General features: G+C 69.8%; 60 protein-coding genes and 1 pseudogene (1 of these 61 cut by a window edge). 36 read left to right on the forward strand and 25 right to left on the reverse strand.

Annotation, left to right across the window (positions count from 1 at the left end):
* Positions 1-124 precede the first annotated feature (124 nt).
* The 3 genes from ACTWQE_RS16230 to ACTWQE_RS16240 are packed head-to-tail and all read right to left on the reverse strand — an operon-like array spanning position 125 to position 3,070.
* The gene (locus tag ACTWQE_RS16230) at positions 125-1,894 is read right to left on the reverse strand and encodes an ABC-three component system protein (protein ID WP_443329644.1); all 1,770 of its coding nucleotides are present in this window, start codon (positions 1,892-1,894) and stop codon (positions 125-127) included.
* The gene (locus tag ACTWQE_RS16235) at positions 1,872-2,138 is read right to left on the reverse strand and encodes an ABC-three component system middle component 6 (RefSeq protein ID WP_443329645.1); all 267 of its coding nucleotides are present in this window, start codon (positions 2,136-2,138) and stop codon (positions 1,872-1,874) included. Before ACTWQE_RS16235 ends, ACTWQE_RS16230 begins: the two co-directional genes overlap by 23 nt.
* Complete coding sequence (locus ACTWQE_RS16240) at positions 2,135-3,070, reverse strand: ABC-three component system protein (RefSeq protein ID WP_443329646.1); 936 nt, start codon at positions 3,068-3,070, stop codon at positions 2,135-2,137. Before ACTWQE_RS16240 ends, ACTWQE_RS16235 begins: the two co-directional genes overlap by 4 nt.
* A gap of 208 nt (positions 3,071-3,278) precedes the next feature.
* On the opposite strand from ACTWQE_RS16240, the gene ACTWQE_RS16245 reads away from it, so the two are divergent.
* Complete coding sequence (locus tag ACTWQE_RS16245) at positions 3,279-4,820, forward strand: oxidoreductase (RefSeq protein ID WP_443329647.1); 1,542 nt, start codon at positions 3,279-3,281, stop codon at positions 4,818-4,820.
* A 100-nt stretch (positions 4,821-4,920) separates the two neighbouring features.
* Positions 4,921-5,737 (forward strand): IS5 family transposase gene (locus tag ACTWQE_RS16250; RefSeq protein WP_443329714.1). Its coding sequence is split into 2 segments (ribosomal slippage): positions 4,921-5,118 and positions 5,120-5,737, totalling 816 coding nucleotides; the frame shifts between segments, so codons are not numbered across the junction.
* A gap of 5 nt (positions 5,738-5,742) precedes the next feature.
* Here ACTWQE_RS16250 and ACTWQE_RS16255 read toward each other — a convergent pair.
* The 16 genes from ACTWQE_RS16255 to ACTWQE_RS16330 all read right to left on the reverse strand — a co-directional run bounded on the left by ACTWQE_RS16255 (position 5,743) and on the right by ACTWQE_RS16330 (position 22,479).
* The gene (locus ACTWQE_RS16255; RefSeq protein WP_443329648.1) at positions 5,743-6,108 is read right to left on the reverse strand and encodes a helicase associated domain-containing protein; all 366 of its coding nucleotides are present in this window, start codon (positions 6,106-6,108) and stop codon (positions 5,743-5,745) included.
* Complete coding sequence (locus tag ACTWQE_RS16260; protein ID WP_443329649.1) at positions 6,056-8,206, reverse strand: DEAD/DEAH box helicase family protein; 2,151 nt, start codon at positions 8,204-8,206, stop codon at positions 6,056-6,058. The genes ACTWQE_RS16255 and ACTWQE_RS16260 overlap by 53 nt, the downstream gene beginning before the upstream one ends.
* Positions 8,207-8,313: 107 nt before the next feature.
* Positions 8,314-8,985 carry an AAA family ATPase gene (locus tag ACTWQE_RS16265; RefSeq protein ID WP_443329650.1) on the reverse strand — a complete coding sequence of 224 codons (672 nt, stop codon included), beginning with the start codon at positions 8,983-8,985 and terminating at the stop codon, positions 8,314-8,316.
* Positions 8,986-9,053: 68 nt separating this feature from the next.
* Positions 9,054-9,392, reverse strand: coding sequence for a hypothetical protein (locus tag ACTWQE_RS16270; RefSeq protein ID WP_443329651.1), 339 nt, complete (start codon positions 9,390-9,392; stop codon positions 9,054-9,056).
* A gap of 71 nt (positions 9,393-9,463) precedes the next feature.
* The gene (locus ACTWQE_RS16275; RefSeq protein ID WP_443329652.1) at positions 9,464-9,634 is read right to left on the reverse strand and encodes a hypothetical protein; all 171 of its coding nucleotides are present in this window, start codon (positions 9,632-9,634) and stop codon (positions 9,464-9,466) included.
* Between the two features lie 64 nt (positions 9,635-9,698).
* Positions 9,699-10,208, reverse strand: a complete 510-nt coding sequence (locus tag ACTWQE_RS16280) for a hypothetical protein (RefSeq protein ID WP_443329653.1) — start codon at positions 10,206-10,208, stop codon at positions 9,699-9,701.
* A 203-nt stretch (positions 10,209-10,411) separates the two neighbouring features.
* Positions 10,412-10,606, reverse strand: coding sequence for a hypothetical protein (locus ACTWQE_RS16285; RefSeq protein WP_443329654.1), 195 nt, complete (start codon positions 10,604-10,606; stop codon positions 10,412-10,414).
* Between the two features lie 916 nt (positions 10,607-11,522).
* Positions 11,523-11,885: a hypothetical protein gene (locus ACTWQE_RS16290; RefSeq protein WP_443329655.1), complete on the reverse strand. Its 363-nt coding sequence runs from the start codon at positions 11,883-11,885 to the stop codon at positions 11,523-11,525.
* A 253-nt stretch (positions 11,886-12,138) separates the two neighbouring features.
* Positions 12,139-12,684, reverse strand: a complete 546-nt coding sequence (locus ACTWQE_RS16295; protein ID WP_443329656.1) for an LppP/LprE family lipoprotein — start codon at positions 12,682-12,684, stop codon at positions 12,139-12,141.
* A complete protein-coding gene (locus tag ACTWQE_RS16300) occupies positions 12,669-16,910 on the reverse strand; it encodes an nSTAND1 domain-containing NTPase (RefSeq protein ID WP_443329657.1) in 4,242 nt (1,413 codons plus the stop codon). Before ACTWQE_RS16300 ends, ACTWQE_RS16295 begins: the two co-directional genes overlap by 16 nt.
* Positions 16,911-16,928: 18 nt before the next feature.
* A complete protein-coding gene (locus ACTWQE_RS16305; protein WP_443329658.1) occupies positions 16,929-17,306 on the reverse strand; it encodes a CU044_2847 family protein in 378 nt (125 codons plus the stop codon).
* 240 nt (positions 17,307-17,546) lie between these two features.
* A complete protein-coding gene (locus ACTWQE_RS16310) occupies positions 17,547-17,675 on the reverse strand; it encodes a hypothetical protein (RefSeq protein WP_443329659.1) in 129 nt (42 codons plus the stop codon).
* 722 nt (positions 17,676-18,397) lie between these two features.
* Positions 18,398-19,540: a helix-turn-helix domain-containing protein gene (locus ACTWQE_RS16315; protein WP_443329660.1), complete on the reverse strand. Its 1,143-nt coding sequence runs from the start codon at positions 19,538-19,540 to the stop codon at positions 18,398-18,400.
* A gap of 672 nt (positions 19,541-20,212) precedes the next feature.
* Positions 20,213-20,869, reverse strand: coding sequence for a GIY-YIG nuclease family protein (locus tag ACTWQE_RS16320; protein WP_443329661.1), 657 nt, complete (start codon positions 20,867-20,869; stop codon positions 20,213-20,215).
* 39 nt (positions 20,870-20,908) lie between these two features.
* Positions 20,909-22,156, reverse strand: coding sequence for a helix-turn-helix domain-containing protein (locus ACTWQE_RS16325; protein ID WP_443329662.1), 1,248 nt, complete (start codon positions 22,154-22,156; stop codon positions 20,909-20,911).
* Positions 22,156-22,479, reverse strand: a complete 324-nt coding sequence (locus ACTWQE_RS16330) for a putative quinol monooxygenase (protein ID WP_443329663.1) — start codon at positions 22,477-22,479, stop codon at positions 22,156-22,158. The genes ACTWQE_RS16325 and ACTWQE_RS16330 overlap by 1 nt, the downstream gene beginning before the upstream one ends.
* Before the next feature lie 286 nt (positions 22,480-22,765).
* Between ACTWQE_RS16330 and ACTWQE_RS16335 the strand changes: the two genes are divergently transcribed.
* From ACTWQE_RS16335 to ACTWQE_RS16430, 20 genes are all read left to right on the forward strand, one after another.
* Positions 22,766-23,248 (forward strand): hypothetical protein, encoded by a 483-nt coding sequence (locus ACTWQE_RS16335; protein ID WP_443329664.1) that lies wholly within the window; start codon positions 22,766-22,768, stop codon positions 23,246-23,248.
* Positions 23,245-23,667: a hypothetical protein gene (locus tag ACTWQE_RS16340; protein WP_443329665.1), complete on the forward strand. Its 423-nt coding sequence runs from the start codon at positions 23,245-23,247 to the stop codon at positions 23,665-23,667. The genes ACTWQE_RS16335 and ACTWQE_RS16340 overlap by 4 nt, the downstream gene beginning before the upstream one ends.
* The gene (locus ACTWQE_RS16345) at positions 23,664-25,247 is read left to right on the forward strand and encodes a hypothetical protein (RefSeq protein ID WP_443329666.1); all 1,584 of its coding nucleotides are present in this window, start codon (positions 23,664-23,666) and stop codon (positions 25,245-25,247) included. Before ACTWQE_RS16340 ends, ACTWQE_RS16345 begins: the two co-directional genes overlap by 4 nt.
* The gene (locus ACTWQE_RS16350) at positions 25,247-25,636 is read left to right on the forward strand and encodes an RRQRL motif-containing zinc-binding protein (RefSeq protein ID WP_443329667.1); all 390 of its coding nucleotides are present in this window, start codon (positions 25,247-25,249) and stop codon (positions 25,634-25,636) included. The genes ACTWQE_RS16345 and ACTWQE_RS16350 overlap by 1 nt, the downstream gene beginning before the upstream one ends.
* Positions 25,637-25,747: 111 nt before the next feature.
* The gene (locus ACTWQE_RS16355; RefSeq protein WP_443329668.1) at positions 25,748-28,366 is read left to right on the forward strand and encodes a DNA translocase FtsK; all 2,619 of its coding nucleotides are present in this window, start codon (positions 25,748-25,750) and stop codon (positions 28,364-28,366) included.
* A 191-nt stretch (positions 28,367-28,557) separates the two neighbouring features.
* Positions 28,558-29,667 (forward strand): hypothetical protein, encoded by a 1,110-nt coding sequence (locus tag ACTWQE_RS16360; protein ID WP_443329669.1) that lies wholly within the window; start codon positions 28,558-28,560, stop codon positions 29,665-29,667.
* 188 nt (positions 29,668-29,855) lie between these two features.
* Positions 29,856-30,137, forward strand: coding sequence for a hypothetical protein (locus ACTWQE_RS16365; protein ID WP_443329670.1), 282 nt, complete (start codon positions 29,856-29,858; stop codon positions 30,135-30,137).
* A gap of 86 nt (positions 30,138-30,223) precedes the next feature.
* On the forward strand, positions 30,224-31,087 hold the full coding sequence (locus ACTWQE_RS16370) for a DUF4097 family beta strand repeat-containing protein (RefSeq protein ID WP_443329671.1): 864 nt from the start codon (positions 30,224-30,226) through the stop codon (positions 31,085-31,087).
* Positions 31,088-31,188: 101 nt separating this feature from the next.
* A complete protein-coding gene (locus tag ACTWQE_RS16375) occupies positions 31,189-31,770 on the forward strand; it encodes a hypothetical protein (RefSeq protein ID WP_443329672.1) in 582 nt (193 codons plus the stop codon).
* A gap of 123 nt (positions 31,771-31,893) precedes the next feature.
* A complete protein-coding gene (locus ACTWQE_RS16380; protein ID WP_443329673.1) occupies positions 31,894-32,142 on the forward strand; it encodes a hypothetical protein in 249 nt (82 codons plus the stop codon).
* Between the two features lie 77 nt (positions 32,143-32,219).
* Positions 32,220-32,918 carry a DUF6197 family protein gene (locus ACTWQE_RS16385; RefSeq protein ID WP_443329674.1) on the forward strand — a complete coding sequence of 233 codons (699 nt, stop codon included), beginning with the start codon at positions 32,220-32,222 and terminating at the stop codon, positions 32,916-32,918.
* Between the two features lie 37 nt (positions 32,919-32,955).
* Positions 32,956-33,495 carry a hypothetical protein gene (locus ACTWQE_RS16390; RefSeq protein ID WP_443329675.1) on the forward strand — a complete coding sequence of 180 codons (540 nt, stop codon included), beginning with the start codon at positions 32,956-32,958 and terminating at the stop codon, positions 33,493-33,495.
* Positions 33,496-33,519: 24 nt separating this feature from the next.
* Positions 33,520-34,212, forward strand: a complete 693-nt coding sequence (locus tag ACTWQE_RS16395) for a DUF6919 domain-containing protein (protein WP_443329676.1) — start codon at positions 33,520-33,522, stop codon at positions 34,210-34,212.
* A 103-nt stretch (positions 34,213-34,315) separates the two neighbouring features.
* A complete protein-coding gene (locus tag ACTWQE_RS16400) occupies positions 34,316-34,819 on the forward strand; it encodes a hypothetical protein (protein WP_443329677.1) in 504 nt (167 codons plus the stop codon).
* Complete coding sequence (locus tag ACTWQE_RS16405) at positions 34,819-35,091, forward strand: hypothetical protein (RefSeq protein WP_443329678.1); 273 nt, start codon at positions 34,819-34,821, stop codon at positions 35,089-35,091. Before ACTWQE_RS16400 ends, ACTWQE_RS16405 begins: the two co-directional genes overlap by 1 nt.
* Positions 35,092-35,183: 92 nt before the next feature.
* Positions 35,184-35,468, forward strand: a complete 285-nt coding sequence (locus ACTWQE_RS16410) for a hypothetical protein (RefSeq protein ID WP_443329679.1) — start codon at positions 35,184-35,186, stop codon at positions 35,466-35,468.
* Positions 35,465-35,953, forward strand: a complete 489-nt coding sequence (locus ACTWQE_RS16415) for a hypothetical protein (protein WP_443329680.1) — start codon at positions 35,465-35,467, stop codon at positions 35,951-35,953. Before ACTWQE_RS16410 ends, ACTWQE_RS16415 begins: the two co-directional genes overlap by 4 nt.
* Entirely contained in the window at positions 35,950-36,159 is a 210-nt protein-coding gene (locus ACTWQE_RS16420) for a hypothetical protein (protein WP_443329681.1), read from the forward strand. The genes ACTWQE_RS16415 and ACTWQE_RS16420 overlap by 4 nt, the downstream gene beginning before the upstream one ends.
* The gene (locus ACTWQE_RS16425) at positions 36,156-36,437 is read left to right on the forward strand and encodes a WhiB family transcriptional regulator (protein ID WP_443329682.1); all 282 of its coding nucleotides are present in this window, start codon (positions 36,156-36,158) and stop codon (positions 36,435-36,437) included. The genes ACTWQE_RS16420 and ACTWQE_RS16425 overlap by 4 nt, the downstream gene beginning before the upstream one ends.
* On the forward strand, positions 36,434-37,024 hold the full coding sequence (locus tag ACTWQE_RS16430) for an Lsr2 family DNA-binding protein (protein ID WP_443329683.1): 591 nt from the start codon (positions 36,434-36,436) through the stop codon (positions 37,022-37,024). The genes ACTWQE_RS16425 and ACTWQE_RS16430 overlap by 4 nt, the downstream gene beginning before the upstream one ends.
* Positions 37,025-37,067: 43 nt before the next feature.
* Here ACTWQE_RS16430 and ACTWQE_RS16435 read toward each other — a convergent pair whose 3' ends face one another.
* Positions 37,068-37,313, reverse strand: coding sequence for a hypothetical protein (locus ACTWQE_RS16435; RefSeq protein WP_443329684.1), 246 nt, complete (start codon positions 37,311-37,313; stop codon positions 37,068-37,070).
* 46 nt (positions 37,314-37,359) lie between these two features.
* Here ACTWQE_RS16435 and ACTWQE_RS16440 point away from each other — a divergent pair, with 46 nt between their 5' ends.
* The 7 genes from ACTWQE_RS16440 (at position 37,360) to ACTWQE_RS16470 (ending at position 42,138) form a co-directional block, all read left to right on the forward strand.
* Positions 37,360-37,602, forward strand: coding sequence for a hypothetical protein (locus tag ACTWQE_RS16440; RefSeq protein WP_443329685.1), 243 nt, complete (start codon positions 37,360-37,362; stop codon positions 37,600-37,602).
* A gap of 19 nt (positions 37,603-37,621) precedes the next feature.
* Positions 37,622-38,758 (forward strand): DNA polymerase III subunit beta, encoded by a 1,137-nt coding sequence (dnaN, locus tag ACTWQE_RS16445; protein WP_443329686.1) that lies wholly within the window; start codon positions 37,622-37,624, stop codon positions 38,756-38,758.
* A gap of 82 nt (positions 38,759-38,840) precedes the next feature.
* Positions 38,841-39,530: a hypothetical protein gene (locus tag ACTWQE_RS16450; protein ID WP_443329687.1), complete on the forward strand. Its 690-nt coding sequence runs from the start codon at positions 38,841-38,843 to the stop codon at positions 39,528-39,530.
* Positions 39,531-39,608: 78 nt separating this feature from the next.
* Positions 39,609-39,917 carry a hypothetical protein gene (locus ACTWQE_RS16455; protein ID WP_443329688.1) on the forward strand — a complete coding sequence of 103 codons (309 nt, stop codon included), beginning with the start codon at positions 39,609-39,611 and terminating at the stop codon, positions 39,915-39,917.
* Complete coding sequence (locus ACTWQE_RS16460; protein ID WP_443329689.1) at positions 39,914-40,732, forward strand: hypothetical protein; 819 nt, start codon at positions 39,914-39,916, stop codon at positions 40,730-40,732. Before ACTWQE_RS16455 ends, ACTWQE_RS16460 begins: the two co-directional genes overlap by 4 nt.
* A 463-nt stretch (positions 40,733-41,195) precedes the next feature.
* Complete coding sequence (locus tag ACTWQE_RS16465) at positions 41,196-41,408, forward strand: hypothetical protein (protein ID WP_443329690.1); 213 nt, start codon at positions 41,196-41,198, stop codon at positions 41,406-41,408.
* Positions 41,409-41,448: 40 nt separating this feature from the next.
* Complete coding sequence (locus ACTWQE_RS16470) at positions 41,449-42,138, forward strand: hypothetical protein (RefSeq protein ID WP_443329691.1); 690 nt, start codon at positions 41,449-41,451, stop codon at positions 42,136-42,138.
* Positions 42,139-43,022: 884 nt separating this feature from the next.
* Here the strand turns inward: ACTWQE_RS16470 and ACTWQE_RS16475 are convergent.
* Positions 43,023-44,428 (reverse strand): annotated as a pseudogene (locus ACTWQE_RS16475) (IS1380 family transposase).
* A 454-nt stretch (positions 44,429-44,882) separates the two neighbouring features.
* Here ACTWQE_RS16475 and ACTWQE_RS16480 point away from each other — a divergent pair.
* The 3 genes from ACTWQE_RS16480 (at position 44,883) to ACTWQE_RS16490 (ending at position 45,910) form a co-directional block, all read left to right on the forward strand.
* On the forward strand, positions 44,883-45,044 hold the full coding sequence (locus ACTWQE_RS16480) for a hypothetical protein (protein WP_443329692.1): 162 nt from the start codon (positions 44,883-44,885) through the stop codon (positions 45,042-45,044).
* Positions 45,045-45,284: 240 nt separating this feature from the next.
* Positions 45,285-45,539: a hypothetical protein gene (locus tag ACTWQE_RS16485; protein WP_069936223.1), complete on the forward strand. Its 255-nt coding sequence runs from the start codon at positions 45,285-45,287 to the stop codon at positions 45,537-45,539.
* Positions 45,536-45,910 carry a PIN domain-containing protein gene (locus ACTWQE_RS16490; protein ID WP_443329693.1) on the forward strand — a complete coding sequence of 125 codons (375 nt, stop codon included), beginning with the start codon at positions 45,536-45,538 and terminating at the stop codon, positions 45,908-45,910. The genes ACTWQE_RS16485 and ACTWQE_RS16490 overlap by 4 nt, the downstream gene beginning before the upstream one ends.
* A gap of 77 nt (positions 45,911-45,987) precedes the next feature.
* On the opposite strand, the gene ACTWQE_RS16495 is transcribed toward ACTWQE_RS16490, so the two are convergent.
* Complete coding sequence (locus ACTWQE_RS16495; protein WP_443329694.1) at positions 45,988-48,675, reverse strand: ATP/GTP-binding protein; 2,688 nt, start codon at positions 48,673-48,675, stop codon at positions 45,988-45,990.
* A 205-nt stretch (positions 48,676-48,880) separates the two neighbouring features.
* Between ACTWQE_RS16495 and ACTWQE_RS16500 the strand changes: the two genes are divergently transcribed.
* Complete coding sequence (locus ACTWQE_RS16500) at positions 48,881-49,156, forward strand: hypothetical protein (RefSeq protein ID WP_443329695.1); 276 nt, start codon at positions 48,881-48,883, stop codon at positions 49,154-49,156.
* Here the strand turns inward: ACTWQE_RS16500 and ACTWQE_RS16505 are convergent.
* Positions 49,120-50,955, reverse strand: a complete 1,836-nt coding sequence (locus ACTWQE_RS16505; protein WP_443329696.1) for a zeta toxin family protein — start codon at positions 50,953-50,955, stop codon at positions 49,120-49,122. The two genes, ACTWQE_RS16500 and ACTWQE_RS16505, sit on opposite strands and share 37 nt — an antisense overlap.
* Positions 50,956-51,393: 438 nt before the next feature.
* Between ACTWQE_RS16505 and ACTWQE_RS16510 the strand changes: the two genes are divergently transcribed.
* Both ACTWQE_RS16510 and ACTWQE_RS16515 read left to right on the forward strand, forming a co-directional pair.
* Positions 51,394-51,849 carry a hypothetical protein gene (locus ACTWQE_RS16510; RefSeq protein WP_443329697.1) on the forward strand — a complete coding sequence of 152 codons (456 nt, stop codon included), beginning with the start codon at positions 51,394-51,396 and terminating at the stop codon, positions 51,847-51,849.
* A gap of 66 nt (positions 51,850-51,915) precedes the next feature.
* Positions 51,916-52,959, forward strand: coding sequence for a DUF6292 family protein (locus tag ACTWQE_RS16515; protein ID WP_443329698.1), 1,044 nt, complete (start codon positions 51,916-51,918; stop codon positions 52,957-52,959).
* 14 nt (positions 52,960-52,973) lie between these two features.
* On the opposite strand, the gene ACTWQE_RS16520 is transcribed toward ACTWQE_RS16515, so the two are convergent.
* Entirely contained in the window at positions 52,974-53,993 is a 1,020-nt protein-coding gene (locus tag ACTWQE_RS16520) for a DinB/UmuC family translesion DNA polymerase (protein ID WP_443329699.1), read from the reverse strand.
* 489 nt (positions 53,994-54,482) lie between these two features.
* On the opposite strand from ACTWQE_RS16520, the gene ACTWQE_RS16525 reads away from it, so the two are divergent.
* Entirely contained in the window at positions 54,483-54,644 is a 162-nt protein-coding gene (locus ACTWQE_RS16525; RefSeq protein ID WP_443329700.1) for a hypothetical protein, read from the forward strand.
* A 494-nt stretch (positions 54,645-55,138) separates the two neighbouring features.
* Here ACTWQE_RS16525 and ACTWQE_RS16530 read toward each other — a convergent pair whose 3' ends face one another.
* Positions 55,139-55,699, reverse strand: the final stretch of a protein-coding gene (locus tag ACTWQE_RS16530; protein WP_443329701.1) for a hypothetical protein. The gene runs 1,608 nt beyond the window's last position; the window shows 561 of its 2,169 coding nt (coding positions 1,609-2,169); its start codon lies beyond the right edge, outside the window; it ends in the stop codon at positions 55,139-55,141.

A 55,699-nucleotide genomic window follows, 5' to 3' on the forward strand; every position in this document is an offset into this window, starting at 1 on the left:
TGGAACCCGGCGCCCACCCGACGCGACAGCCGGGCCCTCCGCGTGCACTGGCACAGAAAAAGCCGCACCCCACAGACGCAGAGTCCCCGTCAGTAAACCGACGAGGACTCATGAACGATCGAGGCTACGCCTTGCCGACGGCTTTGAACCGGAAGCCGAAGAGCCCTCCGTCGTCGTGGTCAGTAAGGCGGGGGCTGCGGATGTAGGGCTTCGGATCGAATCCGCGTTGGGCAGCTACGCCAAGGGTGTCCGTGTTGATGGTGACGATGTACTGCATGCGCTCCTCTTCGGTCACTTCGACAGCGAGGGCCAACGCATTGGCGATCTGGCGCTCGTCGACACCGTCGTAGAGGTGGCTGTCATGAATGAGGAAGTCGGGACCGCGGCCGTGGCGGTGAGCAAGGACTGCCAGCGTCAGGTCAAAGCAGAAGATGACCATGTTGTTGATGCCCCGGCTGTCATCGCTGTCGATGCGAGGGGTGATGCTCAGGCTGCTGCGGCCCGCTTCGATCGCGAGGTAGGCCTCGCGGCCCTCTCCGTACAGGCGCTGCGCGTACTGGGAGAAGAGCAGGATGGCTTCGTTCGTTTGCCGCCGACGTTCTTGGAGGTCGGTGTCCACGGCCTGTTGGAGCTCCACGCTCTTGGCAGTGATCTGCCGGGCACTCGCCTCAAGCGTCTGCGCTGCCTCGAAGCGATGCCGGAGTGCACCAAGCGCGGCCTCTTCACGACCGAGTGCGGTCTGCAGAGCTGTGAGAGCCTCCAGGGCGCCTCCGTCGGCCAGGTCCCGCAGCAGACGTGCCTGGTCCTCTCCCAAGCGGGCGCGTTCCGCGCGCCTCGCGCTCAGCCGTTCGGTGAGTTCATTGATCTCCTCTTCGAGGAACCGGCGCCGGTTGCGGACGATCGAGTGGTGGAAGGTCTTCACGTCCTCGAATCGGCGCCGGACCTGGTCGTTGAGGATGACTCCAAGCTCGCGATACGCGGGTTCGAGGTAGGACACTTCGACGTCCGCGGTCTCAGTGACCGCGGCCTGGAGCTCCTCGAGGTTGTGCTGGTCGATCACATCTTCCTGGGCGAGCTGCTTGATTCGCCTGCTGACCTGGTCCGCATGGTCCTTGAGCCGCTCGTACTCGGGGACAACCTGGAACGTGGCAACCTGCCCACGCAGCCGCTCCACCTGAGCTTCCGCCAACGTGATCTGCCCCCGGAGATCGGCGGTGGAGCCGACGATGCGACCCCAGACGGGGTCGTTGACCGCCTTCTGTAGCTGGGTACGCGTTGCCTTGCGGGCAGCGAGTTCGCGATATCCGTCGATCAACTGCCAGTCCAGGCCCAGAAGGTAGGCAAGGTTGGAAGATGCCTCCGCAGCGGACTGCTGGGAGAAGGTCCTGGTGGGCTCATTGAAGGCGTGAGATGAGGCGCGGCGCACCAGGTAAGAGAGCAGGGTGCGGCCGCTCACGCCTGGGTGGTCTCCGCGAAGTCCAAACAGATCCCGTTCGATCGCCCGGGTCCACTGTTCCACCGACAGCTCGACGCCGCCGGTGCCGTTGCCGTTGAAGAGGGCATCGGCTGATACGCCAAACACGTCATGGCTCAGGGACACGACCTTGGCTCGACTGCCACTCCTGCGGGCCTCCAGGAGCTGAGCCAGCCCCGGCCAGTCCATGTCGAGGCCGAAGGTGGTTCCTCGCAGGGCTTTGTTCATTGCCAATGACTTGGCGGTGGCTCGGGAGCCAAGGAGGAAGTGAACGAGTTCAATCACGCTTGATTTGCCGGCGCTGTTACGGCTGTCGGTGTCGGCCGATGACGCGGTCGTGTCGGCGACCAGCAAGTTCAATCCCGCGGTGAACGTCACGGTCTTGAAGCGGGCGTCGTCAGCGCTCAAGCGGCGCAGCATCCGTGCTCCTAGCAACGAGGACGTCCTGGACCAGCTCTACAGCACCCATGGTGTAGAGCACATCCAAGGCCAGGACGAACCAGCCGAACGATACCGGCGAGGTGTGACTATGGCCCGCCCTCCAACTCTTCAGCCGTGACCACGCCTGACTGACCGTGCGCGGTTCGTCCAACTGAATGAGGATCTGGGCCCCTACGGCCAGCAGGCACCGGTCAGGGGCGAGGCCCTTCGTCGGAGTGATCACGCCGACAGCCCGATGTCGGGACGCCAGCCGGCGGGTGGAGCCTCGAAGATGTCGCAACGATCGAAGAAGTGAGCCAGCACGACCAGAGCCGCACGCAAGACCTTTGGCCGCGGCTGGGCGTTGCCCAGGACGTACATCTTGAGCTGCCAGAGCACATCCTCAGGCTCACTCCAGTCCCGGCGCACCTGCTGGTAGTACAGGCGGAAGCCCTCCGCCACTTCGTCATGCTCCAACTCACTCATCGTTCCGGCGTAGAAGGCATCGACGAGGTGACTCTGGCGCTTTCCGCGTCGGAGGTCCTCCCGGTCGGCTCCTTCGATCCGGTTGAAGTCCAGTTTTTCGAGGGGGACGTCAGGCAGAGGCATGAGAGGGTCGGACTCCGTACGCAACTCCTGTAGCTGCTTCAGGAGCGGCTCGAGATCCTCCATTCCGATGCCGAATGTCATTTCCTTGATCGGTATCTCGCAGCGCAGCACGTCCTCGGCAGCCAGCTGGTCAAGCTGCATACACTCCTGCCACAAGCGCCGAGCACCCATCTGCTGGAAGCCCACCGCCGGTGTGCTGGATTCCGCAGTGGCGAGCAGGGACGCCACTTCTGGGTGCACGCCGCGCCTGTCGTTATGGACGAAGACGAAGGTATCGAACTGTCCGGCCCGCTTGGCGATTGCGCCCGCCAAGTCCTTGTTGAACTTTTTGCGGATCTCGTAGGGGTTCACCGTCTGGGGGGCGTAGCAGGCATACAGCTTGCGAGAGTGCAGAGTGAGGCCGTCCGCCGACATGTCCCCGAGGCTGCCGGCGGTTCGTACGTCGAGGAAGTCGGGATACCGCGAGCACATCAAGCGGTGGAAGAAGTCCTCGAACTCGTTCTCGTACAGTTCCGCCATCAGACCGAGGAACTTGACGTGTGCGTAGGCACGTTGCTCGTACTGCATACACCCCCCAAGCGTGCAGATCCCAAGCGTAGCCTCGCATGATCACCCTAGGTACCCCTGCGACCTCAGTGAGTCAATCGCCATGCAGGCTGCTGTCCTCTCCGTCCGGTCCCATTCGCTTTAAGAACCACCAACAGAATGAATCCGTCTCCCACTTGGCGTGCGACAGGGCGGGCTCTGAGGATGAGCAGGTCATTACCCTGCACGGGTGCTTTCATACGATGAGTTGACCCAGCCGGAACGTGAACTGTGGGACGCCTTCCCCGAGGGGCGTCTTGTGGATCTGCGTACGGGCGTGTCGGAGGCGGACGGACCCGCCGCGGGTGCCCAGTGGGGCTCCGAACGCTCTGTTCGCGCAGTTGTCGTGGCGGCGCTGCTGCTCGGCGCGAATGCCGAGCGGTCCGGCGTCGTCGCCGCCTTGCGGCTCGCCGGTGCGCGGATCACCGGCCGCCTCGACCTGTCCGGAGCGGAGATCTGTCACACGTTCTGGTTCGAGGACTGCTGGCTGGAGGAGGCGGTGAGCCTGTACGGGGCCGCGACCCGGACGATCGGGATCGCGAACAGCTGGGTTCCTGGGATCGACGCCGGGCTTGCCCGGATCGACGGCGCCCTCGACCTGAGGCGGTCGACCCTTGCAGGCGGCTCTCTCACACTCATCAACGCCCGGGTGGCCGGGGAGTTGATCCTGACCGACGCCAGGATCTCGGGCCCCGGAGAGTGGGCGGTGCTCGCGGGCGGACTCGTCATGGAAGGCGGCGTCTTCGGCAAGCGACTCACCACGCAGGGCGGGCTGCGGCTGCCTGGCGCACACCTGCCCAAGGGCCTGTTCCTGCAGGGCGCCCGGCTGGAGAACGCGGACGGTGTCGCACTCGCCGCAGGCCATGTGGCCGCCTCGACCGTGGACTGCTCCCAGGGATTCACCGCGCAGGGGACCGTGCGGCTGCGAAGTGCTCGCATAGAGGACCTGCTGACCTTCGAGGGAGCACATCTGAATGGCGACGGCACCGCCCTGGTGTGCATAGCGATGCACGTGGGGGACTTCGACTTCAGGGCCGCCACACCGCCCTCGGGTACGGTGGACCTCCGCTCCGCGCATGCCACTTGGTGCCAGGACAGCGAGCGGGCCTGGCCGGAGGAAGTACTGCTGGAAGGGTTCACGTACGGCTCCATCCGTTTCGGGGAGACAGCGTCCACGGAAGGCGGGGCGGCAGGGGAGGACGGAACGCCTGTGGGAGACACGATGCCCGCGGGGGACGAGGTCGCCAGTCGCCTGGCATGGATCCGCCGGAATCCCGGCTACGCCCCGCAGCCGTACGAGCAACTGGCAGGCTGGTACCGGCAGATCGGCCACGACGGCGACGCGCGCCGGGTGCTCCTTGCGAAGCAGCGCCACCGCCGCAGCACGCTGCATCCTGCGGGACGCATATGGGGTCATCTACTGGACGCCACCGTTGGTTACGGCTACCGACCGTGGTTGGCTGGCGTGTGGCTCATCGCGCTGGCCCTGCTCGGCACGCTGGTATTCGGGGCCCACTCTCCTACCCCGGTGAAGCCCGGAGAAGGCGCCCCGTTCCAGTCCTTCGTCTACACCCTCGACCTGCTAATTCCCATCGGTGGCCTTGGTCAGCGCACCGCCTGGTACTGGACGGACAGCGGCCCCCAGTGGCTGGCCTACGTGCTGATCGCCGCAGGCTGGGTACTCACCACAGCAGTCGTCGCGGGGGTGACCCGAACCCTGAACAGAAACTAGCGGGCGGACGGCGGAACCCGCCCAGTCCAGGAACACGATGATCAACGATCTGGTTGTTCCACTCGGAACCAAGTTGATCAACGTCTGTGGGGGCGCGGAATTGGCACGGCCGAAGCCTTGGGAGGTCAGCGACGAACTGTGGACGGTGGTCAAGCCGCTGCTGCCGAAGGTCGAACGCCGCTTCCGCTATCCCGGTCGCAAGCGGCGCGACGATCGTTTAGTCCTGCAGGGGATCATCTTCGTGCTGCAGACTGGCATCGCGTGGGAACACCTGCCGCAAGAGCTGGGCTTCGGCTCGGGGGATGACCTGCTGGCGTCGCTTGGTCGAGTGGCAGGAAGCCGGTGTCTGGCAGCGGCTGCATGAAACTCTGCTCGCGAGTCTTCGGGCAGCAGACGCACTCGACTTCTCTCACGCAGCAGTGGACTCTTCCCACATCAGAGCCCTCAAAGGAGGCGGGAAGACGGGACGGAGCCCTGTGGATCGAGGCAGGACAGGCAGCAAGCACCATGTGATCACGGACGGCACCGGGATCCCGCTCGCCTTCACCCTGACCGGCGGCAACCGTAACGACGTTACCCAGCTGATCCCACTGCTGCAGGCCGTCCCGCCGGTGCGCGGTAAGCGCGGCAGGCCCCGGCGGCGCCCGGGTGTGGTCCTAGCAGACCGAGGCTACGACCACGACAAGTACCGTCGGCTGGTGCGCGACCTCGGCATCCGCCCAGTGATCGCTCACCGGAACACCCAGCACGGCTCGGGACTGGGTACCAAGCGGTGGGTGGTAGAGCGCGTCTTCGCGCTGCTGCACCACTTTCGCCGTCTACGGATCCGCTGGGAGATCCGCGACGACATCCATGAGGCCCTGCTCAGCCTCGGATGCGTCTTGATCTGCTGGAGGAGGCTCGTGTCATTGCGTTAGGAGTTCTAAGACCACCGCATTCCGAGCGCTGACAGTTCCTCTGCGCGATCGGGTGCCAGCTTCGCGGCCTTCACCCGCTGCTGGCTGATCCACGCGCCGAGCCGGATGGCCTGCTCGCCGACCTGCTCGGTGTGGCTGCGCGGCACTTCGAGGTGCCGCTCCCGCTCGCGGTACTGCCGGGCGGCGGCCAGGTTCTGGGCCCACATCTCGGCGCGGGTGCGCTTGGCCGGTGCCGCGGTGATGCCGAGCACGCTGGTGAGCATCCACTGCTGGGTCGTGGTGAGTATGGCGAAGCCAGCGCGCTGGGCGGCGGCCCACTTACCCAGGTCTTCGCCGTCCGCGACGGCCAGGCCTGCCTTGTCCGGCAGCACGTTGCCGGCCCTGATGTGGTTCCAGGCGAGGCGGAAGAGGCGCTGCCAGTCGATGCCCCAGTTCGGACACCAGCCGGGGTCGATCTCCTCCAGCGCCTGCCGGCGCTCGTCCGACAGAGGCGCTGCGCCGCCAGCCGGTTCGGGCAGGCCCGCGGCCCGGCACCGCTCGAGCTCGGCGGCCCGGCGGGCTGCCGCCCGCTGGTTCTTTCAGCCAGCGGCCCACCGGGTATTCGCCATGAGCGGCGTCTACCGGTGCAGCGAGGCCGACTTCGTGCTCGGCGGCCCAGGAGGCGGCCGCGGCTAGGCCCTCTTCGAAGCCGGCGTCGAAGGACGACCACACCATCCCCAGCTTCTCCAGCTGCGCGGTGCGCTCGGCGTCGAGCCGGCCGGCGTTGTAGTGCCGGCGGCAGTCGGTGACCCACACGCCGAGCGGGAACTCGGCCGGGGACCAGTCGGCGGGGGTGCGGTAGCCGTAGGGCACGCGCAGGTCCTGGTGCTCTGTGGCGTAGCGCTGGGCGGCCTGGATGCCGCGTCGCCAGTGCACCCGCTCCGGGTTGAGCACGCGCAGCTCGATGAACGCGGCCAGCTGACGCGCGTCGCGCGGCGCGGAGAACCGCAGCAGGTCCTTGGCGGATCGGCTGACGGCCGGTGTCTCGTCGCCGTCGGCGCCCTGGTCCAGGTCCTCGTCGAAGTCGGCGGTCTCGTCGCGGGGCTCGGGAACGCGGGTGCGGGAGTTACCCGGGTCGGTGAGCTTCTCGATGCGAGCATCGTGTGCACGCAGCGCGGCGAGCAGCTTGGCCAGGCCGTTGTACGCGGGGGAGGTGAGCATGGCGTCCGGCTTCTCGCCGGGGGCGAGGAATGCCGGCACCACGAGGGTGGCGATCTTCCCTTCGCTGGGGTGCATGCGCAGCGCGCGGCCGACGGCCTGGACCAGATCCGGCATCGAGCCGCGGACGTCCGCGAAGACCACGGCGTCGCATGCGCGGGTGTCGACGCCCTCTCCGAGAACCTTCACGCTGGAGATCAGCTGCAGCCTGATCTCGGTGCTGTCGTCGGTCGTATCGGCGGCGAACTGTCCGAGTACGCCCCGCCGGTGGGCGGGCTTGTGCTCGCCGTGCAGCCACTCCGCCCACACCTCGCTCTCGGCCGGGTACAGGTCGGGGGCCTCGGCGTGCAGTTCGCCGGCCTTGCCGGGCAGTCCCAGTGCGAAGGCCTCGGCCTCGGCGACCCGCTGGTGGAAGGAGAGCAAGCGGCGCAGGTCCTCCTTCGCCGTCACCTTCAGCGTCGCGGCCTGCAGCGCGCCCAGCCGCTTGCCGCGCACCTCTTCGCTGCCGTCGCCGGCGGTGCGCAGTGCCGAATTCAGTGCCGGATCCTGTACGTCGACGACCAGCACCTGGTACGGGGCAACGATGCCCCGCTCGATCGCCTCTTCCAGCGAGAGGTGAAAGGCGACTCTGCCAAAGACGCCTTCGGGGTCGTCCAGCATCGAAGCGACCAGCTCGCCGGGGTCGCGGCGGCCGTCGGCCTCTCCGGCCTGCCACACGCGTGGTGTGGCGGTCATGTAGAGGCGCCGTTCGGCGGGGATGCGGGTGTTGTCGTGAACGACGGCCCAGGGCTTCCCGATCCGGCCGGAAACCCGGTGCGCCTCGTCCACGATGATCAGGTTCCAGAGCGGCAGGCCCGCTGTGTGGGCCTTCTCCAGGAATCCCAGGCCGAGGGAGGCGTAGGTCGCGAACACCGTAGTGCGGCCCGGCCCGCTGGTGAGCTTGGCCAGCTCGTCGGCGTCGGTGGTGTTGGGGAATCCGACCTCCTCTGACTTGAGGGAGGAGACGCCGAAGAACGGCCCGGGCCGGCCGCCCTCGCGCCAGGCTCGGGCGGTCTGCTCCAGGAGGTCGAGCGAGGGGACCAGAACCAGGACGCGGTCGGCGGTGAGCTCTTCGGCGGTGTGCACTGCCACCAGCGTCTTGCCGCTGCCGGTGGCCATGATGACCTGGGTACGCAGGCCTGCCGACGGCAGCGGTGTGCCCGCCGGCAGCTCGAGCTCGCGCACCGTGGCGATGACCGCCTCGGCCTGGTGCTCCCGCAAGGGCTTCAGCATCTTGTGTCTCTCGCTCTCTGCGTGGGATGAGGCTTCCAGGTAGGGGCTGCCGCCGTCCAGCGCACCCCAAGGCTTCGCGTACAGCGGGGCGGGGAGCGGCGGCCGGATCAGCGGTGGTCGCCGACCACCGTGCGGATGTCGGTGAATCCCTCGTCGGCGAGCAGTGGCGCGGCGGCCAGGGTCTGCTCGTACTGCCGGCGCAGGACGGGGGAGGGCACGCGCCGGTTGGCCGGCCGTCGGCTGTTGCGGGCCTCGCACATCTCCAGGCCGGTGAGGAAGACGACGGCCGCGACGGGTCGGCCGTGCTGCCGGGCGTGGTCGACCAGGCCGCGGCGGACGCGGGCTTCGACGTTGGTGGAGTCGACGACTGTGGTGAGGCCACGCGTCAGGCGCGCGGGGATCAGCAGGTCCTGCAGGGCGACCGCTTCCCGGGTCGCGGACTGATCGCCGGCGTCCCCGGAGACTCGCTCGCGCAGCTCGTCCAGGCAGACCACCCAGCTGCTCGGGAACATCGCGGCGAACCGAGACTTCCCCGATCCGCCCGGGCCCACTGGGACCACGAGAGTGCCGGGGGTGAACAGGGCTACCGCCTGGCGCTGTTCGTGCTCAGCTGCGTCCTTCAGGGAGGCGTCCTGGTCGCCGTAGCCGGCCATGCGGACTGGACAGCCCTGCGCCGAGCAGCTCCATCCGAATGTCTCGCGCCGGGGGTTGGTGATGGTCGCGGGCGCCAGGGTCCGGTGCTGGTAGGTGATGTGCACGGTCGGGGCGGTGCCGGTCATCGAGGCCTCCGGGGGCGAGCGAGGGGGCGGGCGGTTTTTACCGCGTAAAAGAGCGGCAGGGGGGCGATCTACTGCGAGGCGGCCCAGGCCGCGTACTCCTGGCGGACGTAGCCACGGGGGAAGGCAGCCCACTGGGCGTCATCGGGGGCGACCGGCCCGGTCGTGGTGCCGTGCTCGGTGTCGTAGCCGATGAGTTTCTGGATCGGCCGCAGGGCTCCGGTCTGCGCCTTCCCGTCGTCGGGGTGGGCGTTCAGGGTCTGTCGGTCGCCGAGCGCGGCGTACCGCAGCAGCCACTCGCGCTGGGGAATCGAGCGCCGCAGCCGCATCAGCTCGTCTGCTTCCAGGTTCAGCGGCGGCGCCGTGGCGTAGGCGACTTCGGGGGAGGGCGGCGAGGCGGGGGTGGTCATGACGGCGGTTGCTCCTGTCGGTTGGTATGTGGCGGGCGGACGTTGTGACCGCCCGCCCGAGGGGTGCCGCGTCAGTTCTGCTGGGTGTCGGCCCGGGCGGCGGCGATGTCCTGGAGGCTGGCACCCAGGTTCAGCGCCCGCTGCACAGCGTTCTGCATGGTGTGCAGGTCGACGATGCTCCTGGTCTGCTGGAGCGTGTCTGCCGCTGCGGCGGCCTGGGCGATGGCGTCCTGCCTGCTCATGTCTGCCTCTCCGTACTTGACCGGGGCTGGGCGGCCACGGCGGTCGCCCACCTAGGAGTGGCGATCAGTTTCCGGGCCCGGCGACGACCCAGCACTTGGTGGCGACGCCGACGAAGTCGATCTGGCGGTCGTCGGCCGTGTAGCCGTAGCGGCAGCTCGCGCGCATCTCCAGCCGGACGACCTCGATGGGCTCGCCGGTCGGCGTCCGCCGGTCCCGGGCCAGCCAGATGAGGTCGTCGGACTGCTCGACGTACACCTGGAAGGGAGTGGTGACGCCCTTGAGCGTCTGCCACTTGGGCTCGGCGGCGGTCTGCTCGGCCTCCGTGGCCGGCTCAGCCGGTGCGTCGTACAGGGTGCCGATCGCGTCGGCGGCTTCGGCCAGGGTGCCGAAGAAGCCGACGACGCCGTTGCGGGTACCGGCCTTCGGCGACCAGGCGGCGAATCGGCCGCGGGTGGGGATGGCGCCCTGTTCGTCGAAGACGACGCCGAGGACGTCGGTACCGCCGACGGCGGGGAGGACGACGTGCTTGTTGGGGTCCAGGTCGTCGACTTCGGTCCGGGTGCTGATGGCCACGATCCCTCCTTCACTGCACGCGGAACCGTTCCGCATACGTCCATTATGCATAGTTCGATTATGCATAGCAATGGAATGCATACTTGGGGGTTCCGGAGAATCAACGATGCGCGCCTGGATGTCCAGGGAGGACTGAGCGCCTGGAGCAGCCCTGACAGGCAGTTAGTCACCGTGGCACGCTGCAGGACCACGATCGGATTCGCTCAGCCTGTCGGTCCGGCGCGGGTTGTGTGGCCGGAGAGCGGCAAGCAGCTGGGCAGGCCCCCAGGGGTGCGCACCCAGGAATCGGTCATGCCGTCGGTCACCGCATCGGTCACGGCAGCGACGCCATCGGCCAGGTGATCGGTCATCAGCCAGTCGGTCACCGCGGCCTGGACAGCCGCGTTGGCGCAGAACACTGACCACTCCGTATCCAGGTGGTGACGTTCCCGCCGGTGATGGGAACGGGATGCTGCACGTCTGGCACGGGACGTCTCACCTCGGAACTCGTGCCATGAACTCTCCTCAGGCGGGCTTACCCGAAGGCTTGCCCAGCTGCCCAAAAGGGCGGGTGAGAGGCCTGCTCAATTGCAGGGCAAGCCCCAAGTGTCGATCGGGGCAAGCCCACCGAGGCCCTGGGCAAGCCCCTCGTGACCGGTCGATGCAATCTCGGGCAAGCCTGCTTCCGGGCGGTGCTTGATGCGCGGCCGGAGGGGGTGGAGGAGTGACCGATGGGCAGGGCAGATCGGCCATGGCCGATGGCCGATGACCGACTACGGTCGCACCGGCCATCGGCCACGGCTCTTTGAATCGGTCACCGTGGCCGTCGGTCACCGGTCACGCGGATCGGCCATGCCGCCGGTAGCCGGGGAATCGGTCACGTCTCCCCGGGACGCGGACAGGGCGGTGGCCGAAGATCAGGCTCGGGCCCTCGGCGGCCGATGCCCTGTGTCGCTCACTTCCGCACGGATGGGAGGCGAGCACGGGCGCCCCTGCTGCGGCGATGCACGACAAGCCAGCGGACGGCTGGTGTGCCTGGGACGGTTGCGGATTCGACGACGATGGGCGGCATGAGCGAAATCGTCTTTCGAGTACCGGCAGGCCCGCATCGAGCAGGGCGCGAACTGCGTGAATCCCCGCGAACACTGGTCGCGGTCCCAGCCGTTGCGAATGCCCTCCGGCTCTCCATGCGCCTACTGGAGGACGCGGCCGATGCCGCCCACGTAGTTGGCGCACTGCTCGAACGGCCCGACGGCCGGGCCGTGATGGACCGCATGTCCTCCGAGTCCGGGTGAGGCCCGGAGCGGTGCCTCCGGGCCTTGGGTGCTCGACCGGTCACCTGGTTTCGCTCCAGGCGCGGATCTCCAGGCCGACGATCTCCGTGCCCGGTTCGATGCGGCCGGTGTCAACCAGCCACTTCTGCACGGCTGCCGCGACGTTACCTCCTGCTGCGTCGACCATGGCCTTGAACTCGCGCCCGTCGAAGCCCTTTTCGCCGGATCCGGGGCCGCCGCGGTTGTCGGCGTAGGCCCGCTCCTCCGTAATGAACGCTCCCTTGCGGGCCCGCACTTCCCGCCGAACTGGGCCGCGTCCTCCACGACTGGGCCGCAGCCTGCTCGCACCGGAAGCGATGTGCTGGCGGCCGGCCTTGGCCAGCGATGACCAGGTCTTAACGGGCTTGCCGTCCGGGCCGATCACCGGCTTGCCCTTGCGGTCGTGACGTCTTCTCGGCCCGGATGCGGTTCTTGCCCCGCACCCGGCCCTTGTATCCGGCCTTGTTCAGCCGCGGCTGGACGTGGCCGGCGGCAGGGCCTTGAGGCTGGCGATGTCGCGGGGCCCGCCAGCCTTTGACCTCCTGGACCACGGCCCGCAGCGCCTCCACCATCCCAAACGCATCGACAAGCGAGCTCGATAGTGGCGAGGGCTGGCTGGATGGGACGCGCGGCTGAGATCACCGGTCAGGGGAAGTCGGATTCTCCGGCAGCGGGGGCGAGAAGACCACCTTGCCGCCTTTCCAGCGCGCCCGGTACTCGCGCTCGCCACCGGAGTGGCAGCACTGCGGATCGGTCGGCAAGTACACGGGATAGGAGAGGGTGACCCTTTCCCCGTCCTGACTCTTGATCGTCGATGCGTGGTACGGGCGCGCGTCGTAGCCCGCGTACTCGTTGCCGTGGAAAAAGAACACGGACACGCAGCGGCCATCGACGCTCCCGGTGCAGTGAGCGTGGATCGCGCGAAGGGGTCCGCGGAGGTTCTTCAGGGTGCCGGGCTCGGTGTCGGCCGTGAACCCCAGGCGCTTGATGCGGAGCACCGCCCGGTCCACGTCGAAGGGCTCCATCACGTCTCCGGAGGACTTCACTGCAGAGGGGCCCGGTGTGCTCCATAAGGAGATGGACGGGCTCGTGGCCGGCCGGGCCTTGTCCGACGACCCGCACGCCGTCACCAGCAGCAGACAGAGCACTGCCGCGACGGCCGGGGCCCCTACCGGTCGCCGCATGCCCTCACCCCCAGCAGGACCCGCTCCAGCATTCCGTACTGCACAGTCATCAGATCCTCCTGTGAAATGTTGCGTGTGACGTGTGAGCACAGCTCGGCGGCCCAGTCACTGGCGGATGCCTGTCTGAGCTGGAAGACCGCCTCCGTGCTCTGGACGAGGCTCTCCTGCCTCTCCTGGGCGGTGCTCAGCGGCACGCTGAGCAGCAGGTGCTCGCCGTCGGGTGACGGCACGATGGCCCGTACGTGAGCGGCTGCCGGCATGCGGGTTTGGGCTGAGAGCCCGCCGGGGCCCCACCGCTCGACCATTCCCCGCCGTACGCTGACGGTCTCGTTTGAACCGGCGAGAAAGGCCGTGGTGCGGGCGGCGTCGGCGGGGACGGCGGTCTCACGGCGTTCGCCCCCGGCATCCCACACCTCCGCGCTCCCGTCCTTGCCGACCAGTAGCAGACGCCGGCCGTCCCTGCTGAAGCGAACGGCGTCCCGATCGGCGAGCGGTGCGCGGAAGCCGGGCACGAGCACGGTGACCCGCCGTCGGTCGCGCAGATCCCAGACTTCCACTCCGCGCAGATCCGGGGTCGTCACGGCGATCCGCTCGGACCCCGGGTCGGCTGCCAGAGTGGTCGCGTACCGGCGCCGGTCGACCGCCGAGTCCTCCCGGAACAGCAGCGCCTCACCCACCTCGCGGCCGGTCCTGACGTCCCACTGCGAGACGGCTCCTCCCACCAGGGCGACCAGGTGGCCCTGCCGAGTAAATCCCAGGCCAGACACCCCCTCATGTGGCGCCGACCCGAGGGGCGCATCCGGGTGTATCCGCCGCTGCACTTGGAGCGAGGGCAGGCTGTAGAGCGTCACTGACTGTCCAGCATCATGGACGGCCAGGGTCTTCTCTTCGGCGTCGAAGGCCAGCCACGCGCGCGACTGGACCCCACTTGCACCGGTGGCGGCGATCCGCCGCCCGCTCGCCGGGTCCCATACCGCGACCGCACCGCCGACACCCATCGTGATCAGATAGCGGCCGGAGGGGGAGAACTGCGCGGCTTCCTCGTCGTGCTGGCCGGTGTCCGCCCCGCCCGTGACGAACATCTCGGCGGTCGCGAGCGAGCCGGGCGCTGGGGCGGTGGTGACCAGTACCTCCGTTCCGCGGGCGAATGCGATGCGGCGGCTCGCGCCGGCCAGGGCGTAGCCGGTGTAGCGGCCCGCGGCGCCGTCCTCGGCCAGTACGGAGAGCCGCTGTCCGGTGGCGGCGTCGTGCACGGTCACCTCTTCGTCCTCGCGTGTCAGCACGACATGGTCGGAGATGCCGACCAACTCGCCGACCAAGTCGCTTTTCGAGCTGCACGGGAGGCTCTGGAAGAGGTGGGGGTCGGGTCTGTCGGCGGAGACGTCGGACAGCCGCCACTTGTCGTTGGCGCATGTCGCGGTCACGGGGCGGGGGCCGGGGACGAACTCGGGCCCTTCGAAGCCGGGGGCAGCCGTCAGGCGGCCGGTGCGCGTGTCCCAGGCCCGCTGGCTCCCCGGGTCGGAGGCCACGACGTGCGTGCCGTCCGCGTCGAAGGCGAAGCCATCGGCCGTGCGCTCGCCAAGCGGTTCCAGGGCCACGGGCCGGGCGGTGGGCCGGTCGAGGTTCCATACCTGGGCCGTGTCGTCGTTCGGAGGGTGCGCCAACAGACGGCGTCCCCTGCGGTCGAAGCGCAGTTCGTCCACCGCCTGATCGGTGCTGGCGGTGCTCGTCGCGGTTTGCAGGGTCAGCAGGGTCCTGCCCGCTCGCAGGTCCCAGATCCTGACGCGGTTGCCGTCGCCGCCCAGGGCCAGCCGGGTGCCGTCGGGACTGACCGCGACGGCCGAGACGCCGTCCATGCGGACGATCAGCGAGGGTCCGCCGGCCGCTCCGACACGCCACACCGACAGCCGGCCAGCACCGGTCCGTACCGCAGCGACCCGACCTAAGTCGTCCAGCGCCGTCTCCGCGACCTCCCCGCCGGCGGGCAGGACGGCGTCGTACGGGGCGTCGGCCAGATAGCGGGCGAACAGGTTGTCGCGTGCTTGCTGGGTGGGCGCGGTGCGCCAGGCAGCGATGGACAGCAGCGCGGCCTTCTCCCGATGGGAGTCCGCCTGACGCTGCGCCTGCTGCACGAGGCCGGCCGAGAACTCGGCGGCCTTGCTGCCGCGTACCGAGTACAAACCAACCCCGGTCAAGGTGCCCATCGCGACCGCCACCGCCGTCGCCACGACGGCCTTGCGGGACCGCTGGCGCCGCCGCCAGTCCAGGCTCGCCCGCAGGTAGGCGCGTTCGCACTCGGGGATGTCGTCCGGCCGCTCGCGCAGCCACTGCTGTGCCTTCCTCAGTTCGGAGCCGCGCATCAGCAGGGCGCGGTCGCGGCCGCTCTGCTCCCAGCGTGCGATCCGCTCGCGCAGATGCTCCTGCCACCTCCGGAAGTCCCGGTCGGCGTCGACCCAGGAACGCAGTGCGGGCCAGTGCTCCAACAGCGCCTCGTGGGCGAGCGAGACCGTCTCCACGCCGTCGGATGCGCGATCGAGGTGCACCAGACGCTGGACGGCCAGTAGTTGGGCGGCCTTCCAGCAAGCGGGGTGCAGTTCCGGGCGACGCGCGGTGCGCCCGGTGTCGACCGGGTTGTCGGCGCCTCCATCGCCAGGGCGGACGAGCTGGACGAACAGCCGCCGCACCTCCTCCCGCACGTCGCCCAGCCGCTCCTTGACGATCCGCTCCGCGTGCGACGCGAGGGCGCCCGCGACGCGGCCGAGCTCCTCGTAGGCGGCGTGACCGAGGACGCCTTGGTGCTGTCGCTCCCACAGCAGGGTGAGGGTGAACTCGAGCAGGGGCAGCGCGCCGGGGCTCCGGCCCGCGTCCGACAGCAGCCGCTCGGCGAGCCGCTCCTCGAACCGTACGGCTCCGTGGAACGAGGCGACCGGGGACAGCACGACGTCACGGAGCTGGTCCTCGGCCAGCCGGTCGACGAGCACCGGCGACGCCTCGCACACGCGCTGCAGAACCGGGAAGCGCCGCATGGCCTTCAGGAAGTCCAGCCGCAGAGCGAAGACCAGCCGCACCAGCGGCCCGCCGTCCGCGGTGCGCCACCCGGTCATGCCCACCAGTTGCTCGACCAAGGCGTCGGCGGCGTCCGGCGAACAGCGGAACAGCACTTCGAACTGATCCACGATCAGGAGGAGCTGGGTCGCTCCGGAGCGGGTGAGCAGCTCCCTGACGACCGGCGCGGCTCCTCCCTCCCGCAGCCGTCCGGCGAGCCGTTCGAGCCGTTCGAGCTGTTCGAGTGGCTCGGTGACGTCGCCCGGCGCGTTGAGCAACGACAGCAGGGCGGAAGCGAGCATGAACTCCGCCCCCAGGGCGGGCTCCGGGACCAGCGAGGCGATGCTGTAGTCCCCGCGCCTGCGCAGCTCGGGGACCAGACCGGCGTGGACGAGCGACGATTTGCCGACCCCGGACACCCCGATGACCGGGACGACCGACGACCTGGTGACCGCCTCGGTCAGCGACTTGATCTGCTCGGACCGCCCGAAGTAGTGGACAGCGTCCTGCTCCCGGAACGACTCCAGCCCACGGAACGGCGACGGCAGCGCGGCATAGCGACGCAGTTCAGGGTGAACCTCGAACAGCACGCCGGCGGTGATGGCGTAAGCCGCCCGCTGGAGGAACCGCCCGTCGGTGGCGACGACCATGCCAACCACGCCCTTGAACCGCTCGTCCCACAGCGGCGTGCCACTGAAGCCCTGCCGGATCTCGCAGGCGCCAGTGCTCTCGAACTGCACCCAGCCCCGGCCGCGGTCGTCCACGATCGTGCCGAGCGACCAGACGCCCTCGTCGTCGCCGTCCGGGAAGCCGAAGGCCCGGAACGGGTGGCCACGCACCGTCTCCACATCCAGCAGCCGCACAGGCTCGGCCCCAGGCGGCGGGTCCTCGTCGAGCGCGAGGACGGCGATGTCGCCCGAGCCGTCCTCCGCGACAGGTACGTGCGTGACGAGCCGAGCGGTCTGCAGGCGGGCCCCCCGCCCGGCAAGCGGAAAGTCCAGATCGACGGTGAGCCCCGCCGCGAGCGGGCTCCGCTCCCGCTCCCCGGCGACGGCCGCCACGACATGCGCGCAGGTAAGCACGGTCCTCGGGCCAGCCAGAAAGCCCGCGCCCTGCGGTGAGGCCCACGCGCCGCGCGACCACAGGCGCGCGATCCCGGGGTTGGGCACAGGTCCGGGCACCGCTACGCCCCCGCGCCCTTAGCCCGTCACGGCGCCGTTGCGCGCGGCAACGACCTGGGTCACCGGCACGGCATCCGGCCGCTGCTTGTCCCACTCCATGGTGAGGGTGAGCGACCCCTCACCAGCGGTCTTGGCGAGAAAGACGCCCGCCTCCGCCGACAGCTTCAGCCCGAGCTCCAGAGTGATCTTGTCCGGCTGCCGCGGCATGTCCGCCACCTTGCCGAGCACCGAGTGCGCGGCCTCCCGCACACTCTCCAGACCCCGCTCCAGCGTCTCCGACGCCTCAGCCACCATCCCACCGGGCCTGGCCACCCTGACCACCGCCTGCGGGCCGCCGTCGACTTCGACCAGCACAGAACCGCCGCTCTCCAGTGGCACCCTAAGTAATTCGGGCATCGAGTCCCCCTCCGCCACATACCGCATGCAATGCGCGAACCCTAGCGCTGGCGAGAGGCGCTCGTGACGCGATCGGCCATTCAGCTCGATAACGTTCCCGGTGAGGCAGCCGTGCGCCGCCTCCTTGTATTTGCCCTTCACTTGCTCCATAGGTAATCACAGCCTTGAGCTGCGGTTATGTTGCCCAGTCCCCGATGCATGGCGCGAGAGTTACTCTCGTGGACCCCTCCGGCGGTCCGCTCAGTACTCGCGGGGCTTCCAGGCGCGGATCTCCAGGCCCACGATGACTGCGTCAGGGTCGAGGCGTCCGGTGGCGGTGAGCCATGTGTGTACAGCGGCGGCGACGTCTCCGCCGGCGGCGTCGACCATGGCTTTGAACTGGCACCGTCGGAGCCCTCTTCGCCTAAGCCGGGACCGCCGACGTTGTGGCCGTAGGAGCGTTCCTCGGTGCTGTCGGGCCGCTTGACGACGTTGCGACGCACACCCGGTGAGTCAGCCATACGGCCGGCGTCGTGCTTGAACGCCTTCTTCTTGGCGCGAACCGTGAAGGCAATCCGGCCGCCGTACCTGGCCGCATCCTCCACTACTGGGTACAGCCGGGATGCTCCCGACGCGATGTGCTGCCTCCCGGCACGCGCCAGCGACGAGGTCCACTCCTTCTCGTCAGCGTTCCCGCCCGCCTGCGGCTCGGCCACGTCAGCGGCCGGCTTGGGCTGGCCGGACGGGCGAAGGTCGGGTGCCAGGCCACCAGCCGGTTCCTTGATCGCCTGTGCGGGCGGCTGTGCCTCTGTGCGATCTTCGGGGCGGCGAGATGGGGTCGGCGGCGGCTCCACGGGCGCGCTGGCGGGCGCCTGGGGGCCCAGAGAGGGCACCAGGGTGACGACGTCGATCACGGAAACGCCGGCGGATGTCGCGAGGCGGTCGGCCTTCGCCTTCTCGTAGGTGCCCAGGATTCGGACCTGCTCGTCACGCGTGTCGCCGGCGCGCAGCGTGCTGCCGGCTTCCTTGGCTTCTGCGCCGGGAGCGCTCGTCGGCCAGACTCCATGGGCCCGGCCGACGATGCCCCCGGAGCGGGCCCCATGACGCCCGGGTCACGCCTGAACCTTGTCCCGGCTCGGACTGCACTGGCTGCACAGCTCTCCCTCGGCGGGAACCGGACGGCCACACAAGCCCTCCAGTCCCTGGCACTCGTGATGGACGCGGCGAGTGGCAGCCTCGTGAATCGAGCGATCCGCCGCCGCGGTCGTGGACCGCTCCGACTCGCCCCAGCCGAAGGCGCCTTCACCGGCAGGATTCTGAGCCGGAATCGCAAGCACAGCCCCAGGGGGACCGCCAGCCTCCAGATCCCGCAGCCGCTTCGCGACGATCGCACCCACCGTGTGAGTCAGCGGAACCGGCAACGGCCTCGAGACGATCACCTGGCGCACCTGTTGCGGGGTGAATCCATGCTCCAGCATGCGACTGACAACAGCACCCTGGTCTCGGAGCACATCCCCAGTCAGCAGCCACTCGGGCATCTCGCTGCCAATCGCCAGCAGCACCTCCACACCCGGGGTCAGCTCGACGGCTTGCCCAACCCCAGGACCGCCGCCGCCCATCCCTCCTTCCCTACCTCCATCCGGTCCCGAATCCCGCGACGCTCCGCCGGCGGAAACGCCCGCCGCGGAAGGACGGAGGGATGGCTGAGGGTTCTCTGAGGGATCAATGAGGGTTAGTGGCTCAAGATGAGCCGGGGGCGGGCTCATCTTGAGCCGGGGGCGGGCCCAAGATGAGCCCGGGGTGGGCTCATCTTGAGCCATCAGCAGGTCAGGGCTGGGCTCATCTTGAGCCAACAGCAGGTCAGAGTCCTGTCGAGGCTTCGCCTTCCGCTGCTTCCTCGGAACCGGCAGATCCTCAGCGAAAGTGATCTGCTCGACGACGTTGTCGTCGTAGACCGTCCTCGGCCGGGCCATCTCGCTCAGCAGCTTGAGATTCACCCGAGTGAGATTGGTGATCGGGTCGCCGGTCACCGGATTGACGCGGCGCACCGAACTGATGAGCCCCTTGTCGACCAGAGACTTCTTGACGCGCTTGACCGTGGCCGCAGACGTCCCGCAGTCGTCGACAAGCCGCTTCTGTCCTGGCCAGCAGTAACCGTGGTCATCGGTCCGATTGCAGTACGCCAGAAGCAACAACTTCTCCGGACCGTCCAGTCCCTGAGCCTCAAAGACCAGACCCATGTGCGCGGCCGTCACTGGGTCGCCTCCATCGAGCCGGACCCGCCGACGGACACTGCGGGCGGCAAACTGTGGACTGCTGTCGCCCACTCGATCCCGGGCTTCCTCGCCACCGAGCATGGCGACGCAGGCGCCCGTCCGTTGTCGTGCACGACACACCTCCTCGTGGATGTTGTGCCATGAACACTTCTCACCGGGGCTTGCCCAACGGCTTGCCCAGGACACGGAAAGAGCAGGTGGGAGGCTTGCCCATTTCGCTGAGGGGTGGGCAAGCCTCGGGCGGGCAGGCCGGAGCTGCCGCATCGGCGAGGGTGCGAAGCGCGTGAGCGCGCGCCCGCGAGGGCGGAAAGGATGTGCAGGTTTGACACTTACGGTCCCTTGATGAGGGAGCCGTGGATCAGCCGATCAAGGTGACGCGGAGCACCACAGTGGACCCGTACTGGGCTTCATCCGGTGACGCCGTCTATTCTGATGGGTAGGTGACCACACGGGCCTCGTGTCCGAGGCACCCGGCGCGGTCACCGCGCTGACCACGACTCCGGTTGCTGCCAGGCTGGGGAGTCGCTTGATGGCCGTTCCTGTGACAGCAGGGCGGCCATTGGTCATTCATGGGGGATGCTTTGTGATCACGGTGAACAGTTTCCTCCTCGGAAGTTTCGGGCGGCTGGGGGACTCACCTAGGTGAGGTAGTCATTCGCGCCAGAATCGCCAGCTCTGCCCGGGTAGGTCATATCCCTCGAGCGGGGAAGGCAGATGGCCCTCGTAACCCGTGCACAGGCACCAGTCGTCGTAGGGGAACGACTGCTCGCACATGTGAGGTCGCACGGGCGAGTGGCACCCGAGGGGACACATGCAGTTACTGCAGTGGAACGGCTCCGACTTGCTGTCCAGCCACTCCTGCACGACCCGCTCCTGTGCGTCGCGCGGCACAGCCCATTCCGTCAGTGGCTGCGGCGCGACACGTGGGACGAGGAAGTGCTCAGATGGCTCTCGCTCTGCCCGTGGCCGTGGGGGCTTCACCCTCCGTGGCGTGGGAACGACGTCTAAGTCGATGACCGCGGAGCGAACTGCGTCACTCGAATCATGGCCGAGCTCGAACCACTCTCCATGACGGCGCTGTGGTGCGAACCGTCTGTGAAGTGCCGCCTCGAGTGCCGCGCCGCCAGGGATAGTGCACAAGACGTCCAGGGGCACGGGCGACATCCGCTGAAGTTCTGCTAGTCGCTGGGTGATCTTGCCAGTACGGCCGATCTTCACCAGCGGTGAGTCGGGGCTACCGATCACGTAGACCACGTCTGCCTGTCCGGTGAGAGGCTCGTTAGCTGACTGGTTGGCCTGAGTACTCATCGCGCTCCCATCCGTCGGCCAAGGAATCTTCGTCGCTGGTCAGTTTTCCCGTGCGTCCGCACGGTCGGCGAGCTCGAGTAGTTCCGAAGGTGCTGAGTCCCCGCTGATCAAGACGAGCTCGCGGATCGCGGCGCGCGCAGCGGTATGCGAGCGCAGCATCTCGGGAGCGAGCTCCTCAGCGCGGAGCAGGCAGTCCTGGGCCTCGCCCGTCTGCCGACGCTGTACGTAAGCCCGGCCCAGATCCATCAGCAGTCGTGCCTGCCGCTCGGCCGACAGGCCGCTGGTGTCGAGGGCTTCTCCGATGTCGATCGCCTCGCCGGCGTCGCCCAGTTCGACGTTGGTGGAGACAGCTTGGATCTCTACGTTGGTCGGGCCGAACTCGAGGTCGAAGTCGTTGCGGTCAGCTTCCAGGGCCTGGGCAACCCTTCTAGCTGCTTCGATCTCGGCCTTGGCGCCAGTACGCCTGCCTGCCCGGGAGTGGATCAGGGCCAGGACGAGGTGCAGAGATCCGAGGATCGAGTTCTCCTCCGGTGTCGGTGGTCGGTTGGCCAGGTGATCACTGAGAGTCTGAAGAGCAGTCCGCGCGGCGTGCTCTGCCTGGTCGAGGTGCTTGAGGCGGACGAATGCATGTGTGAGCCGGAAGATCGCCGCGCAGACCTCGAGCGGCTCGCCAGACGCTTCGGCTGCGCTGATTGCTCTGTCGGCGGCGATCCAAGCAGCATCGGCCTCGTCCTGGCGGACGAAGGATGCCGACAGTGCTTGATAGGTGCGGGCCAGAAGGCGGAGCCCTATCACGCGCTCATCGCCGGTGGAGGTCCTGATTCCGCGCTCGAGCGCCGGGATCAAAACCTGGAGCTCGGCTGTGAGTTCGGCGAACTCGGAGCGGTGTGCCAGGTCCCAGGCGACGTCGACCCGGCTGGCGAGGTCAGCCACTGAGGCGGGCTGCCCATCGTCCACGTCCGCGCTCGGGAGCAGGACGTCCAGGGCTGGATGACCGGAGATCAGCAGTCGCGCCCCGTCCAGGTCGTTGACCGGGACCGCCTCGCGCGGCTCCTCCGGGCCGACCCTCGGAAGCGACGGCTCGAGCTTGTGGAGGGACACACCAAGTTGACCGGCAAGTTCGCGTAGTATGTCCAGCTTCCTCACGGGAATCAGTCCGCGCTCCACCTGGGACACCCAGCTCGCGGACTTGCCGAGGCGCGCGGCCAGGTCTTGCTGGTCAAGGCCCGTCGCTTTGCGGAACTCCTTGACTCGCCGACCGAAGGCACGCTGCTGATCGTCCGTCACTAACTCTCCCGTGCAGATGCAGGCCGCTTGCCGGCGACCTCGTTGAGGAACGTCACTTCGGTGCTGATCAGGTACTGCTCGCGCTCGGCAAGGAACCGCTTGGTGTGCGGCTGTTCCTCGTGCTGGAGGAACGCGTCGCGGTCTTCGTACAGCTCGTAGAAGACGCGGGCGTTCGGCGCGTCGACCGGGATGTGGTTGACGTACACCAGCGTCCCGGGCTCCTCGGCCTGGATCCCCTGCAGGGTCTCGGTAGCTAGCTGGTCAAACGCTGCGGCCGCGGCCGCGTCTCGCGCGGTGAAGCGAACTACCAGGCCGTACGGCATGCGTCCTCCTCCTCGGTGTTGCGGTCACCTTCTCACAACATCAGGCACATTGCGAATACCCGCCGTCAAGCAGTGGAAGCGTTGGAATATTGCGAATCTAGTATTGACTCGCAACTACACTGTGAATAGCGTCGAAGTTAGTTGCTCTGCGGTCCACATGGGCCAAGGAAGCCTCTATTCGGCATGTCCAAATGCCGTCTGAGCTGCAAAAAACGGCCCTCCGGGTGGTCTTGGCAGAGACCCGGAGAGCCGCGCACAGGCCGTCCGATCTGAAGGAGAACGACCCGTGAGCACCATGATTGCAGGTCACCGACCCGCCTCCCAGCCCACTGAACTGGCCCAGGTTGAGGCGTTATTCGAGCTCCAGCTGTTGACCGGTGTGAAGGCCGACCTGTGGGTGGGCGCGCCGGGCGAGACGGCGGACGAGCGGGCGGAGCGCCTGGAGTTCCTGGCCGATGTGATGCTCGGCATCGACGAGGGCGAGGCGACGAAGGCCGGCGAGAAGGCGGAGGCGGCCCGGGTGGCGCAGCTCCACCGGGTGGTCCTCGGTGAGCCGCTCGACGGCCCGGCACTGCTCTTCCGGCAGGCGCACGGCGACCCGGTCGACTGGTCCGAGGCCGACTTCGAGGCTTACGAGAACATCGCCCGCGCGGACGAGCTGCACACCGAGCCGGAGCTGCCGGTCTTAATCGGCAAGGCCCGGGTCGGCATGGGCGCCGCCTCCGCGGCCGCCGTCCGCGAATTGGTTGTAGAGGTGCGGGCCGCATGAGCGCCACGACCGCCACCGACACCCCCAGGACCGACGCGACGAAGGCCTCCCTGGTCTGGCTTCAGGCCGTGGTGACGACTTGGTCGATCACGGGCCTGGTCCTCTTCGGCGCCGCCTGGGTGCTGGGTCTGCAGGCGAGCTGGTGGCAGCGCATTCTTCTCACGCTCCCGGTCGCTGGCCTGGCCTACCTGGACGCCCGCGGCTTCAGCGCCGTGATCGAGATCCGCGCTGGCCTGACCCGCGCACTCTCCGACCTGAACTGGGCGCAGATCCCCCTCGCCGTTGCCGGCGGCGCCTGGCTGCTCGGCCTCATGGCCGAGGCCGGCCAGCGTCTAGCAGTCGGTGCCGTCATCGGCCTGGTCGCCGCCCTGTACCACTACGCCCCGCACGCGGCGGCCCCCGCCGGAGGTACCCGATGAGCATTACCGACTTCCGCACCGCCAAGCGGGAAGACCAGGAGTCCCGGGCCCGACAGGCCCGTGAGGCCGAGGAGCTGAGGGCCCGGCTGGCTCGTGAAGAGAAGGAGCAGGCCTTCAAGCAGGAGCTGGCGCGCAAGGCCGCCGATCAGGAGGCCAAGGACCGCGAGGCGGAGCGGGTCCGCAAGGACCGTGAGGTCGAGGAGGCCGCCGACCTTGCGAAGAAGCAGGCCGAGCTGGCCGCCAAGGAGCGGGTCGCCAAGGAGCGGCGTCGGGAGCAGGCCCGGCGGCGCAAGGAGCGGCGCGAGCAGTTCGTCGCCCGGCTTAACGCGGCGCCGAAGTGGCTGGCCGAGCACCTGGACCTGTCGGCGGCGCTCGCGGTCATGGCGTGCAGCATCGTGCCGGCGCTCATCTCCCAGGCGGCGTCGCTGAAGCCCACGGGCATCGTCGAAGAGATGGGCTGGGTGGGCTACCTGCTGGTCGTCCTGTTGCCCGTGATGCTGGAGTGCTCGGCCTGGGCGGCGACGGCCGGCGAGGCCAAGGCCATGAAGGAGCAGCGCTCGCCGTGGCCGTACCGGGTCGCGATCTACGCGTTCGCCGGCCTGGCCGCGTGGGTCAATTACGGGCATGGTTCGCACGTCGGCGGCGAGGAGTACGGCGTCATCCTCGGCTCTGTCCTGGCCGCCTCGTCCGTGATCCCGGTCATGATGTGGCAGCTGGTCCAGCTTGGCCGGCACCGCGAGTACCGGGAGCTGATGAAGCAGGCCCGCCAGGCTCGCAAGGCCGCGGCGAAGACGCGGGAGCAGCGCAAGAGCGAACTGCCTCAGGTGTGGGCAACTGCCCGGCGGCTGCGGGCCATTGCCGGACATGAGAAGTTGTCCGAGGAGGACGCGTGGCAGGCCGCGTACGGAGTCCACGAGGGCGCCGGCGAGGAGGAGATGCCGGAGGATCTTCTGCGGCTGCTGTCGGCCGACATGCTCGGCCTGCGGGTGGAGGCGGAGGCTCGTCTGGCGGTTGTCCTCGGTGACCTCGCCGAGGCCCGCGCCTGGCGTCGGGAAGCGTCCGCGAAGCTGTCCGGCAAGACGCCCGAGACGGGGCCTGAAGCATCCGTGACCGCGTCCGCGCAGGGGGTCGCAATCCTCCCCACGCGGACCGTCGAGACGTCCGTGACGGGGCTTGTGGACCCGTCTGGAAGGCCCCTGTTGCGGACGGTATCTCCGCAGATCAACCTGTCCGTCCCTCCGTCCGCACGTACGTCTGATATCGCGCCCGCGCGGACGCGCGGTACCGCGGCCGCGCGCACGCGTAAGGCCTCCGGGAAGAGGGCTGTTCGGAAGCTGTCGACGGGTGCGAAGAAGGCCGCCTCGGTCACCGCGAAGCGTGCCTCGGCGGACGAGAACGAGGCCATCGAGCAGTGGATCGCGGACGAGCTGACGGCCGGCCGTGATGTGACGCCCGCGGACGTGAAGACCGAGACGATGCGCCGCCGCCAGGAGCGCAACAAGCGCGCCAGGAGTGAGCCCAGCCGGACGTGGGTCTACGACCGGATCGGCAAGGCGAAGCTGCGCCGACGGAGTGCGTGATGCCAAAGGTCAACCGCCGGTATTTCGATCCGGCCGGCAAGCGGTTCGGGATCCCGACCTGGCCCTGGCGGATGGGGCCGCCCCCGGAGGAGTGGGCCACGATGCGGCAGCTCAAAGCCCGCGGACTCCGGCCGGGCGGCCAGCCGGTCGCCGGTCAGCTCGGCTGGCGGACCCGTAGCGGCGACAAGTTCGCGTACCTCTACCGCGTCGAACTGGCCCGACCGCGGCGGCAGATGACGGAGGCGATGTGGGCGTCGATCCACACAGCGCTGCGGGCCCGCCGGATATGCCCGGCCTGCAAGACGATCCGCGACTACGACATCCCCAAGCGGTACGGCGTCTGCAACGACTGCCCCGGCGGCGCGGACGAAGCGGCCGCCGCCGCGTAAGGCGAAGACCAACCAGCTGAAGAGCGCGAGACGAAACCGCCGGTCTCTACCGACCAAAGCGAAGCCCGGCGCCCGTCTCGCGCCCACCCCGCAGATGGAGGCGTGACCAGCATGACCGAGATCGACACCAGGACGGAAATCGGCAGCGGTGCCCTTGACCGGAGGCTGCTGTGGGACGCGGCCGAGCTGCTCGTCTCCACCCAGTTCGGTTCCCAGTCGATGCTCCAGCGCAAGCTGCGCATCGGGTGGGACAAGACCGCCCAGGTCATGGACGTGATGGAGAACCTCGGCGTGGTCGGCCCGGACCAGGGCTCCAAGGCCCGTGACGTGCTGATCAGGCTGGTCGAAGACCTTGAGCCGGTGTATGAGGCGCTGTACGGCGACGGCCCGACCGCCACGGTGACCGTGCTTCCGTCCGCCCGTCACGCCGAGGCGGCGCCGGTCGACTTCACCAAACCGGTCGCCCCGTCCGCCCCGGTCGTGACGGTACCGGTCGACGAGCCGGAGCCGGAGCCGGAGCACGGCCGCGCGGTGGAGGGCACCGTCTACACCGCCGACGAGTGGGAGCTGCGCCCCGACCCCGAGGGCGACCGCCCCTGGATCAACCCGGCCCTGCGCACCCCGGAAGGCCGCAAGGCCAGGGCCCGCTACATCGGCCGGCAGGCCCGGCGGCGGGCCCGCAAGGCCGCCGCCCGGCAGCGCACCGTCCACGGCTTCGTGCCGCGTGTCTTCCGCGGCGAGAAGCGGATGCGTGCCTGGGTCGTCGGGGTCGAGGGCGCCAAGGCCCGCGCGGACGTCAACCTCGCCCTGGCCACCGTGAAGGAGGCCGACCGCGCCGCGCGCCGCGCCGGCCGCGGCCTCATGCAGCGCGACAAGAAGCGGGCCGCGGCCCAGGCGCTGCAGCTGGAGGCCGGCAAGCAGCTGGTCGTCGCGCAGAGCGCGAAGAAGCACGCGCAGAAGGTCGTCGCCATCCGCGCCGGCGTCACCTACGGCCCGCTGATCGTGGCCGATGCGGCGGCCTACGGCTTCGCGGACGTGTCGGGCTTCCTCGGCGCCCTGGTGCTCAACCTCGTCGGCGCCTCCTGGCTGGGCCGCGATGTCGAGGCGACCGAGGAGGAGCTGGAGAAGCTCGAGCAGATCGAGGCCGGCGTTCCCCAGCAGGTCAGCGTCGGCACGACCCCGCGGATGTTCGAGCAGATGATGCGCCAGGCCCTGACCGAGGACCTGAAGGTCACCTTCTCCGCGCTGCGGGTCGACCCGCACGCGTGGGGCTTCGAGATCCACGTCTGGCTGGAGCGGATGAGCCCGGAGAAGATCTCCGCCGGGCTGGACCTGCTGGAGGCCTGCCTGCCCGGCGTGCGTACCGGCAGCATCCTGCTGCAGCAGTCCGTGCAGTCCCGCAACTACTGCGTCCTTCGCGTGCCCGGCGACAATCCCTGGCAGGCCGTTCCCGAACTCCCCTACCGAGCAGCCCAGTCCATTTCCACGACGGAAATTCACAAGGCCCAGATCGGCGCCGACATGGCCGGCCGTCCCCTGGCCCTGCCGATGTGCCGCACCAACGTCAACGTGGTCGGCGCCAGCCGTTCAGGGAAGTCCACGATTCTGCGGGCCATTTTGGACGCGCTCACCGCGACCGAGGACCAGATCATCATCGGCATCGACCTGGGAAGCGCCGGCTCCGGCTTTGGGGGCCTGCGCCATGCGATGCACGTCGTAGCGACTACTCCGGCCCAGGCGCGGGCCGCCCTGCAGTGGGCGCTGGACATCGGCAAGGGCCGCCCCTCTCTGTTCACCCTGCTCGGCATGGGGGAGAACTGGGTCACCTCCCGCAAGCGGCCCGGCATCACGGTCGTCGTCGACGAGTTCCCGGCGCTGGTCCGCGAGAGCCGCAAGGGCTACTACGACGAGGAGGCCAAGCGGCAGGTGTCCTGGGACCTGGACGGCATGCTCGCCGAACTGGCGATCACCTCGGCGAAGAGCGATGTCACGGAGATCATTGCCGGGCAGGGCGTCACGAAGGAGAAGGTCAAGGACAACACGTGGCTCGTCGAGCTGCCCGTCCAGGTGCTCGCTGCCTGCGACAAGGACGACGTCGTCCAGATCCTCGGTGACGGCATGCTCGCCCAGGGCTGGCGCGCGGACCGGCTCGTGCCCGCCATGGGCGACCAGCTCAACGACGCCTCGGTGGCGTACGTGATGGCCGGCAACGCGTACTGCGAGCCCATCCCGTACCGCGCGTGCTACGCCACCGACGACGAGCTGCTGCGCCGCGGCAAGGAGCGGGCGGCGGCCGGCCTGGTCGACATCGACGCCGAGTCCGCGAAGTTCAGCCGCATCACGCTGAAGCAGCTGATGGACGCGAGCGCCGAGATGTTCGTGACCGGGGGAGAGGCGCAGGACACCGTCCCGCAGCTGATCTCCTCCATCCGGCAGGTCTTCCAGGCGCTCAGCGACCCGAGCGGCCTGCAGCTGGAGGAGATCGCGGCCGGCCTCGGCCGGCTCGACCCCGACCGCTGGGACCTCGCCGCCTTCGACGGCGACGACACCACCGAGCAGGAGGCCGCCCGCTCCGCCGCGCTCAAAACAGCGATCAAGGCCGTGCTCGCCCCCGCCGGCAAGTCCTGGACCACCGACAGCTACCGGCCGCGCCCCGGCGCGGGCACGGTCAAGGGCTACTGCCTGCGGCACCTCAAGAAGATCACAGGCGAGGACGCGGACGGCTCCTGATCGTCCGGAACACGTGAGGAACATGCAGGTCAGGGGCCCGGAACAGCTCAGGAACGCGGGCGGAACGCCTCGAGAGATCGGGAACAGTGTTCCGCCCCCGGGCCCCCGTTCCGGCAGCGTTCCCCCGCTCTGACCTGCAAGTTCCTCCCCGTTCCCGCTCGTTCCCCGCCCGAGAGATCACGGAGTCCGTTATGACCTTCAACCCGCTGCGGCCCAACGAACCGGCCGCCGGCTACTACCGGATCACCGCCGAGCGCCGATTCATGTACCTGCAGCAGGACCCGGCCCACACCCTGCGGACCGTCTGGCAGACCCTCCCCGTCACCTGCCCGATCTGCGCCGCCGACACCGGCCTGACCCTCTGCCACGAGCGCGGCGCCCAGGACGTCGTCCAGGTCCTCTGCCCCGCCGGCCACCTCTGGCCCGAACCCCTCGTCGACCCCGGCCACTTCCGCACCTACGCCGAGCTCCACGGCTACGTCGACACGCAGCCCGAGGCGCTGTGGATCATCGACGCCGGATTCGGCGAGGAGCCGCCACCCCCGACCGACTACGCCGCCGAGATCACCGCCGGCGCCAAGTACGTCGCCAAGTACGCCAAGCGCAAGGCCAAGGCCCGGATCAGGCGCGCAGTGCGTACCCCGATCCGCAAGGCGAAGAAGAAGGCCCTCAACCTCGCCTTCACCCCCGTCTCTGCCGTCCTGCGCGGCGCCTGGAACCTCCAGGCCGGCGGCGTGCCCGCCGACCCGCCGAAGACCGGGAAGTCGGCCGGCACCGAGGGCGGCAGGAAGCGCCAGGGCGAGCCCGAGCTGAAGATCCCCTCGGTCGCCAAATATCGCCGGGCCTACGGCATGCCCGCCCCCGCAAAGGGCCCGGCCTGCCTGGTCTGCGAGGACAGCGGCCGCATCACCGCGCCCGGCATCAGCGTCGGCTGCACCGAGTGCGCCGGCCCCGCCGCCGCGGCGATGGCCGCCGCCGAGCGCAGGGCCGAGCGGGCCCGGACCGGCAAGACCCCGCCGCGCCGCGCCCGCCGGGGCGCCGGCGGCAAGACGACGGGAAGGCGCGGCGGTCGCACCCCCGGCACCGGCCAGGGCGTCACGGTCGACGGGGACAACAACCAGCCCATCCGCGTCAACTCCCCCGCTGGCGGCGGTGGCCCGCTCACCGCTGGCCAGGCTGCCGCCGTTCGGGACGCGGTCAGCTCGGCTGCCTCCCGCAACTCCGGCGGCGTGCACGTCGCCGGTACGAACAACGCCCCCATCACCAGCGTCACCCGTGGGGGCAGCACCCGATCGGGCTAACCGGTAGTCGCCTGAACAGCCAGAACACCAGAAACCCGAACTCGATGTATGCATTCCCTTGAAATGAATACTCGAAGTCTGCATTATTGGGGGTGTCGCAAGCACCCGGGGCGCCCCGCCAGGTCGCCAACTCAGCCGCCCGCCCCGGTCCTTCCAACCCGCACCACCCGCACCCAACAGGAGCAGAAGTGACACAGATCCCGGCAGAGCAGCAGGCACACCCCACGGCCCCATGGCCCGACGACGTCACCGCCCGCTACGCCAACCTCACCGGCGCCACCGTTGACGTTCTTACCGAGCAAGCCCACGTGCGCGCCGTCTGCACCGGCTGCCCGGCCGCCGAGCAGAGCTATCCGCTGAGGGCCCCCGGCAAGCACACCGGTTACGAGCTGCGCCCCGCCCTCGCCTCGGCGCAGAGGTGGGCCCAGGGCTACGCCGAACGCTGCCGCGCTCTGCCCCGCCCCGCCTGAGCCGCCCCGGGGCGCCCCGCCAGGTCGCCAACTCAGTCGGCCGCCCCGGTCCTTCCAACCCGCACCACCCGACAAGGGAGTCCACTTTGAGCACCGAGCAGACCTTCACCGCCACCAACGCCGGCCAGATCTGGGCGGACGTCATCAGCCACGTCGGCACCGTGAACGTCACCGACGACCCGAGCCTCACACACGCCGAGATCACCGTGCGGACCGGCAGCGACGAGGGCACGATCGCCGATGCGGTGCGCAACACCACCGTCCGCGAGCACGTCTCCAACGGGATCAACGTCTTCGAGGTCCGCGTCCCGAAGGTCAACGGCGGCGCCGGCACCGTCATGCAGATCGGCGGCAGCACCTTCAGCTTCTCCGGCGGCAGCACGGGGGTCGGCCAGAACTTCGGCGTCGTTTCCGGCTCCGTGACCGGCATGACCATCAGCAACGGCGACGTCATCATCGGCGGACGCAAGGTCGTCGAGAACGGCCGCGTCGTCGCCGAGCAGGGCACGGTCGTCATCGGGGCTGGCACCGGCACCATCGTCGTCGACGTGAAGGTGCCCGACCTGTCCAGCGTCCGGCTGGAGACCACCAGCGCCGACCTGCGCGTGCGCGGTGACCTCCAGGTCCTGGACATCCGCTCGGTCTCGGGCGACGTCGAGGCCGAGGGCGTGCACACCCTGCGCGGCAACACCACCAGCGGCGACGTCGAAGCCGAGCGCGTCGAGGCACGGGTCGACGTCAACTCCGTCTCCGGCGACATCGAGATCGGCGCCTACAACGGCAGCGAGTTCCGCGCCATCACCGTCTCCGGCGACATCGAGGTCAGCGCCACCCCGGCCGCTTCGGGCTTCTTCACCGCCACCACGGTCTCCGGTGACGTCTCCACGCGCGGCGCCGAGCACCTCCAGCCCCGCGTCAGCACCATCTCCGGCAAGATCCGCCGCCGGTGAACCGCCCCGGGGGCGGCCGCCAGGCCGCCAACACTCAGGCGGCCGCCCCCGGGGCCTCCCGACCCGCAGCCCGCAGCACCACGTCACCGAAGGAGCAGCACGTGGCACACATCTCCGCCGAAGCCGGCCAGTCACGCACCACCGCCGGCACCGCCCGCCGCCTCACCGTCCGCGCCCTGAAGCGAACGCGACGGCTCACCGACCCGGCCGCCAGCGCAACCCTCCTGGTCATGGTCGGCCTGTGGCTCACCCACACCGGCCCGGCCTGGCTCACCACCGCCAACGACTGGACGGTCCTGCTGTACGCCGTCGCCGTCCTCGGCACCAAGACCACGACCGACGCCGTCGCCGAGTACGTCATCGACCTGATCGACCCCGACCGCTGGGACGGCGACATCACCTTCGAGCTCGCCGAGGGCCTGACCCAGCTGCGCGCCGACATCGACAACGGCGCCGACATCGACGACGTCCTGGACAGCCTGCGCGCCAGCAACCTGGTGCCCGAACTGCTCTCCACGCTGCGGAACCTGGCCGCCGAGTACGCCGCCCGCGGCGACGAAGACGAGACCCAGCGGCTGCTCGCCGCCGTCCTGCATCTGCGCAACGCCGACAAGACCATCGGATACCAGAGCGAGCTCGACGCGCTCGAGGCCGGAGGCACCTACCAGAAGTACCCGCGGTAGTTACGCCCCGGGGACGGTGGCCAGGTCGCCAAACTCAGCCCACCGTCCCCGGGCCTCCCGACCCGCTCCAACCGGAGCAGGGGGCCGGAACCATCGTCCCTCATCACCGCGAGGAGCAGAACCATGACCCCCCGATCCGAGGACATCGCAAAGGCCCGCGAGGACCTGAAGAAGACGCTCGCCGCCGCCAAGGCCAAGCGAGACAAGATCTTCGAAGAGACCGAGAAGGTCCGCGAGGCCGCAGAGGCCGAGATGTGGAAGACGGTCAAGACCGAGCTGGACGGCGCGTACCACGGTGCCCGCACCGACGCCGTCGAAGTCCTCGGCGTCACCCGCGACTACATCCTCAAGCAGACCAAGAAGTACAGCTAACGCACCCGCCCCGGGGCCGGCCGCCAGGTCGCCAAAACTCAGCCGGCCGCCCCGCTGATCTCTCCCTGACCCGACCCATGCCCAGACAGGAAGGCCTCGCCATGCCCGCCTCCGCGACCGCGACCGCTCCGCGGACCTTCTGGTCCGAAGCGGCCCTCGCCGCAGCAGTCGACGCAGCCTTCGCCGAAGCGATCGCCGAAGAACTGGCCGCCGCACTCGCCGACGCCGCACCGGCCAGGCCCGCCATCGTCCTCCCGGACACCGACACCCTCATCCGCCAGGCCGGCATCGTCACCGGGCCGTGCCCGTCCGACCCGCGCACCCCCTCCGCCACCGGCCGCTTCCTGAAGAAGGCGTCGATCATCACCGCCCGGGCCGCCTGGTGGCTGCTCAATCACACCACCCTCTGCGCCGGCGTCCTGCTGGTCGGGGCCCTGCGCGTCACCTGGCACCTCGCTGCTGAACGCCGGCCGAGTCCCGACCGGGCCATCGCCTCAGCCGACTTCCTGGAAGCCACGTCCGAGCACATCAAGACCCGCGGCTGGACGCAGTTCGTCATGGAGTCCCGCCGAGGCGTGTGCATCCTCGGAGCCGAGCGCGACCTGATCCGCTCCGGGACCGGCACCCGCGCCACCGCCTCCGAGGCCAACGGCCACCTGCTCGCCGTCACCGGCGCCCGCTCGGTCCCCGGCTGGAACGACCAGCTCACTCGCACCGAGGCGCAGGTCCATCAGGCGCTCCTGGTCGCCGCCGCCCGCGCACGCGCCGCCCGCTGACCCTCCACCTCCCGCTTCCTATCCGGAAGGCCTCGTCATGCTCACGGTCACCAGCGACAGCGTCTCCTACTTCCAGCGCCGCCTCGTCAAGCACACCGAGTCCATCGCCCCCGACGCCGCGCGTCTGGTCGCCGGCCGCTTCGGCGCCCTGCCCCCGGTGCAGCTCGTCATGGTCGGCGACCCCAACCGCTGGTCGGCCCTCACGGCCGAGACCGAACTCGCCCTCGTCCCCGGGGTGCCCGACCGGATCCAGGCCGCGCACCGGCGCGAGTGCCGCCGAGGCCGGCGCAGCAGGTACGGCATCACCGTGCTCGGCCCGAACGGCGTGGTCATCCCCATCAACCTGCGCAAGTCCCGCACCGAGACCGACATCAACGCCACCGTCGTCCACGAGCTCACCCACGCCCATCAGCTCGGCAACGCCCAGGCCCGCGCCCAGCACATCGCGTACCTGCGGCACTGCTGGGACGTCGAGAAGCTGCCGCGCCGGCAGGTCAAGCAGTACGAGCGGCTCATCGACCGCCGCGAGGTCGAGGCCCACGACGCCGAATCCCTCGCCTCCCGCCTCCCCGCCTGATCCGCCGGAAAAGGAGTGATGACCATGCGCATCCGACTCCCCTGGATGACCCGCACCGACCGCGCTCGCTGGCGCGCCGCCCGCTCCATCGCCGACCTCGGCCACCTGACCGCCCTCTGGCTCGAAGGCGAGGTCGCCTCCCATCCCAGCTGCGCCACGCCCAACTACGGGCCGGACGAGGAAACCGCGCACCTGGTGCCGGTCCTGGCGGCCGCCAACCGTGCCGGCTACCTCACCGACAACTCCCAGCCCGGCCTCATCGAGCGCGGCAGCCACGGTGACCTGTGGGAGCAGCGGGCCGCCGTGTCCGGTTGGATCGACCGGGACAACCAGCAGCTGGTGCGCCGCACCACGATCGCCGCGCGGGACGCCGGGCTGCTGGTATGCGTCGACCACCCCGGCTCGGACATCCCGCTAACGAAGGTCGACGGGCAGGACTACACGATCTCCGGTGCGGTCCTCCCGGAGTACCTGCGCGTCCTGTGGCCGGCGCGCCTCATCGACCGCGACCTGTTCACCACCCTGACGAACGCCGCCTCGGTCACCGTCGTCGATACCCAGTACGGCCGGGACAGCCTCCTGTGGCCCGTGCTCACCGAGGCCCTGGCCCACCAGTTCACCGCCCAGGTGACGCCGACCGACATCCGCCGCGACGGCACCGCCTTCCCCGCCGGCAGCCGCATCGATCTGCCGCACCCCATGCCCCAGCTGCCCTGATCTGTCCACCCGGCCGTGTCGCCCGGTCCGCAGGCCATCGGCCCGGACGACGCGGGGGACCGGACAGCCCGGCCCGCAACCGCTACCAGAAACGGAGCACTTCGTGACCCCGACCACCCTGACCCGCACGGCGCCCGCGGCCCCCACCGACCGCAGCGACCTGGTCCACGACATCCGCCTGCGCACCGCCGCCGGCACCCGCAACCCCACCCAGGACGTGCCGCAGCTGCTCGCCCACATCGAGATGCTGGAGCAGCGCCTGGCCGCCGCCGAGGCCGTCTTCCCCGGCATCACCCAGCTCACCCCCGGCGAGCCGGTCGAGCTGACCATCTACCGCGCCGAGTACGAGCACGGCCAGCTGCCGCTGGGCCTCTACACCAACCGCGACGCCGCCCGCGCCCACGGCGAGGACCTCCGCACCCGCGAAGGCCTGCCCACCGGCGCGATCCTCACCTGGATCCCCGACTTCGGCGACGCGGAGGCGATCGAGGAACTGGCCGTGTTCTACCCCGGCGAAGGCGAGGAGATGGAGGAGGACAGCTCCACCGGCTACCTCTTCACCCCGCTCACCATCACCGCCGTGTACGACCCGGAGGCCGAGGAGTGATGGGCCCGCGCACCGTGTGGGAGATCGACGTCCCCATCGAGCACCGGCAGGACAAGACCCGCAAGGGCGTCCACATCTTCACCGGCCTGGCCGAGAACGGCAGCGACGCCATCGCCTCCGCCCTGCGCGCCTGCGAGATCGCCCAGCTGCACGCCATGTCCGGCCGGCCGATCCCCGCCGGCACCAGCCGCGTCGACTGGTCCGCCCGCGGACTGCGCCCCGACTGGGAGCTGCGCTGGGACCGCGCCGAGAAGAAGCAGATCGTCTTTTGACTACGCCCCGGGGCGGCCGCACAAGGCCTGAGAAACCGCCGGCCGCCCCGGGCCCCCTCACCCCGCAGCAGCGGAGAAGGAGAAACCCCATCATGCACGCCCCGACCGTCCGACCGCAGCGTCAGCAGGGCACCACCGCCGCCATCATGCGCGCCATCGCCCGCCGCAGCCCCCGCCTGAACACCACCGCGGAGTCCGTCTGCGAGCGCGAGCAGTGCTTCGTCGCCTGGAGCGGTGAAGAGGCCGACTGCTGGAACTGCGGCATGCCCGCCACCCTCCGCAGCACCCGGCGCGGCTCCGCCCTCCAGCGGCTCCTGGCCGCCGTCGACGCCCACACCCCCCGCCCCCGCAACTCCCGGAAGGCGGCCCTGGCATGAACACACTGAAGTCCCTCACCGACCTCATCGGCGCCCAGGCCCTGGGCGACCACCTCACCGCCGCCGTCCAGGACCTCATCGACCGCGAGCAGATCGACCGCGCCGACGCCTACCAGCGGATCACCGACGCGGCCGACGCCGGCGCCCCGGCCGTCCTCGCCGCCACCCGCCAGATGTGGGTCCGCCGCGACGACGTCGACCCCGAAGAAGCCCCCGCCCGGCAGCTGTACGTCCTGGAGCGCACCCACACCGGCGTCTTCGTCACCTTCGTCGACATCGACCAGGCTGCCGACGACACCGACGACGGCGAACACGCCAACGTCGTCCCGGAACTACTCCCGTACAACGACCACTCCCTCGGCGCCGAGCTGCCGGTCGAGGTGCTGGAGATGTACCGGCTCGAGGCCTGGGAGCCGTTCGAACTGCTGCTGCCGACCGTGGGCGGCATCGACAACGTCCGGCCGCAGGGGGAGCGGAAGTCATGACCACCGCCCCGCCCCGCCCGAGCGTGACCGCCTGCCGCCAGTGCGCCGGCCGCCCGGCCGCCGTGCTTCAGACCGTCTCCGCCAACAGGCACGACAACACCCGCATCGCCGACCACCTGGCCGCCGAGCCCGGCGACGGCGCCCACACCCACGCCGACCGCGACGGCGACATGCACGTCGTCCGCCCGATCGGAACCACCTCGTGAGCGGCCGCCTCGCCCCCTTCCCCCGGTTCACCGGCGCCGAGCCCTGCCAGGCCCCGAACTTCGACCCCGACTGGTGGACCAGCGACGACTCCACCGACCGAGCCGCTGCTCAACTGGCCTGCCGCCGCTGCCCCCTCGCCACGCGCGAGGCCTGCCTGGCCTGGGCCATCGACCACCCGACCGCCGCCGGCGACGCCATCTGGGCCGGCACCACCCGCACCCGGCGCTCCCAGCTGCGCCGCGAATTCACCACCACAGCCCCGAAGGAGCCGAAGTGAACGAGGCCTACCGTGCTGCCATCGTCGACATGCTGAACAACGGCGCCACCGCCGACGACATCCGCGCGCAGCTGCCCGACGTGACCGTGGGCGAGATCGCCGCCATCGCCGAGACCAAGGGACTGACCCGGGCCCACGCCAAGGCCGGAGCCGCCCCGATCCCGGACGTCGACCCGCAGCTGGCGCTCGCTCTGGCCGCCCTGGCCTGGGGAGAGAACAGCCACACCGCTCGCCTCCGCAACCTGGCGGCCCGCACCCGCGCCGGCCTGACCGAGCTGCAGCAGCTGAAGCGCGACGCCTCCGCGATCGAGGCGGCCGAGAAGGAAGTCGCCGAGGCGACCCAGACCCTGACCAAGGCCCAGGCCAAGCTGCGGCGCCTGAAGAACGGCGGCAAGGCGACGAAGCCGGCCGCCAGCGCCAGCGGTCAGTCGCTGGACGACAAGCGCCGACGTGACGAGGTCCGGGCCTGGGCCCGCGCCCAGGGAATGGCCGTCTCGCAGGTCGGCTCCATCTCCAAGGACGTCATGGACGCCTGGAACAACCGGGACGGCAAGGCGGCCGTCCCCGCACAGCGCCAGGCCGGGTAACCGATGGCCGCCTTATCCGCCGACGCGGACGGCGGCCAGCCGCTCACCGGTACGGGGCGGGGTCACCCTGCTCCGTACCGGCGGCTGCGCCGGCTGCCACCTCCACCACGACCGGGCCCACCACCGCGTCACCGCCGCGCTCACCCGCGCCGCCGACCTGGCCGCCGCCGGGCAGCTCGCCCTCGAAGCGGTCGGCGACCTGGCTGTGCCGACCGAGCCGGTCCTGCCGCCCGCCCTCCCGGCCGCCCCCGAGTCCGTGTGCGGCGAGCCGCTGCCCTTCTTCACCCACTCCGACCGCACCGAGACCACGACCAGACCACGGAGGTCCACCCCTGATGGCCCGCATCACCGCCACCATCAAGCCCGTCCACGCCGACGGGACCGTCTGCACCCACAAGGTCACCACCACCGGCAAGCCCAAGGAAGTCGGCTGCACGGGCCGGAGCGCCTACCGCGCCACCTGCTCAGCCTGCCCCTGGACCGAGCAGAGCCCCACGAAGGCCGCGCTGGAGTACGTCCGCGACACCCACCTGCGCAGCCACCTCACCAAGCCCGCCTCCGCCGCTGTCTCCGCCTGAGATAAGGACACCCACACCCATGAAGCTCCGCCTCGAATACGCCCCGTTCGCCGCCGCCGTCGCCGACGCAGCCCGCGCCCTGCCCGCCCGGCCTCCCGTCCCTGTCCTCGCCGGCCTCAAGCTGGAGGCCGCCGCCGGAGAGCTGACCGTCGCCGCCTTCGACTACGAGGTGTCCGCTCAGGCCGGCCTGGCCGCCGACATCACGAAGGCCGGCAGCGTCCTGGTCCCCGGCCGCCTGCTGACCGACATCACCCGCACGGTCAAGGGCAAGAGCCCGATCGACCTCGAACTCGTCGGCCCCCGGCTCGTCCTGACCTCCGGCAGCACCCGCTACACCCTGCACACCCTGCCGCTGGAGGAATACCCGAGCCTGCCCAAGCTCGGTGAGGCCTCCGGCACCGCCGCCGGCCGCGACCTCGCCCACGCCGCCGCTCAGGTCGCCGTCGCCGCCGGCCGCGACGACACCCTCCCGATCCTGACCGGCATCCACCTCACCGTCGCCGACGGCAAGCTCACCCTCGCGGCCACCGACCGCTACCGCTTCGCCGTCCGCACCATCGACTGGACGTCCACCACCGACATCGCCGAGGGCCAGACAGTCATCCCCGCCAAAGCCCTGCTCGACTCCGCCAAGATGCTCGCCGACGCCGAGCAGGTCGAGCTCGCTCTCCCCACCAGCCAGGGCGTCTTCGGCATGGCCGGCCCCTCACGCAGCACCACGATGCGCACCCTGGAAGGCCAGCTGCCCGCGTACAAGAACCTGTGGCCCACCGAGTTCGAAGCCACCGCCCTCGTCGACAGCGAGGAACTGACCGCAGCCGTCAAGCGCGTCGCCCTCGTCGCCGAGCGCGGCCAGCCCGTCCAGCTCCACTTCGGCCAGGGCGCACTGTCACTGAGCGCCGGCAGCAGCGACGACGCACAGGCCCGCGACCGGATCGACGCCGCCTTCGACACCGAGACCGGCGCCCCGCTCACGATCGCCTTCAACCCCGCCTTCCTGCTGGACGGCCTGGGCGCCAGCGACGCCGACGCCATCAAGTTCTCCATCGTCGGCCCGACCAAGCCCGCCCTGATCACCGGCGCCACCAAGGACGGCAGCGACCTGGGCGACGACGCGCTCAACTACCTGCTCATGCCGATCCGGCTCTCCAGCTGACACCGCCCCGGGGCGGCCGCCAGGTCGCCAAGCTCAGCCGGCCGCCCCGGGCCTCCCACCCACACCGAGACGAAGGACCAGCGTGACCATCACCGACCACACCCCGACCACCGACACGGCCCCGACCACCCACCCCGCCTACGACCCCGCACCCTCCATCCCGCGGCTGCTGACCGAACTGGTGCAGGCAGAGTTCTGGACCCGCTACGCCACCGTCCGCGGCGCCACCGAGGCCTTCCACCCCGACTACATCGCCGACCGCAAACGCACCACGCTGCTGCTGCGCGCCGTCATCGCCGATCTCGTCGCCCTCGCCGACCCGCCCGACACTCACCACGCCGCCCAGGCCGCGGCCGCCGCCAACGCCCTGCGCCGCGCCGACTGGCTGATGCCGCTGCCGGCCGCAGCCGCGCGCACCTGGCTGCGCGGCCAGTACCAGCAGCACACCGAGCACGACGACCCGCACCCACCGAACTGCCCCGGCGGCTGCCAGGGATCGGGCTGGGCCATCGAGCCTGTCATCTGGCAGCACGACGGCATCCCCGTCCACGCCGAACCCGTCACCTGCCTGCGCGGCGAGGACGACGACCCGCACGCCGCCGACTGCACCGGATGCCACGGCACCGGCAAGCAGTACGACGCCGAGCGCAGCGAGTACACCCTCTGCAGCGCCTACACGCCCGACCCCGCGTACGAGCCCACCCCGGGCCACCACCCCGACGGCCCCTGGAGCAGCGCGGCCGGCGACTACAGCGACGAACCCCCCTTCTGACAGAGCCCTCGCCCTGTCGGCGACCGCCGGGCCGGCCCGCCCACAACCGGCCCGCCCGGCCCGTCCGGAGAGAAACCGATGACCCTTCTGCCCCGCACCGTCTACGTCGTGGGCTGCGACAGCTGCGGCGCCACCTACTACGTCCAGGGCCCCGACGAGGACAGCGATTATGAACTCACCCTGCCCACCCCCCAGCTGGATGCGGCCTGGGCCCGGCGCATGACCGCCGAAGGCTGGATCGCCACCACCCGGCACCTGTGCCCCGAATGCGCCAAGGCCCGCGGCACCGCGTTCGTGGAACGCCTCGAGCTCGAGCGCACCAACATCCCCCTCTTCGACCTCCCCGTCCACCGCCCCGCCCAGCGCGAAGGAACCGACCCGTCATGACCTACGAGCAGCAGCTCCGCGACAAGTACGCCGCCGCCCTCCACACCCACACCAGCCAGATCTCCGACGGCGCCACCGCGGCCGCTGTCCTGCGCTCGCTGCCGGTCCAGTACCCGTCAGGCCGACCCACCGTCGTCTGCCTGTGCGGCTCCACCCGCTTCTGGGACGAGCTCGCCGAGACCAACTTCCGCGAGACCGCCGCCGGCCGCATCGTCCTCGCCCCCGGCTGCGACATGAAGAAGCCGCACCCGCTGTGGAGCCACCCGCAGCGCGCCGAAGAACTCAAGCAGCAGCTGGACGACCTCCACCGGTGGAAGATCCGCGCCGCCGACGAGGTCCTGGTCGTCAACCCCGGCGGCTACATCGGCGACTCCACCCGCGCCGAGATCGCCTTCGCCCGCGAACTCGGCCGGCCGATCCGCTACACCGACCCGCTCGGATACGCCGTCGTCCTCACCCGGCCCGGCCTCGACCCGGTCCGCATCGGCCCCTACGAAAAGGAGCACCACGCCGAGCAGATGGCTGCCGGCCTGCGTGGCCAGACGTACAACACGCAGCACGTCGAAGGAACCACGTTCGACGTCGATGACTACCGCCCCGAGGTCGACCACCTGGCGCCGCGCGTGGACGCCGACCCGTACGCGCTCGCCGAAGTCATGGACGACGACCAGGGCGGCGACGGCACCGGCTGCAACTTCCCCGACCTCTACGCCCGCCTCGTCGCCCAGGAAGGCCACGACCGCGCCGCCGAGCTCTGGGGCAAGGCCTGCCACATCTACGACTACCTGCGCCACGGCCCGGACGGAGACCAGTAACCGCAGCACTCCATCGGGCACGGCCAGCGCCTCCTCGCGCTGGCCGTGCCCGTCGGCGCACCCGGCACCGAGCCTCATGGCTCGGAGCCCAGTTGGCGACCTCCGAGCGTCACATACGGGCGCCACCACCCCATAACAAGGAGGAGACGAGACAACAAAGGAGGAGACGAGAGAAGCCAGCCCCCGCACCTATCAGCGAGACAGGCCCTATCCAAGAGCCGTCGGCCGCGAAACCGCAGGCCACAGCCCTTGAATGGGGCCTTAGTGCTGACCGGAGTGACGGGCGTCGTCGCGGCTTGCGCCACTAACCCCCACCCCCGCCACCATGCTGACCGCGCCTCAGCGAAGAAAACCGGCGCCTCCTACTGTCTCGCTCCCACCCCGCGACGCAAGGGACGGGAGCAGTCCATGCTCCGCCACCGCATGCCGCCCGGGCATGCCCCGATCCGAAGTGAAGGAACCCATGGCTACCGACCCCAACACCCCGCGCGACGACCAGCACCAGGACGTGCGTCTCTACCTGCTGCTGCTTACCCTCCTCGTCGGCCTGGTGATCGTGGCAGGCACGGTCTACCTCAGCTATCAGCATCCGAAGCTCGCAGCGCCCATCCAGGCCGGCGGATCCGTGGCGGCCGTCCTGGCAGCCTGCGGGGCCATCGCCATCAAGAGGAGGTGACCTGCCAGCCGGGGGGAACAAGCAACCGGCACGTCGCGCGGTGGACGCCCGTCGCGGCTCGAAGGTGGCCCGGCCGGATCCAGCGCAGAGCCTGGGAACCGGCCGCGCCACGGCGAGGCTGCGGCGGCCCCGCTGCTCTCCTGGGTTTTACGGCGTAAAGAACGGCCACTCGCAGCAACGTCCCCAGCCTTCCCTACGAGCGGCCCGCCGCTCGCTGCTGGAGCAGGTACTCGCCCACGTAGACTCGCCGCTGCAGCCAGCCCTCCTGACCCGCGACTCCGACGAAGCCCAGCTGTGGCACGACCTGCTACCCGAAGCCGCCGGCACAGAAGGGCTCGTCATCAAGCGACTCACCCAGAGCTACCCGCGCCGCGAGCAGCACATCTGGCCCAAGCTGCGCCACACCGAGACATCCGACGTGGCGGTGGTCGGCTTCACCGGCCGCCCGGACCGCCCCGTCGTTACGGCGTCACTCTCCACCGCGCTGCGCCAGCAGCTCGCCCCCGTGCTGCCGGCCCTGGCCGAGCCCGCCCAGACCCGGATCGGTGAGACGCAGTACACCCGGGTGCGGCCCGGCCTGGTCGCCGAAGTCGAAGAGGGCACCACCCGGCACTGCCGTCATCCCGCGGGTGGTCCGGCTGCGCGCGGACGTCTGACCTCCCAGACGACGAACTCTGTTCCGCGGAGCGGAACGGAGCCCAGTCCCCTAAAGCATGTCGGAAGGGGGTAGCCTTGCCCCGACACATAAAGCTTGACCGGCCCGCTGGGTCCCGGTAGAGCCTTAAGAGTCGAAGCGTGCGGAGCGACTGCCTGCAGCCACCCGAACGCAAGAAGGCCCGGCCCCGGGTTGCAGCCCCAGAGCCAGGCCTCATGCAGTTACCGAGCCCGGTCGAGCATCAAGCGACCGGGCTCGCTGCATGTGCAGCAGCCCGTCGACCGCGCTTTCGGGGTGAGCACTCAACTTTCGCTGAGCGAACTACCTCACCAGGGCGATGATCGCCACCAGCAGACTCGCTGCCGCCAGGAAGACCTGCCACTTATCCGGCTCGGGCCAGTCGTCCCTGCCCCGCTTGTCCCATGGGGCGCTCATCAGCACCACCTCACTTTCCCCTCCCGGTCCGGCACCTGGTGGTTTGGTCCCGGGGGTCTGTGAACTGGCGGCCCGTACCGCTCAGTTCGGGAGGATCGGCGAAGCACGCTCAGAATACCTTGTTTTCTAAGGGAGTTATGGCCTAGGCCGCTCCTTGTGTCCGGTAGATTTGAGAAAAAAACCCCCATTCGAAGGTCGAGGTAGGGGTGTTCTCACGAATCACACGCAGTGCACGCTGTCCGCCTATGAACTTGCGGGGAGCATGCGGGCAAAATTTTTTCTCCTCGCTGCCGCCAGCTCTACCTCGAACCGGCGGACGTATCCCTTCCGGTTCCTGTGCCCCCTTGTTGAACGCCCATTGCTGGCTCATCGGGCCCTAGCCTCCCTGTTTCGCTTGGGGTGGCTGAGCTGGTGGATCCGTGATTTCGGTGGCTGGTCGCCGTGCGGGCAGGGCTGTGGCCCGACGCTGGGGTCGGGTGCTCCAGGGGTTCCTCGGGTTGTGGGTGGGCAGGGTTTGTCGCGGTTCAGGTGGCTGGTCGGGGCAGGGCCGCGAGCCGGGTGAATGCGCTGGTCAGTTCGTGACGCCAGGGCCAGGTCGCGGCGATCCGCAGGCGGAGGCGGCGGCCTCCGCGGGTGATGCGGGCGGCGGCGTGCAGCAGCCGGTAGCGGAGCTTCTTCGGCTCGGCGGTGGCCAACTCGCCCTCCAGTAGGAGGGTTTGGGTCCAGGCGAGCAGGTCGATGCCGGTCAGAGCCAGTTCGAGCCAGGCGGCGTTGATCGGGAAGTGACGGGAGGGGAAACGGCCGAAGCCGGTGGATTTACCGCAGCGGATGCGGTCCTCGACGCGGGCGTGTGCACGGTGACGGACCTCCAGCTGCTGCACGGATCCCTCGCCGTAGGCGGTGTCGGTGAGGAAGACCTGGTGGCGCATGCCTTCGTCGAGGTCGAACAGGGAGAGCTGGGCGCCGGGATGCGGACGCTCGCGCCGCACCAGGATGCGGGTGCCGTCGGGGTAGCCGTCAAGGTCGACCGCGCCGGTCAGCTCGGCGACCTCGGCCCCCTCGCGCAAGGAGCCGTCCTGTTCCAGCGCGGGATGCCAGAGGTGGTCGGGCAGGGCTCGGATCGCGCGGCGTACTGGTTCGGTGACGGGGTGTCCGACGGTGAAGGAGGCGTGGATGCCCCGGTCACGCAGGGTGCGTATGTGGTGCAGGAATGCCTTCGCGCCTCCGGCGCTGTCGGTGCGGATGAGGATGTCGGTGCCGTGGCGGTGGGCGTCGGGGATCTGGGCGAGCGCGGCATCGAGGACGGTGATGTGGTCGGCGGCGGTGTTGGCGCCGGCGTTGCCCGGCCGTAGCTGTCAGGCCAGGGCTTCGCCGGTGTTGTCCAGGAAGCACAGCAGCGGGTGGTAGCCGAATCCGCGCTTGTAGGTGGCGGCTGCGTGCTCCTTGTCCGAGTGGCAGGTGATCAGCGTGGCGTCGAGGTCCAGGACCAGGCCCGGCAGGTCGCACCCTCCAGCGCGGGCTGCCGGGATCCCTATCCCGGTCTCGGCGGCCTGCAGCCAGGCGACCTCCCGGGCGGCGGCCCTGGCCGAGCGCAGGCGGGCGAGTGCGGCTGAGTCGATGCCGGCCAGCAGTCGCCAGGCGGTCGGAGCGGAGGCGACGGGGCCGAACACCTCCGTTTCTGGTCACGCAGCACGGCCAGGTCCGCTATCGCCTCGCCGCCGTCGGCGAGCATGACCGCCAGATCGACCGCGATCCGGCCGGGGTCGTGCCCGGTACCACGCGGTCGCAGTCGACGCAGCGCGTCTGCGAAGGCGCTGGTCAGGTTAGTGACATCGGCGAGATCAGCCAGCAGGCGGGATCCGGCGTGGCTCACCACCCCGTGACCGTCGGCCGACACGACGAGCCGGGGACGCGACCGGGTAGTGTGCACGCAGAAAGTGCCTTCCTGCTGTGGTGATAGAAGCCCTAGACAAGCCTCATCTTCCCAGCTCAGAAGGCACTTTTGCTTTCCCGATCAAGATCCGGACACCGCAGCAAGTGAAACGCGCAGGCTAGTCCGGAAACCGCCGGGGCTGGGCATTCCGGCGATCGGCAATCGGTGGGGTAGAGGTTCCTCCGCAGGTCAGCGCCCTGGCGACACTCGCCCAGTGGAATGCCGCTCCCCGAAGTGCTGAGAAACGAGGGTCTGCCGACACTAATCGTCCATGGTGAAACCCTAGGTCGGCAGTGTCGACAACCCGTGTCGGGAATCAACGTCGGCAGAGGGCTCATGTCGACGCCGTACTTGGCGGCCGGTGTCCGAGATAGGAGCACGGGGCCGACGAGGCCCAGGCCCATGCCGAGGACAGCACCGGCGACCGCATCCGCCGCGCACTGGAGAGAGCATGGCGCCGCTGCTCCCGCTGCTCCCGCGCTGCGGCGGCGGTGAGCAGAAGCCGGACGTAAAGGCGATGAAGGACCCGTTCACCGAAGCCCTGTACCCGGAGGTCACCGACCACGTCCACCTGTGCCCGTCCTGTGCCACCGCCCGGTTCGAGGAGAGCTGACCGCAGTCCCGTCACTTCCACGATGCCCGGCCTCCGGATCGGAGGCCGGGCATCGGCTTGGTCCCTCACCGCTGGGCACCGGCGGGGCCGGTGCCCCATCCCTAAGCCAGCCCGCCAGGCAGCCCGAAGGCGCTCCCTCCTCGACCAATGTCTCGACAACCGTCAGCGATCGCTACCGCCGCGCTACTAAGGAGCGCGAGGGACGGACGGATGTGTTCTACCGGCGGTAGAATCGATGGCATGAGTAAGCCGACGAGCATCAAGACCAGCGAAAAGGTGCGTGACCGACTGCGCGCCCTGGCCGACGAGCGCGGTACCACCATCACGGAGCTGCTGGAGGAGCTCGCTACCCGCGAGCTCACGGCTGCCGAGCGGGAGCAGCGTGCCCTCGAGGCTGCTTCCGAGCTCGGCATCGAGTACACCGAGCAGGTCGAGCAGGCAGGCCAAGACGCCTGGGCGAAGATCCGCGCTCATCAGGGCAGCGCCGCCGCATGAATCTGGCGGCCGTTCTGGACCACACCGCTTTGACCGCCCTCTATCAGGCGGACCCGTTCTTCACCGGCCTGTACATCGAAGCCTCCCGCGGCACCGGTCGCGTAATGGTCCCGTCGCTGTCCGTCCTTGCTGCCGAGCGTCAGGTTGCAGGAGCGGGCAAGCACGCCGCGTCGCTGCGCTTTGCGGAGAGCGTCCCCTTCAGCACGGCGCACGCCGTCGATGCGATGGACTGGAGAAACGTGGACTGGCCAGTGGCTCACGCGGCGGCGATCGCCTGGCAGGCGGTCAAGGCGGGTGAGCCGCTCACGGTTTTGTCACTTGAGCCCGAGCTGTACGCGGGAACGGGCATCACCCCGCTGAATCCCACCTGAGCATCGCCTTCAGACCTCACGCGCTCGAATACACGGTGGCCGTTTCAGGTGAAACGGCCACCGGTCTGCGGTGCCCTTCAGCGTGTGCCGCGCAGGTACGCGCGCCGTGCAGTGACCAGCGCCCGCCAGCGGCTGCGGGTGAGCTGTTCGCCGTCCAGCCACCGTGCCCGTGAGGGCACTGCGAGGGTGAGACCGGCCATGAAGTGGGCGAGGTCGACGTAGTAGGCATAGTTGCCGGACTGGGTTAGGTCGCGCAGTCGCGTAATGACTGCCGCCAGTTCGTCGTCTGCGCCTCGGACAGCGTGGTGGAAGCACACGGCCAGCTCGAGGGTGGTTTCCGCGGATGTAAGGCCAGCAATGCTGATCTCGGTGCGCAGGTGCGCAGCGCGGTCTTCCCAATCCGCGGGCTCGCCGGCGTCGCGTACGAGCGCGGCGATCTGGGCGTTGATGCGCGACGCGCGAATGTTGACACCTGACAGGAGTTGTTCTGCAAGTTGAAGTTCGTCGTCGGCCCGGCCCGGATCGATGAACGCGAGAGCAAGGCTGCGCATCGACTGAGCGGTGGCCGCCTCACCGGCTATCGAATGCTCCTCCGCTTCAATGCGGCCTGCTTGATAGGCGGCAGCCGCCCGTGCCATTTCACCCTGCACCCACCACACTTCCGCCAGGACCCGGTGGTGTCGCCCGTCCCACCCGAGGGTCTGAGCAGCTTCGATGGCGGCGGGAAAGTCGCCGACGAGGCGGCTGAGGTGGGCAAGCCCACGCCTGGCGGCCGAAGCCAGCGGGCCGCCCCCGGCAATGACGCGCTGCATGCCCAAGCGGGAGTCCTCGGTACGCCCGAGGTCGCGCTGTGCCTTGGCCAGGTAATAGGCGGCCATCTCGTGCAGATCGGCGGGAAGCAGCCTGGTGCTGGCGACCGTGGCCAGCCGGTCGGCGGTGCGTTCCCGGTGCTCGTGCTGCCGGCGGGCGAGCGCGCTGAGCATCTCCACCAGAGCATCGGCGGCCGTCTCAAGCTCCCGCCCAGACGAATCACGCCTGGAGGGAGGGGCGATCGGCTCCCACACGGAGTCGCCCACGTAGCTCCACGCCGCCTCCGCGAGCCACCCCAGGCCGAGCCGGAAGTCGCGGGCGAGGATCAGGCCCTGGCGCAGGCAGCTGATGAGCAGCATCCGGTCCCGCCCGGTCCCCGTGCTCCACTGCTCGCCGAGTGCGGCGAGGGCACGTTCGGCGGCCTGGTGCCAGTCGCGCGGTGACCAGCGGTCGTCAGCCTGGTCGTCGGCGTTGCGCACGGTGGAGCGGATCAGGCCGTGCAAGTGGTAGGGCCACAGCCCGACGGCGTTTTCGCGAACGAAGGGCCGCTCGATCAGCCGCATCGCGGACGCTTCGTGCAGCATGCCCGCGGCCCGGGTCGCCAGAGCGAGGTCGAAGGCGTCCAGCAGGGCGACCGAGCGCAGCACGTGCCGCTCCTCGGGAGTGAGGTCGGACAGGGTCCGGGCGATCAGGGCACCGAAGTCATGGTCGAAGTCGGCCGGGACCGGCTCCCGGCCGGTCCGTCGGATCTCAAGAAATCGCATCACGGACAGATCGAGGTAGAGGGGCAGGCCGTGGGAGCGGCCGGTGATGACCTGGCGGATCTCAGCGTTGATGAGGGGCTGGCCGTCGCGGGCGAGCCGGCGGGCGAGGTAGTCGTCGCAGTCCTCGGAGGAGAAGTCCCCAACCAGCACCTGCCGACCGCCGCTCCACGCGGCCCCGGTCGCCGCAGTACGGGCGGTCGGCACGACGGCGGAGGCGGCCAAACCGGGCCAGGCCGCCGGTCCGGTGTAGTCGAGCTGGCCCTGCAACGCAGGCTCGGCCCACTGCAGCCGGGAGCGGCCGGTGACGATGAAGAACGCGTTGGGCATCAGCCACACCACCCGCTGGATGAGGCGCTCCAGGTCACGGTGCGTCCGGTCCCCGACGTCCTCGAAAGTGTCCAGCAGGATCACCGGCGTCACGCGCTTGTCCGCAGGGAGCTGGGCCAGCTCCCACGCCAGCAGGTGCGGATAGAAGGACAGCGCCTCCAGATCGGGCTCGGCCTCCAGCAGATCGGCGAGCCTCGCACACCCGGAGAGCGCGCGGACAGTCTGCCGCCGCTCCCGCAGCGCCCTCGTGAGGGAGCCGGCCACCGCACCAACCGCCGTGCCAACGCTGCCCGGTAGCAGCAGTGCCTGGGCGACGTCCGCCAGAGCGCCCTGCATCTGCTGCGGCATCGCATTACCGAACCGGCCGACCAGCCCGCCGCGGCGCAGGTACTCCTCCAGCGACTCCCCCGGGTGCTGCTGCTCCCAGTAGCGGCGCAGGGCCACGTCGAAGGCCGGCAGCGGTCGGCCGAGTCCAGCGAGCGCGGCCCGAATCATCAGCACGAACTGCTCGAAATCCGTATTAGCAGAGCGAGCCAGATCGATGCGCACGGGCAGGATCCGCTCGCCGCTCCAGGTGGGTTCGCCCCACTGGGCGGGCCGGTGCTCGGCGCCAGCAAGCGCAGTCTCGAGCTTGCGGGAGAGCGTGGTCTTGCCGATGCCGCCGACCCCGTGGAACACGATCACGTTATTGCGCGGCGCTTCGAGGTCCTCGACGTCGAAGCCCCGGTCGGCGGTGTGCCGCAGGTGCTCGGCGAGCGCAGCCGCGATCAACTCCCACTGCACCTGGCGGTTGGTGAACGCCTCCGCCGTGGCCATGCCCCGGTCGTTGCTGCTGAACAGCGCTCGCAGATCTCGTCCCGCCACGCCAACCCCCGCTAGATGATCAACCGGCCCCAACCTACGCCCCCCGGCGGGCCCTTCGGAGACAGCATTCCCTGACTCGTCGGCGCGGCACAGCGCGGCTTCCCGCCCTTCGCGTGGCCGCCGCGGCGGCCACGCTGTCCTATGAGAGACGCCGGTAGGACAATGGCGAGTTCCCTTTCAAGATCAAATCAGGAGGGTGGTCGCCGTGTCCGACCCCGATATCCCCGACTTCTCCGGCCTGGAAGGCGGTGACGAGCAGCAGGCCGCGGGCATCGTCCGGGACGTGGTGCTCTGGTACAACACCCGGATCGCCGCCGAACGCAGAGCCCCCGTGCCCGACGAGGAACGGATCGAGGAGCTCAAGCAGGCCCGGCAGGCCGCGCTAGCCGACCAAGCGCAGCTGGCGACCGCCGACCCAGAGGAGGCGGCCCGGATCGCCGCCGTCTACGCCGCCCGACTGAAGGAGCTCAACGAGTCGTAAGCCGACGCCCTGCGCAGTACGGGCAGGGGCCCGACGTGCGGATGCGGCCAGTCGATCCGGGCCGGCTGCACCCGCACGGGCATCAGCGGGCGGGCGAGCGCGGCGATCTCATCCAGCTCCGCACGGTGCCGCGGCAGAGCACGGCGCAGCGCCTGGTGGAGCCGGAGGAACGCCGCGGCCTCCTGCTCGGTGTACGGCCGGAGCCGTTCTGCGGCCAGCGCCCACGACGCGCGCCCGGCTCCGCCGGCCTCGTGGCGCAGCAGCGCCTGCCCGTCCCGCCGGATCACCGTCACGGCCGCAATCGCCGGATGCCGCTCAGCGAGCTCGACGACATCGGCCAGCGCGCGGTAGCACTGGTCGTGCCCGGCCCGGGAGGTGAACCGGCCATAGCCGCCGATCTCCAGGGAGCGGGCGTAGCGCAGCGCCGTCGACAGCAGGCTGTCCGCCTCCCGGACGGCCAGGACCACCAGCTCGATGCCGTAGCGGTCGCTCGCAAGCGGCAGCGCGCTGGAGAGGAACTCGTCCGTGCTGCCCGGCGCACCCTCGATGAGCATGTCGCCGCGCCGAAGGCGTACGTACGCCTCGGCCCCGGCGAACCAGGCACGGTAGTCGGCCCGGATCGCGGCGCCGGCGTTTCGGGGGTCCTCCTTCAGGAGTCGCAGGTAGTCCGGGTGCGAGATCTTGAAGTCGTCGCCGACCAGGTGGGTCGATCCCGGCCTCATCGCACGACGGACCATCCTGGCAGCCAGCAGCTTGCCGGCCCCGGGCTGCCCCAGCACATACACGGCCCGCGGGTCATCCCGGCCGACGATGTTGTTCAGGTATGACGGTGCGATCAGCTCGTCGAAGACCCAGCGGTGTTCCTCGGCGGACAGCCGGTGGTAGTCCACGCCCGGCGCCGTCCGGCGCGGCTGAGCGATCCGCCGGACCGGCTCGGCGAGCGCGGCGGCGCGCTCGGCGTCCCTCTGGACCGCAAGGCGCCCGTCCTCGTCGGCCAGATCGCGGTGCAGGCGCTGGTCGGTACGGGCCAGATCACGACGGAAGACCTCCGTCTCCCGGGCGCTCCACGGCCGCCTCCACTCGTACGTCACCGCGTTCTCGGCTGCCGGCCGACGCCGCCACGCCCCGTCGATCAGCTCGTTGTCGTACAGGACGGCGCCGTCTCGCCGTACGACGGTGATGCGGTCGGCCAGCTGCTCGGCCTCGATGACCGCCAGCGTCGTCAACATCTCCTTCGCGCAGGAGTCATGATTCTCCCACGACACGTACCGCCCGCCCGCTCCACTGATCGCCTCGGTCAGGAAGCGGTCCAGGATCCCGAGCTGGCTCAGCGCCTGCGGGGTCGCGAGCGCGACCACCTCGACCCGGGAGCCGGCCTGCCGGTACGCGGCAGCGGACGTACGGAACTCGGCGGGATCGGCCAGGGCCGACTCAACCACTGCGTCGAATCCGTGAACGCGGACGTACTCCTCGACGGCAGCCTGCCAGCGGCGCGTGTCCGGCCGGACCTTGACTCCGGCCGTGCGGACATCGAGAGCCAGGAGTTCGGTGTAGTGCTGGTGCGCGGCCTTGTACAGGTCACTGCCGATCCGCACCGCGCCGCCGCGACGGTCCAGCACCGCCTGTACGAGGTCAGCGACTTGGGTCTTCCCCGCGCCCGGCTGGCCGCCGACGATCACGACAACCGGCCGGTCCTGGCGGGCAGCGCCTTTCGTCCACGCCGGAAGGATCACCCGGGTCAGAACCTCGCGGCTTTCGTCGTCGGACAGCGTGACCGATACGACGTCCCTATCTCTCACCGGTTCTCCTGGGCGGCCACGAGCGTCTCCTAGTTGATCTGCAACTTGTGCTCTTCGTATACGTCTTCGAGTGCTGGCCAGCCGCCAGAACGATAAAACAACTATACCATATACACATCACGATCGCGGAATGTGGCATCCCTGCGGGCGTCTGCTGTGCTGCCTGGCTGATGCGTGACGGGGGCGGCCTGGCGACTCGCGGGCACGCAAAAGGCCGGCGCCCAATCCGCCGAAGCGGGTGGCAAGGGCGCCGGCCAACCGAAAACACACACTCCGCGGGAGAGCCCGAGAGGTGGCCTCGTCAGTGAGTGTATCCGCCTGGCGCCACATGGGGTACGGACTTCCTTGCCGACGGTGACGCAAAAGCGGTATTGTTGTCTCGTTGGCGTGTCGTGGCAGCGCGCCAGCACCGAACACACCTCACACCAGGAGCAGCCCATGCCCATCTACCTCGCCCGGCGCGATACAGACCATCACGTCCAGGAACTCGAGGCCCCCGCCGTCATGCACGCCGCACGCCACACCGCCTCTGACAGCGCACGCCTCGCGTGGCCGGCCACCGCCGCGGCCGCGACCGCCGAACTCGCCGAGCTCGCCCGCGATCTGGCCGACGCCGGCGTCACCGTCCAGTGGCACTCCGACCGCCTCGTCCTGCCCGACCTCTCCTCGGGCCCGGGCGACACCGCCGGCATCCGCGTCCACACCACGCGCCGCGCCCCGCACGCCCTCTACGTCATCACCGCCACCGACCTTGTCCCGCTCACCCACGCCGCCGGCGCCCTCGCCTACCTTCGGCCGCTCATCGACGCCGCCGCCCGCAGCTGCGACGGATGCCTGGCTGATCCCGGCGAGCCGTGCTTGCCGAACTGCCTGCCGGACCCCTCAACCGCCTGACGCCCGCCCCGGGGCGGGGCGCCCTCGTCGGCGCCCCGCCCGCACCGTGATGGAGAAACGAAGAAGATGATCCGCGCCGGACGCCTCAAGTACGCACAGACCATGTCCGACCTGGCCGCCCAACTGGGCATGCCGCTTGGCACCTTCCGCAACAAGAAGCCCCACACTCAGGAAGGGCACCCCGCCCCGATCAGCTCGCCGACCTCGAGGGCGCTGCTGTGGGACAGCGAGCAGACGAAGGCCTTCCACGCCGGCCAGCCCGTTCCGGCCCTGCCGGAGGTCGACGACGACGAGGACTTGCTGGACCGCCACGAGGCCGCCGCCGAGCTCGGCGTCACGCCGGCCAGCTGGAACAAGTACAAGAGCGACCCCAAGCTGGCCGAGGAGGTTGTCCTCGTCCCCGCAGAGGACGGCACGGAACACTGGCCGCGCCGCGTCGTCCGCGAGTACAAGGCCGACCGGCCCGGCCGCGGCGCCGGCGGCGGCCGCCGCGCCGGCAGCGGCGACATGATCCCCCGAGACCAGATCCTTCCCCGCATCGCCGAACTGCTCGACACCAACCCGGAGATCACGATCAACGAGGTCGCCGACACCCTCGGAATCGCGAAGTTCCCCACCGCCCAGGCAGGCCTCGCGCAGCTCCGCGGCCGGCGCATCGCCGACCTGGTCGAGGCCACCCCCGAGCTCACCCCGATCGAGGCCGCCGAGCACCTCGGCTACCCCACCGTCACCCACCACGGCGCCGCGACCATCGCCGAGGCTGAACTGCGCACCCGCCGCGCCCGCCCGTACCTGCAGCAGGTCGCCGACGCCCTGGCCGAGGCCGGCGTCGCCGAGCCGGTCCAGGTCGAGGTGCGCCAACTCGGAGACGAGCACCTGGCGGCCGCCGTCCCGCTCACCGCCGGCCAGAGTTCGCCGGCGCTGGTGTGGGACGAGCGGTACGGATGGCGCACCACGACCAGCCGGCGCCACCCGATCGGCAAGGACACCGGCACCGCCCCGGAAGGCGAGGGCATCCGCTACCTCGGCAGCAGCATCCGGCCGCAGTCGGCCGAGCTGCTCGAGGCGCTCACCGACGGCCGCAAGGGCTCCAAGCGCCCCAAGGCTTGACCCTGCTGAGAGGTTCAGCCGGCCTGCAGGTAGCTCGCCGCGGGGCCCACGGTGCCGGAGCCGAAGCGGGCGTTGAGCGCGTCGATGGCCTGCTCGGCGCGCAGCCGGTGCTCCCGGTCGGCGTCGAAGGAGAGCTGCTCGCAGGCCGCGGCCGCGTCCACCAGCTGCTCGCAGCGCAAGGCGACCGCCCGCACCCGGGCCCGCTGCAGCCCCAGAGCCCGGTACATCTCGTACGCCACGTAACGCAGATCGTCGGTGTGCGCAGACGGCCCGCCGGGCAGCTGGCGGCTGCGGTGGATCTGGGTGCGGTCGGCGAAGGTCACCGTCATGGTCACGGCCTGCGCCGCCTGTCGGCGCGTTCGCAGCCGCTCGCCGAGCTCGACCGCCAGCGACAGCAGCGCGGAGCGCACCAGCTCCGGGGCCAGGGTGTCGGCCGGAAAACGGAGCTGCGCGGCCGCGCTGTGCGGCAGCTCGGCCGGCACCACCCTGCGACGGTCAACTCCGCGGGCCCGCTCGCGCAGCTGCCGGCCCGCCTTCCCGCCCAGCACCCGCTGCACCGTCGCCTCCGGCAGATTCGCCAGCAGCCCGATCGTGTGCACCCCGAACTTCGTCAGCGTCCGCTCCTGAGCGCTGCCGATGCCATGTAGCTCACCAACCGGCCGCGGGTGAAGGAACGCCGCCACCGCCTCCGAACTGGAGCCGACCGCACGCACGCCGCCCCGCCCCGGCTCCCGGGACGCCATCGCCGCGACCGTCCGGTTCGGCCCCACCCCGATCGCCACAGGCAAGCCGAACAGCGCCAGCGCCCGCGCCCGGATCATCCGGGCCAGCTCTGCCGGATCGCGATCGAAGAACCGCACGCTGCCGGAGACATCCGCCACGGCAGCGGACGGCGGCAGGGCCTGCACCACCGGAGTCACATCCGCCACCAGGCCGAGCAGCAGGCGGTACAACTCGGGATCGACCTCCCGCGGGCAGCGCAGATGAAGGATCGGCGAACCGGCCCCCACGGCATGGTCGTGCTGCGCGTCCATGGCGACACCTCCCACCCCTCACCGTACTCGAACAAGAATCGAACACGCATCGTCCGGGGCGCCCGGACAGGGCTCGCCCACCTCCACCCGAGGCTTGCCCGGCACCCTGACCAGCAGCAACGCCATCGGGTACATATGTACCGGTATGGGACGCATCCACTGGCCCGCCATCGTCGACCGCGCCCGGGCAATCGTGACCGCGTACGGGGAACTGGGCTGCACGCTGCGCCAGGTCCACTACCGCCTCGTCGCCGAAGGACTCATCCCCAACACGCCGCCCACCTACCGGCGCCTGTCCTCCCAACTGGCCCAGTCCCGCCGCGACGGCCACTTCCCCGACCTGATCGACACCCTGCGCGAAGTCCACGTCCCTGCGGCCTGGACCGACGCCCCCGCGTTCCTCGCCGACGTCCCCGGATGGTTCGCCCTGGACCGCACCGCTGGCCAGAGAACCGCGCTGTACGTCGCAGCCGAGACACGCTGCGCCGCATGTTCACCGAATGGCTGGCCGACCTCGGCATCCCCGTCCTGGTCGTACGCGGCTTCGGCTCCCAGTCGTACGTGGACGTCGTGTGGGGACGCACCGCCCGCGACCCGATGCCCGCACCGCCCGCCTTGCCACCCTGGTCCGCCGTCTCGAACGCCGCCTGAGCGAGGTCCTGGGCGAGCAGGTCTGGCGAGAGTCCGGCATTGGCGGCCCGGACGACACCGAACAACTCCAGGCCCGGATCACCACGCTCGAACAGCAGGTGGTCGACCTGGAGCTCAAGCTCCAGGACCGTGACGATGACCTCGTCGCCGCCCGTGCGGCCAACCGCGAGCTCATGGCCCAGCTCAACCGCGGACGCGACAACGCCCACGCCTCCCGAGTGAAACAGCCGGTCATCGGCCTCTTGAGGAAAAGGACGCCATGGGCGGACTCTGGCTACAGAGGCTGCGATGCCGAACAAGCGCCCCCGCGGGCCGCAGCCGCACTGGCGGCCCAAACGGGAGACTCTCCGAGTGCTGACAGCGGTCGACGCTGTTCTCGCCCGCTATCGCGACCATCTGCCCGTTTCCCTCCGCCAGCGTGGGGCCTGCAGTGGTGCAGGCCCCAGCACCAGTGAGAGTGATCGAGACGCAGCTGCGCTGAGTGGAGTACTCAGTCAGTCGGTGTCGGCGTCCTTGTTGCCGGTATCGGGCCCTTCCGGCGGCTCGTTGACGGAGATTGTGGACTGTACCTTCACGGCGAGTTTGGAGATCTTCAGCCACTGGCCGTGTGATCCGAGGGGGTGGGTGGTGCCGGCGTCAGGGTTTTGACTCAGCGCGATGAGCTTGCCGAGTGTGCTCCAGCCGTCGGTGAGGTAGTGCTGCAGTTTGTTCCGCTGGTCCCTCATCTGTTCCGGAATCGGCTTGGAGACGTCTTCGGTCTCCAGAGCCAGTTCCTCCTCGGCACGCGCAGCGCGCTGAGGATTGGACAGCTGTACGACCCTGTATTCAGCGAGGCGGCGCGGTGCGCCGGTGCCGTCCCGGGCGATGCCGTCCTCCGTGTCCGGGTCGATGTCGATGAGCGTGTAGCGGTCGGTCTCGGTCTCGTCGTCGTCGTTGAGTAGTTGCTTGTCCGTGAAGGAGTTCACCGCCACCCGCTGGGCCTCGAACCGATCGGCCGCATGCGCGAGCAGCATGAGTCCGGCTTTGTTGTCGGCGCGGGAGAGGTCGCTGATGAC

Origin of the sequence: Streptomyces sp. 8N706, assembly GCF_052245415.1 — a bacterium.
Taxonomy (GTDB): domain Bacteria; phylum Actinomycetota; class Actinomycetes; order Streptomycetales; family Streptomycetaceae; genus Streptomyces.

Bases quoted from the DNA above. Each gene is read 5' to 3' on its own strand.
- ACTWQE_RS16230 (WP_443329644.1), bottom strand. From the start codon at position 1,894: ATGCTGCGCCGCTTGAGCGCTGACGACGCCCGCTTCAAGACCGTGACG.
- ACTWQE_RS16240 (WP_443329646.1), bottom strand. From the start codon at position 3,070: ATGCAGTACGAGCAACGTGCCTACGCACACGTCAAGTTCCTCGGTCTG.
- ACTWQE_RS16260 (WP_443329649.1), bottom strand. From the start codon at position 8,206: ATGCTGAAGCCCTTGCGGGAGCACCAGGCCGAGGCGGTCATCGCCACG.
- ACTWQE_RS16265 (WP_443329650.1), bottom strand. From the start codon at position 8,985: ATGACCGGCACCGCCCCGACCGTGCACATCACCTACCAGCACCGGACC.
- ACTWQE_RS16270 (WP_443329651.1), bottom strand. From the start codon at position 9,392: ATGACCACCCCCGCCTCGCCGCCCTCCCCCGAAGTCGCCTACGCCACG.
- ACTWQE_RS16275 (WP_443329652.1), bottom strand. From the start codon at position 9,634: ATGAGCAGGCAGGACGCCATCGCCCAGGCCGCCGCAGCGGCAGACACG.
- ACTWQE_RS16295 (WP_443329656.1), bottom strand. From the start codon at position 12,684: ATGCGGCGACCGGTAGGGGCCCCGGCCGTCGCGGCAGTGCTCTGTCTG.
- ACTWQE_RS16305 (WP_443329658.1), bottom strand. From the start codon at position 17,306: ATGCCCGAATTACTTAGGGTGCCACTGGAGAGCGGCGGTTCTGTGCTG.
- ACTWQE_RS16310 (WP_443329659.1), bottom strand. From the start codon at position 17,675: ATGGTCGACGCCGCCGGCGGAGACGTCGCCGCCGCTGTACACACATGG.
- ACTWQE_RS16320 (WP_443329661.1), bottom strand. From the start codon at position 20,869: ATGAGTACTCAGGCCAACCAGTCAGCTAACGAGCCTCTCACCGGACAG.
- ACTWQE_RS16330 (WP_443329663.1), bottom strand. From the start codon at position 22,479: ATGCCGTACGGCCTGGTAGTTCGCTTCACCGCGCGAGACGCGGCCGCG.
- ACTWQE_RS16340 (WP_443329665.1), top strand. From the start codon at position 23,245: ATGAGCGCCACGACCGCCACCGACACCCCCAGGACCGACGCGACGAAG.
- ACTWQE_RS16345 (WP_443329666.1), top strand. From the start codon at position 23,664: ATGAGCATTACCGACTTCCGCACCGCCAAGCGGGAAGACCAGGAGTCC.
- ACTWQE_RS16350 (WP_443329667.1), top strand. From the start codon at position 25,247: ATGCCAAAGGTCAACCGCCGGTATTTCGATCCGGCCGGCAAGCGGTTC.
- ACTWQE_RS16355 (WP_443329668.1), top strand. From the start codon at position 25,748: ATGACCGAGATCGACACCAGGACGGAAATCGGCAGCGGTGCCCTTGAC.
- ACTWQE_RS16360 (WP_443329669.1), top strand. From the start codon at position 28,558: ATGACCTTCAACCCGCTGCGGCCCAACGAACCGGCCGCCGGCTACTAC.
- ACTWQE_RS16380 (WP_443329673.1), top strand. From the start codon at position 31,894: ATGACCCCCCGATCCGAGGACATCGCAAAGGCCCGCGAGGACCTGAAG.
- ACTWQE_RS16385 (WP_443329674.1), top strand. From the start codon at position 32,220: ATGCCCAGACAGGAAGGCCTCGCCATGCCCGCCTCCGCGACCGCGACC.
- ACTWQE_RS16390 (WP_443329675.1), top strand. From the start codon at position 32,956: ATGCTCACGGTCACCAGCGACAGCGTCTCCTACTTCCAGCGCCGCCTC.
- ACTWQE_RS16395 (WP_443329676.1), top strand. From the start codon at position 33,520: ATGCGCATCCGACTCCCCTGGATGACCCGCACCGACCGCGCTCGCTGG.
- ACTWQE_RS16405 (WP_443329678.1), top strand. From the start codon at position 34,819: ATGGGCCCGCGCACCGTGTGGGAGATCGACGTCCCCATCGAGCACCGG.
- ACTWQE_RS16410 (WP_443329679.1), top strand. From the start codon at position 35,184: ATGCACGCCCCGACCGTCCGACCGCAGCGTCAGCAGGGCACCACCGCC.
- ACTWQE_RS16415 (WP_443329680.1), top strand. From the start codon at position 35,465: ATGAACACACTGAAGTCCCTCACCGACCTCATCGGCGCCCAGGCCCTG.
- ACTWQE_RS16420 (WP_443329681.1), top strand. From the start codon at position 35,950: ATGACCACCGCCCCGCCCCGCCCGAGCGTGACCGCCTGCCGCCAGTGC.
- ACTWQE_RS16440 (WP_443329685.1), top strand. From the start codon at position 37,360: ATGGCCCGCATCACCGCCACCATCAAGCCCGTCCACGCCGACGGGACC.
- dnaN (WP_443329686.1), top strand. From the start codon at position 37,622: ATGAAGCTCCGCCTCGAATACGCCCCGTTCGCCGCCGCCGTCGCCGAC.
- ACTWQE_RS16455 (WP_443329688.1), top strand. From the start codon at position 39,609: ATGACCCTTCTGCCCCGCACCGTCTACGTCGTGGGCTGCGACAGCTGC.
- ACTWQE_RS16460 (WP_443329689.1), top strand. From the start codon at position 39,914: ATGACCTACGAGCAGCAGCTCCGCGACAAGTACGCCGCCGCCCTCCAC.
- ACTWQE_RS16465 (WP_443329690.1), top strand. From the start codon at position 41,196: ATGGCTACCGACCCCAACACCCCGCGCGACGACCAGCACCAGGACGTG.
- ACTWQE_RS16480 (WP_443329692.1), top strand. From the start codon at position 44,883: ATGGCGCCGCTGCTCCCGCTGCTCCCGCGCTGCGGCGGCGGTGAGCAG.
- ACTWQE_RS16485 (WP_069936223.1), top strand. From the start codon at position 45,285: ATGAGTAAGCCGACGAGCATCAAGACCAGCGAAAAGGTGCGTGACCGA.
- ACTWQE_RS16490 (WP_443329693.1), top strand. From the start codon at position 45,536: ATGAATCTGGCGGCCGTTCTGGACCACACCGCTTTGACCGCCCTCTAT.
- ACTWQE_RS16510 (WP_443329697.1), top strand. From the start codon at position 51,394: ATGCCCATCTACCTCGCCCGGCGCGATACAGACCATCACGTCCAGGAA.
- ACTWQE_RS16515 (WP_443329698.1), top strand. From the start codon at position 51,916: ATGATCCGCGCCGGACGCCTCAAGTACGCACAGACCATGTCCGACCTG.
- ACTWQE_RS16520 (WP_443329699.1), bottom strand. From the start codon at position 53,993: ATGGACGCGCAGCACGACCATGCCGTGGGGGCCGGTTCGCCGATCCTT.
- ACTWQE_RS16525 (WP_443329700.1), top strand. From the start codon at position 54,483: ATGTTCACCGAATGGCTGGCCGACCTCGGCATCCCCGTCCTGGTCGTA.